The sequence below is a fragment of the Ensifer sp. GW101-20A05 genome (assembly GCF_059424735.1).
This window is the reverse complement of record NZ_JBWKZT010000002.1, coordinates 800,019-856,803: the sequence shown is the minus strand read 5'-3', so window position 1 is coordinate 856,803 and position 56,785 is coordinate 800,019. Positions and strand designations below refer to the sequence as shown.

The 56,785-nt window shown below is 63.5% G+C and carries 54 protein-coding genes (2 of these 54 only partly in view); 39 read left to right on the top strand and 15 right to left on the bottom strand.

Features of this window, described 5'->3' with window-relative positions; all coding sequences use genetic code 11:
• The 3 genes in view from AC070A_RS09010 to AC070A_RS09000 are tightly spaced (at most 33 nt apart) and all read left to right on the top strand, a layout consistent with a single transcriptional unit that may run on beyond the window.
• Positions 1–35: the 3' portion of an ABC transporter permease gene (locus AC070A_RS09010; RefSeq protein WP_492383844.1), read on the top strand. 2,203 nt of this gene lie to the left of the window's left edge; the window shows 35 of its 2,238 coding nt (coding positions 2,204–2,238); the start codon falls outside the window, past its left edge; it ends in the stop codon at positions 33–35.
• A gap of 8 nt (positions 36–43) precedes the next feature.
• Complete coding sequence (locus tag AC070A_RS09005) at positions 44–1,105, top strand: ABC transporter ATP-binding protein (RefSeq protein WP_492384394.1); 1,062 nt, start codon at positions 44–46, stop codon at positions 1,103–1,105.
• A gap of 33 nt (positions 1,106–1,138) precedes the next feature.
• On the top strand, positions 1,139–1,951 hold the full coding sequence (locus AC070A_RS09000) for an inositol monophosphatase family protein (RefSeq protein WP_112947880.1): 813 nt from the start codon (positions 1,139–1,141) through the stop codon (positions 1,949–1,951).
• 15 nt (positions 1,952–1,966) lie between these two features.
• Here AC070A_RS09000 and AC070A_RS08995 read toward each other — a convergent pair whose 3' ends face one another.
• Together AC070A_RS08995 and AC070A_RS08990 are read right to left on the bottom strand one after the other, a co-directional pair.
• Positions 1,967–2,746: a slipin family protein gene (locus AC070A_RS08995; RefSeq protein WP_057255497.1), complete on the bottom strand. Its 780-nt coding sequence runs from the start codon at positions 2,744–2,746 to the stop codon at positions 1,967–1,969.
• Between the two features lie 54 nt (positions 2,747–2,800).
• On the bottom strand, positions 2,801–4,153 hold the full coding sequence (locus AC070A_RS08990; protein ID WP_057255496.1) for an NfeD family protein: 1,353 nt from the start codon (positions 4,151–4,153) through the stop codon (positions 2,801–2,803).
• 251 nt (positions 4,154–4,404) lie between these two features.
• Between AC070A_RS08990 and AC070A_RS08985 the strand changes: the two genes are divergently transcribed.
• From AC070A_RS08985 to AC070A_RS08945, 9 genes are all read left to right on the top strand, one after another.
• Positions 4,405–5,094: a DUF2161 domain-containing phosphodiesterase gene (locus AC070A_RS08985; protein WP_112994105.1), complete on the top strand. Its 690-nt coding sequence runs from the start codon at positions 4,405–4,407 to the stop codon at positions 5,092–5,094.
• Positions 5,095–5,113: 19 nt separating this feature from the next.
• Complete coding sequence (locus AC070A_RS08980) at positions 5,114–5,482, top strand: YbaN family protein (RefSeq protein ID WP_057255494.1); 369 nt, start codon at positions 5,114–5,116, stop codon at positions 5,480–5,482.
• Positions 5,483–5,947: 465 nt separating this feature from the next.
• The gene (locus AC070A_RS08975; RefSeq protein WP_057255493.1) at positions 5,948–6,427 is read left to right on the top strand and encodes a GNAT family N-acetyltransferase; all 480 of its coding nucleotides are present in this window, start codon (positions 5,948–5,950) and stop codon (positions 6,425–6,427) included.
• A gap of 22 nt (positions 6,428–6,449) precedes the next feature.
• On the top strand, positions 6,450–7,472 hold the full coding sequence (locus AC070A_RS08970; RefSeq protein WP_112994104.1) for a glycoside hydrolase family 3 N-terminal domain-containing protein: 1,023 nt from the start codon (positions 6,450–6,452) through the stop codon (positions 7,470–7,472).
• A gap of 29 nt (positions 7,473–7,501) precedes the next feature.
• Entirely contained in the window at positions 7,502–9,151 is a 1,650-nt protein-coding gene (locus AC070A_RS08965; protein ID WP_112994103.1) for an ABC transporter substrate-binding protein, read from the top strand.
• Positions 9,152–9,342: 191 nt separating this feature from the next.
• On the top strand, positions 9,343–10,320 hold the full coding sequence (locus AC070A_RS08960) for an ABC transporter permease (RefSeq protein WP_057255563.1): 978 nt from the start codon (positions 9,343–9,345) through the stop codon (positions 10,318–10,320).
• A 1-nt stretch (position 10,321) separates the two neighbouring features.
• Complete coding sequence (locus tag AC070A_RS08955; protein WP_492383843.1) at positions 10,322–11,212, top strand: ABC transporter permease; 891 nt, start codon at positions 10,322–10,324, stop codon at positions 11,210–11,212.
• A complete protein-coding gene (locus tag AC070A_RS08950; RefSeq protein ID WP_057255490.1) occupies positions 11,209–12,012 on the top strand; it encodes an ABC transporter ATP-binding protein in 804 nt (267 codons plus the stop codon). The genes AC070A_RS08955 and AC070A_RS08950 overlap by 4 nt, the downstream gene beginning before the upstream one ends.
• A complete protein-coding gene (locus AC070A_RS08945) occupies positions 12,009–12,917 on the top strand; it encodes an ABC transporter ATP-binding protein (protein WP_113132975.1) in 909 nt (302 codons plus the stop codon). The genes AC070A_RS08950 and AC070A_RS08945 overlap by 4 nt, the downstream gene beginning before the upstream one ends.
• A gap of 135 nt (positions 12,918–13,052) precedes the next feature.
• Here the strand turns inward: AC070A_RS08945 and AC070A_RS08940 are convergent, their stop codons facing one another.
• A complete protein-coding gene (locus AC070A_RS08940; protein WP_112994101.1) occupies positions 13,053–14,093 on the bottom strand; it encodes a glutamine synthetase beta-grasp domain-containing protein in 1,041 nt (346 codons plus the stop codon).
• Positions 14,094–14,428: 335 nt separating this feature from the next.
• Positions 14,429–15,871, bottom strand: coding sequence for an aminotransferase-like domain-containing protein (locus AC070A_RS08935; protein ID WP_492383841.1), 1,443 nt, complete (start codon positions 15,869–15,871; stop codon positions 14,429–14,431).
• Positions 15,872–15,951: 80 nt separating this feature from the next.
• Between AC070A_RS08935 and AC070A_RS08930 the strand changes: the two genes are divergently transcribed.
• Entirely contained in the window at positions 15,952–16,815 is an 864-nt protein-coding gene (locus AC070A_RS08930; RefSeq protein ID WP_057255486.1) for a DMT family transporter, read from the top strand.
• 51 nt (positions 16,816–16,866) lie between these two features.
• Here AC070A_RS08930 and AC070A_RS08925 read toward each other — a convergent pair whose 3' ends face one another.
• A complete protein-coding gene (locus tag AC070A_RS08925) occupies positions 16,867–17,760 on the bottom strand; it encodes a LysR family transcriptional regulator (protein ID WP_057255485.1) in 894 nt (297 codons plus the stop codon).
• A gap of 113 nt (positions 17,761–17,873) precedes the next feature.
• Between AC070A_RS08925 and AC070A_RS08920 the strand changes: the two genes are divergently transcribed.
• From AC070A_RS08920 to AC070A_RS08910, 3 genes are all read left to right on the top strand, one after another.
• Positions 17,874–18,782: an NmrA family NAD(P)-binding protein gene (locus tag AC070A_RS08920; protein ID WP_113132976.1), complete on the top strand. Its 909-nt coding sequence runs from the start codon at positions 17,874–17,876 to the stop codon at positions 18,780–18,782.
• A 36-nt stretch (positions 18,783–18,818) separates the two neighbouring features.
• Complete coding sequence (locus tag AC070A_RS08915; protein ID WP_112994098.1) at positions 18,819–19,064, top strand: DUF2798 domain-containing protein; 246 nt, start codon at positions 18,819–18,821, stop codon at positions 19,062–19,064.
• Between the two features lie 143 nt (positions 19,065–19,207).
• On the top strand, positions 19,208–19,885 hold the full coding sequence (locus tag AC070A_RS08910) for a helix-turn-helix domain-containing protein (RefSeq protein ID WP_210334667.1): 678 nt from the start codon (positions 19,208–19,210) through the stop codon (positions 19,883–19,885).
• A gap of 43 nt (positions 19,886–19,928) precedes the next feature.
• Here AC070A_RS08910 and AC070A_RS08905 read toward each other — a convergent pair whose 3' ends face one another.
• Complete coding sequence (locus AC070A_RS08905; RefSeq protein WP_112994097.1) at positions 19,929–20,900, bottom strand: quinone oxidoreductase family protein; 972 nt, start codon at positions 20,898–20,900, stop codon at positions 19,929–19,931.
• Between the two features lie 183 nt (positions 20,901–21,083).
• On the opposite strand from AC070A_RS08905, the gene AC070A_RS08900 reads away from it, so the two are divergent.
• Positions 21,084–21,953, top strand: coding sequence for a LysR family transcriptional regulator (locus AC070A_RS08900; protein ID WP_112994096.1), 870 nt, complete (start codon positions 21,084–21,086; stop codon positions 21,951–21,953).
• Positions 21,954–22,020: 67 nt separating this feature from the next.
• Here AC070A_RS08900 and AC070A_RS08895 read toward each other — a convergent pair whose 3' ends face one another.
• A complete protein-coding gene (locus AC070A_RS08895) occupies positions 22,021–23,061 on the bottom strand; it encodes a dipeptidase (RefSeq protein WP_113480190.1) in 1,041 nt (346 codons plus the stop codon).
• Positions 23,062–23,305: 244 nt separating this feature from the next.
• Between AC070A_RS08895 and AC070A_RS08890 the strand changes: the two genes are divergently transcribed.
• Both AC070A_RS08890 and AC070A_RS08885 read left to right on the top strand, forming a co-directional pair.
• On the top strand, positions 23,306–24,826 hold the full coding sequence (locus AC070A_RS08890; protein WP_492383840.1) for a serine hydrolase domain-containing protein: 1,521 nt from the start codon (positions 23,306–23,308) through the stop codon (positions 24,824–24,826).
• An 87-nt stretch (positions 24,827–24,913) separates the two neighbouring features.
• Positions 24,914–25,813, top strand: coding sequence for a LysR family transcriptional regulator (locus tag AC070A_RS08885; RefSeq protein ID WP_112994093.1), 900 nt, complete (start codon positions 24,914–24,916; stop codon positions 25,811–25,813).
• 24 nt (positions 25,814–25,837) lie between these two features.
• Here the strand turns inward: AC070A_RS08885 and AC070A_RS08880 are convergent, their stop codons facing one another.
• From AC070A_RS08880 to AC070A_RS08870, 3 genes are all read right to left on the bottom strand, one after another.
• Positions 25,838–26,704 (bottom strand): D-amino-acid transaminase, encoded by an 867-nt coding sequence (locus tag AC070A_RS08880; protein ID WP_112994092.1) that lies wholly within the window; start codon positions 26,702–26,704, stop codon positions 25,838–25,840.
• Between the two features lie 72 nt (positions 26,705–26,776).
• A complete protein-coding gene (locus AC070A_RS08875) occupies positions 26,777–27,835 on the bottom strand; it encodes a P1 family peptidase (RefSeq protein ID WP_492383839.1) in 1,059 nt (352 codons plus the stop codon).
• Positions 27,836–28,039: 204 nt separating this feature from the next.
• The gene (locus tag AC070A_RS08870; protein WP_057255476.1) at positions 28,040–28,978 is read right to left on the bottom strand and encodes an AraC family transcriptional regulator; all 939 of its coding nucleotides are present in this window, start codon (positions 28,976–28,978) and stop codon (positions 28,040–28,042) included.
• 108 nt (positions 28,979–29,086) lie between these two features.
• Here AC070A_RS08870 and AC070A_RS08865 point away from each other — a divergent pair, with 108 nt between their 5' ends.
• Entirely contained in the window at positions 29,087–30,289 is a 1,203-nt protein-coding gene (locus AC070A_RS08865) for an MFS transporter (protein ID WP_057255475.1), read from the top strand.
• Between the two features lie 103 nt (positions 30,290–30,392).
• Here the strand turns inward: AC070A_RS08865 and AC070A_RS08860 are convergent, their stop codons facing one another.
• Positions 30,393–31,496: a DUF930 domain-containing protein gene (locus tag AC070A_RS08860; RefSeq protein ID WP_063891504.1), complete on the bottom strand. Its 1,104-nt coding sequence runs from the start codon at positions 31,494–31,496 to the stop codon at positions 30,393–30,395.
• A gap of 322 nt (positions 31,497–31,818) precedes the next feature.
• On the opposite strand from AC070A_RS08860, the gene AC070A_RS08855 reads away from it, so the two are divergent.
• From AC070A_RS08855 to AC070A_RS08840, 4 genes are all read left to right on the top strand, one after another.
• Complete coding sequence (locus AC070A_RS08855; protein WP_057255473.1) at positions 31,819–32,862, top strand: amino acid ABC transporter substrate-binding protein; 1,044 nt, start codon at positions 31,819–31,821, stop codon at positions 32,860–32,862.
• A 20-nt stretch (positions 32,863–32,882) separates the two neighbouring features.
• Positions 32,883–34,073, top strand: a complete 1,191-nt coding sequence (locus tag AC070A_RS08850; RefSeq protein ID WP_058327354.1) for an amino acid ABC transporter permease — start codon at positions 32,883–32,885, stop codon at positions 34,071–34,073.
• Positions 34,070–35,143 carry an amino acid ABC transporter permease gene (locus tag AC070A_RS08845; RefSeq protein WP_057255472.1) on the top strand — a complete coding sequence of 358 codons (1,074 nt, stop codon included), beginning with the start codon at positions 34,070–34,072 and terminating at the stop codon, positions 35,141–35,143. Before AC070A_RS08850 ends, AC070A_RS08845 begins: the two co-directional genes overlap by 4 nt.
• A gap of 80 nt (positions 35,144–35,223) precedes the next feature.
• Entirely contained in the window at positions 35,224–36,432 is a 1,209-nt protein-coding gene (locus tag AC070A_RS08840; protein WP_057255471.1) for a TIGR03862 family flavoprotein, read from the top strand.
• 73 nt (positions 36,433–36,505) lie between these two features.
• Here the strand turns inward: AC070A_RS08840 and AC070A_RS08835 are convergent, their stop codons facing one another.
• Positions 36,506–38,320, bottom strand: a complete 1,815-nt coding sequence (locus AC070A_RS08835; protein WP_112994089.1) for an ABC transporter ATP-binding protein — start codon at positions 38,318–38,320, stop codon at positions 36,506–36,508.
• Between the two features lie 558 nt (positions 38,321–38,878).
• Here AC070A_RS08835 and AC070A_RS08830 point away from each other — a divergent pair.
• The gene (locus AC070A_RS08830; RefSeq protein ID WP_082616260.1) at positions 38,879–39,130 is read left to right on the top strand and encodes a DeoR/GlpR family DNA-binding transcription regulator; all 252 of its coding nucleotides are present in this window, start codon (positions 38,879–38,881) and stop codon (positions 39,128–39,130) included.
• A 246-nt stretch (positions 39,131–39,376) separates the two neighbouring features.
• Here the strand turns inward: AC070A_RS08830 and AC070A_RS08825 are convergent, their stop codons facing one another.
• Together AC070A_RS08825 and AC070A_RS08820 are read right to left on the bottom strand one after the other, a co-directional pair.
• The gene (locus tag AC070A_RS08825) at positions 39,377–40,015 is read right to left on the bottom strand and encodes an NrsF family protein (protein ID WP_112994088.1); all 639 of its coding nucleotides are present in this window, start codon (positions 40,013–40,015) and stop codon (positions 39,377–39,379) included.
• Between the two features lies 1 nt (position 40,016).
• On the bottom strand, positions 40,017–40,553 hold the full coding sequence (locus AC070A_RS08820; RefSeq protein WP_112994087.1) for a sigma-70 family RNA polymerase sigma factor: 537 nt from the start codon (positions 40,551–40,553) through the stop codon (positions 40,017–40,019).
• 225 nt (positions 40,554–40,778) lie between these two features.
• Between AC070A_RS08820 and AC070A_RS08815 the strand changes: the two genes are divergently transcribed.
• The 7 genes from AC070A_RS08815 to AC070A_RS08785 all read left to right on the top strand — a co-directional run bounded on the left by AC070A_RS08815 (position 40,779) and on the right by AC070A_RS08785 (position 46,194).
• Entirely contained in the window at positions 40,779–41,102 is a 324-nt protein-coding gene (locus tag AC070A_RS08815) for a BufA1 family periplasmic bufferin-type metallophore (protein ID WP_058323170.1), read from the top strand.
• A 129-nt stretch (positions 41,103–41,231) separates the two neighbouring features.
• A complete protein-coding gene (gene bufB / locus AC070A_RS08810) occupies positions 41,232–42,158 on the top strand; it encodes an MNIO family bufferin maturase (protein ID WP_112994086.1) in 927 nt (308 codons plus the stop codon).
• Positions 42,145–42,948, top strand: a complete 804-nt coding sequence (locus AC070A_RS08805; RefSeq protein WP_375293106.1) for an HvfC/BufC family peptide modification chaperone — start codon at positions 42,145–42,147, stop codon at positions 42,946–42,948. Before bufB ends, AC070A_RS08805 begins: the two co-directional genes overlap by 14 nt.
• Positions 42,949–42,955: 7 nt before the next feature.
• Positions 42,956–43,468, top strand: a complete 513-nt coding sequence (locus AC070A_RS08800; protein WP_112994115.1) for a DoxX family protein — start codon at positions 42,956–42,958, stop codon at positions 43,466–43,468.
• Between the two features lie 184 nt (positions 43,469–43,652).
• A complete protein-coding gene (locus tag AC070A_RS08795; protein WP_112994085.1) occupies positions 43,653–44,261 on the top strand; it encodes a helix-turn-helix transcriptional regulator in 609 nt (202 codons plus the stop codon).
• Positions 44,258–45,235 (top strand): ornithine cyclodeaminase family protein, encoded by a 978-nt coding sequence (locus AC070A_RS08790; RefSeq protein WP_492383838.1) that lies wholly within the window; start codon positions 44,258–44,260, stop codon positions 45,233–45,235. The genes AC070A_RS08795 and AC070A_RS08790 overlap by 4 nt, the downstream gene beginning before the upstream one ends.
• Positions 45,232–46,194 (top strand): pyridoxal-phosphate dependent enzyme, encoded by a 963-nt coding sequence (locus AC070A_RS08785; RefSeq protein ID WP_112994083.1) that lies wholly within the window; start codon positions 45,232–45,234, stop codon positions 46,192–46,194. Before AC070A_RS08790 ends, AC070A_RS08785 begins: the two co-directional genes overlap by 4 nt.
• 13 nt (positions 46,195–46,207) lie before the next feature.
• On the opposite strand, the gene AC070A_RS08780 is transcribed toward AC070A_RS08785, so the two are convergent.
• The gene (locus tag AC070A_RS08780) at positions 46,208–47,149 is read right to left on the bottom strand and encodes a LysR family transcriptional regulator (RefSeq protein WP_057255461.1); all 942 of its coding nucleotides are present in this window, start codon (positions 47,147–47,149) and stop codon (positions 46,208–46,210) included.
• 111 nt (positions 47,150–47,260) lie between these two features.
• On the opposite strand from AC070A_RS08780, the gene AC070A_RS08775 reads away from it, so the two are divergent.
• The 7 genes from AC070A_RS08775 to AC070A_RS08745 all read left to right on the top strand — a co-directional run.
• A complete protein-coding gene (locus AC070A_RS08775) occupies positions 47,261–49,060 on the top strand; it encodes an adenine deaminase (protein ID WP_492383837.1) in 1,800 nt (599 codons plus the stop codon).
• Between the two features lie 60 nt (positions 49,061–49,120).
• The gene (locus tag AC070A_RS08770) at positions 49,121–50,521 is read left to right on the top strand and encodes an NCS2 family permease (protein WP_112994081.1); all 1,401 of its coding nucleotides are present in this window, start codon (positions 49,121–49,123) and stop codon (positions 50,519–50,521) included.
• 68 nt (positions 50,522–50,589) lie between these two features.
• Positions 50,590–52,386 (top strand): adenine deaminase, encoded by a 1,797-nt coding sequence (gene ade, locus AC070A_RS08765; protein WP_112994080.1) that lies wholly within the window; start codon positions 50,590–50,592, stop codon positions 52,384–52,386.
• Positions 52,387–52,945: 559 nt separating this feature from the next.
• Positions 52,946–54,622: a putative bifunctional diguanylate cyclase/phosphodiesterase gene (locus AC070A_RS08760; RefSeq protein ID WP_065376615.1), complete on the top strand. Its 1,677-nt coding sequence runs from the start codon at positions 52,946–52,948 to the stop codon at positions 54,620–54,622.
• Positions 54,623–54,763: 141 nt separating this feature from the next.
• A complete protein-coding gene (locus AC070A_RS08755) occupies positions 54,764–55,282 on the top strand; it encodes a hypothetical protein (protein WP_058323161.1) in 519 nt (172 codons plus the stop codon).
• Positions 55,279–56,457: a class I SAM-dependent methyltransferase gene (locus AC070A_RS08750; RefSeq protein WP_065376614.1), complete on the top strand. Its 1,179-nt coding sequence runs from the start codon at positions 55,279–55,281 to the stop codon at positions 56,455–56,457. Before AC070A_RS08755 ends, AC070A_RS08750 begins: the two co-directional genes overlap by 4 nt.
• A protein-coding gene (locus AC070A_RS08745) for a SpoIIE family protein phosphatase (RefSeq protein WP_112994079.1) crosses the window boundary here: on the top strand, positions 56,454–56,785 show its 5' portion. It continues 2,029 nt past the right edge of the window; the window shows 332 of its 2,361 coding nt (coding positions 1–332); the start codon lies at positions 56,454–56,456; the stop codon falls past the right edge of the window. Before AC070A_RS08750 ends, AC070A_RS08745 begins: the two co-directional genes overlap by 4 nt.

Here is a 56,785-nt window from a genome sequence, read left to right as displayed (position 1 = left end):
CCGCCACCACCATCTCCCAGGAGAAAACCGCATGAGCACACCCATGAGCAACCCGCGCACCGGCTCGGTCGTCTTTCAGAACGTGCGCAAGCAGTTCGGTGCCTTCACCGCCATCCACGACCTGTCGCTCACCATCGAGCCCGGTACGCTCGTGACCCTGCTTGGGCCTTCCGGCTGCGGCAAGACGACAACGCTGCGCATGCTTGCCGGCCTCGAACACCCGTCCGCCGGCAAGATCCTGATCGGCGGCAAGGACGTGACCATGCTGCCGGCCAATGAGCGCGACGTCTCGATGGTGTTCCAGTCCTATGCGCTCTTCCCGCACATGTCGGCGCTCGACAATGTCGCCTATGGCCTCGAATCCTCCGGCATCAAGAAGAAGGAGGCGCGCGAGCGCGCCGAGGAAGGCCTGCAACTCGTCGGCCTTGGCGGCCTCGGCCAGCGGCTTCCCGCCGAGCTATCCGGCGGACAGCAGCAACGTGTCGCCGTCGCCCGCGCCCTCGTGCTCGAACCGCAAGTGCTGCTGCTGGACGAGCCGCTGTCGAACCTCGATGCGCGCCTGCGCCGCAAGGTGCGCACGGAAATCCGCGAGTTGCAGCAGCGGCTTGGCTTCACCGCGGTCTACGTCACCCACGACCAGGACGAGGCGCTTGCCGTTTCCGACCACATCATCGTCATGAAGGATGGTGCGATCGCGCAGGAAGGAGCACCGCGCGATCTCTACGAGACGCCCGCCTCGACCTTCATCGCCGACTTCATGGGCGAGGCCAATGTGCTGCCTTGCGAGGTCACCGCCGCCGAAGCTGGCCAGGCGACGATCCGCGTCGGCGGCCTCGAACACCGCCTGCCGTCGAGGAACACGCGGCCCGGCCCGGCCAAGCTCGCGGTGCGTCCCAATGCGGTGACCCTGACGCCGGCCAAGGGCGCAGCCCTTTCCGGCACGATCAGCAGCGCCGCCTATCTCGGCGGCCATGTCGAATACGAGGTCGAAACGGCAACCGGTCTCCTGTTTGTTGTCGATCAGGCGGTCGAGGACATGTTATCTCCGGCAACGGAGGTCGCGATCGGTTTCCGCAACCGGGGCCTCGCTTTGATTGACGCATGATTTTTTACAACTGGATACGAGAAGGACACTTGCATGACTGCTGAAATTGCCGGCCTCGACGCCCGGTTCGCGCTTGCCAAATCCATGGCGGAGGAGGCCGGTCGGCTCGCCTACGACTATTTCCTGAAGCGGGAAACGCTTGTCATCGAAACCAAGCGCGACGCTCACGACGTCGTCTCGATCGCCGATCGCAACGTCGAGACCCTGATCCGCGACAAGATCGCCGCCGCGTTTCCGGATGATGGCGTGCTTGGCGAGGAGCATGGTCTTCTCGACGGCACATCCGGCTTTACCTGGGTGCTCGATCCGATCGACGGTACCACGCCCTTCGTCAACGGCATGCCGAACTGGTGCGTCTCGATCGCCGTCGTGCATGCGGAGAAGCCCGTCATCGGCGTGATCCACGCGCCCTGCCATCAGGAAGTCTACGCGGCGGCAACGGGCCGCGGCGCGACGCTGAACGGCAAGCCGCTTCGCCTCGACGGCACGCGCACGATCCGCAACGCCGTCACCGGGCTTGGCGCCAACGATCAGGTGAAACCCGGCGAGATGGGTGCCATCGTCGAGCGTCTGCTTTCGAATGGCGGCAACTTCATGCGCAACGGCTCCGGTGCGCTGATGATCGCCTATGTCGCCGCCGGTCGCCTCGTCGGTTACTACGAGCCCTATATGCATGCCTGGGATTGCCTCGGTGGCTACTGCCTGGTGAACGAAGCCGGCGGCTGGACATTGCCCTTCCCGACGCGCGGCGAGGCTTTGACGCATTGGTCTCCGGTCTTGGCGGCTGCGCCCGGCGCAGTCGACGACCTCATGAAGGTCGCCAATCTTGAAACGGCGGCGGCCTGAGCGCCTTCGCGGCGCTCACGTTTGACCGGGCGGCTTGTCGGCCTTTAGCCCGAACAGGCGGCCGAGCTCCATGGGGAACGGGAAGATGACAGTTGAATTCTTCTCGCCCGCAAGGACGTTGAGCGTGCTCAGATAGCGCAGTTGCATCGCCTGAGGCTGCTTGGACAGGATCTCGGCAGCCTCGAGCAGCTTGGCGGCAGCCTGCTGCTCGCCCTCGGCATTGATCACCTTGGCGCGCCGTTCGCGCTCGGCCTCGGCCTGGCGGGCGATCGCGCGGATCATGCTCTCGTTGATGTCGACATGTTTGATTTCCACGGTCGCGACCTTAATGCCCCAGGCATCCGTCTGGCTGTCGAGGATTTTCTGGATGTCTTCGTTCAGCCGGTCCCGCTCCGCCAGCATCTCGTCGAGATCGTGTTTGCCGAGCACCGAGCGCAGGGTGGTCTGCGCCAGTTGGCTCGTCGCCATCATGAAGTCTTCGACCTGGATCGTCGATTTTTCCGCATCGATGACCCGGAAATAGATCACAGCGCTGACGCGGACCGAAACGTTGTCATGGGAGATCACGTCCTGGCTCGGCACGTCCAGCACCCGGGTCCTGAGATCGACCCGCACCATCTGCTGCACATAGGGCACCAGCAGGATCAGCCCCGGTCCCTTGACGCCGGTGAACCGCCCGAGCGTGAAGATCACCCCGCGCTCGTATTCACGCAGGATCCGGATCGAATAGGCGATAACGAGAATGACAAGCACCAACAACGCGGCAAGAGGAGCGAGGCTCCCAAACATGTCCATGACCATTCCTCCATTCCGGACGCTTTCGCCTGCGCCCATAGGACCCGCGGAGCGCTATGCCTTTTGACCTTCGCGCACCACTTCGAGCGTCAGTCCGTTCCGCCCGACAACCTTCACATCTTCACCTCTCGACAGCGTTTCCGTGCTCACCGCCTGCCAGCGTTCGCCATGGGCGATGACGTAGCCGGCGGCGCCTGTCCAACTATCGACCTTGCCCGCAATCCCGATCATCTGTTCGCCGCCGGTCACCACCGCGTGGTGGCGTGAGCTGAAGGCCAGCCGTGCGACCAGCAGGCTGAAGCCGAAGCTTGCGACGGCAAGCGCCGCCAGCACGGACCAGGAGACCTGCAGGCCCGGCGTATCCGTGTCGAAGAGGATTGCCGCGCCCAGAACCAGTGAAACGCTGCCACCGGCGCCGAGCACGCCGAAAGACGGCGAATGCGCCTCGGCAACCATCAGGCCGATGCCAAGCAGGATCAGTCCGATGCCGGCGTAGCTGACGGGTAGCACCGAAAGCGCATAGAGCCCAAGCAACAGGCTGATGCCGCCGATGGTGCCCGGCGCCACCGACCCCGGAGACAGGAACTCGAAGATCAAACCGTAAATGCCGATCATCATCAGGATGACCGCGATATTGGGATCGGTAACGACCGAAAGCAGCCTGGTGCGCCAGTCGGGCACGAAGTCCTCGACGGCAAGCGCCGCCGTATCGAGCACGATCTCCTGTTGCCCCGCTTGCACGGAGCGCCCGTTTGCCTGCTGCAAGAGATCGGCGACGGTGGCGGCGGTGAAATCGACGACCTTCTCCCTGACGGCCGCTTCGGCCGAGAGGCTTGCAGCCTCGCGCACCGCCTTCTCGGCCCAGTCGGCATTGCGCCCGCGCAGTTCGGCCAGTCCTCGGATATAGGCCACGGCATCATTGACGAGCTTCGCCTCGGCGGCGTTCTGAGCCGCCGGCTGCTTGCCGCCGTCCTTGCTGGTATCGCCATCCTTCCCCTGACCGAACATGTCACCACCGATCGCAATCGGCGTCGCCGCCCCGAGGTTCGTTCCCGGCGCCATGGCCGCGATGTGGCTGGCATAGAGGATATAGGTGCCGGCGCTCGCCGCACGCGCGCCGCTCGGCGCAACGTAGCTTGCAACGGGCACGGGGGAAGCGAGGATCGCGCGGATAATCTCGCGCATCGACGTGTCGAGACCTCCGGGTGTATCCATCTGCAAGACCACCAGCGGAAGGCGGCGCTGTTCCGCCTTCGTCAAGCCGCGCCTGACATATTCGGCCGTGGCCGGGCCGATGGCGCCGTTGACATGCAGCACCAAGGCGACCCGATCGTTTTCGGCCTGCGGCGAAGCTGGAAACGCGAATGACGAGATCAAAACAAACAACAGCGTGAGGATTCGCAACATCCGTCGTCAAAACCTCGCATGCCCGACGCCTCCGAAGAGGAGTCCATTCGAGAATAATAGCACAACACAAGGTTAGGACGAAGCGAGGTTGCTACTGCATCGGTTGGATCCTCGGAGCAACGAGGTCAGCCCTCCTTCCTGCTGCGACGTGATGACAAGTCCGGCGATCGGGGTTATCTGCTAGTCTCCTTTCGCAATGATGCGTCACTGCTTGAGCCTCCCCGATTTCGACCAGAACAGGATTCCCGGGTTTGGAGACGACCCTCTATCAGCCGATCAAGAGCTTTCTCGAAACCCGCGGCTACAGCGTCAAGGGCGAGATCGGCGGCTGCGACATGGTGGCGCTCAGCGATGACGAGCCGCCGCTTGTCGTCATCTGCGAGCTCAAGCTGAGCTTCAATCTCGAGCTGATCCTGCAGGCCGTCGACCGCGCCACCGCCGGCGACGAGGTGTGGATCGCCGCCCGTGTCTCGGCCAAAGGCAAGGGGCGGGAGAGCGATCGCCGGTTCCGCGATCTCTGCCGCAGGCTCGGATTCGGCATGCTGGCGGTCGCCGACAATGGCATGGTCGACGTCATTCTCGCAGCCTCCGCGGTAATGCCTCGCAAGAACAACAGGAAGCGGTCGCGCCTGATCAGCGAGCACCGCCGCCGCAAGGGCGACCCGACCGCCGGCGGTGCCACCCGTTCGCCGATCATGACCGCCTATCGGCAGCAGGCGCTTGCCTGTGCGGCCGCCCTGCAGAGCGGCCAGCAGCGCCCGCGCGACCTTCGCCCGGTCGCACCGGATGCCGCCAAGATCCTGCTCAGCAACGTCTATGGTTGGTTCGAGCGGATCGACCGCGGCATCTATGCCCTGACGGAGCTGGGAGCCGAGGCGCTTCGCCGCTGGCCGCCGAGCGAGGCGGCCACGACGCCGATCGTCGAGACATCCGAAGCATGACGCTCACCGGAGCCATCGTATGAACCCCGCCCTTCGTATCCTCTGTCTTGGTATTGCATGGCTGATGGTCGGGTTGGGTGTCATCGGCGCCTTCCTCCCCGTCCTGCCGACGACTCCGTTCTTGCTTTTGGCGGCGGGCCTCTTCGCTCGCGCTTCGCCGCGATTGGAGCAATGGCTGCTCAATCACCGCGTCTTCGGGGCCTCGCTGCGGCTATGGCGTGAAAAGGGCGCCATCTCCAAGCGCGCCAAAACCGGTGCGGTCAGCCTGATGGCCGCTAGCTTCGGACTCTTCGTTTTCTTCGGCAATCCAAGCCTGACGCTGGCCGCGATCGTCGCGGCGTCGATGGCGCTTCCTGCGCTGTTCATCCTGACGCGTCCGGCGGAGTAGCCATAAAGGCAGCGGGACAAGAACCTGCGCCGCCCACGCAGAAAAACAATACTTTTCTTCTCAGGAAATACTTGGTCGCGATCGAAAATGGCGAGCTCTTCTTAAGCATGCACTTCATGAGAGCGCGAATATTCATACTTAGTGTTTTTGTAAATCAAGATATATTTCGAACAACCCAAGAACAAAGTTGTACAAACGTGCAATCTTCAGAGCGAAGCGCTTTGCTCGGCTCTTTTGGCCGCCATTTTTCCGGCACCGCTACCGCAGCCATGCACCCGAGGCCGGCCGGGATACGCGGTCCTAGGCTGCACCGCTGGAACGTTTCATCGGTCGACGTCTGATGGCGCGAAAAGAGGATAGCACCGCGAATCTGGCGATTGGCGATTGACAAGCCGGTCGGGTTGGCTCCATCTATTGCATTACAAAGGCAGCAATTCCTTAATAACGGAATACGTGGAGGAGCACATGCCTGACATGCTGGTGAGCTTGTATTCGCCGATCCTTGGCGAACTCGAGCGAAGAACCGAAACCGACAAGGCGACCATTCGGCCCGCCTTGCCGCCGGAAATGCGCCTGGTCATTGATTGGGTGCGGGAGAATTTCAGCGAGACCTGGGCAAGCGAGGTGGCTGTCGCCTTCACGCGCCGCCCCGTGGCATGCCTCATTGCCGTGGACGACGGCAAGCTGGTCGGCTTTGCCTGCTATGACACGACGGCGCCGGGCTTTTTCGGCCCGACGGGCGTCGATCCCGCAAGCCGTGGCAAGGGTATCGGCGTGGCGCTGCTCTCCAGTTGTCTCGACACCATGAAGACCCTTGGCCACGCCTATGCCTTCATCGGCGATGCCGGCCCCGTCGATTTCTACGCAAAGACCGTCGGCGCCGTGCCGATCCCGGCCCCCGACAAGGGGATCTACCAGGGCATGCTGCGCCGCCCTTCCAAGTAATTTCCACTATCGGAGCCTCCCAATGTCCTCGACCCCGCTTGCCCTCTTTGTCGGCATTCCCAATCCCACACTTTCCGACGACGAGTTCGCTCTGTTCCGCGAAACCAATCCGCTCGGCCTGTTCGTCGGCCGCCGCAACCAGCGCGAACCCGCGCAGACAAGGGCGCTGATCGAACGCTTTCGCGAAGCGGTTGGCCGCGAAGATGCCCCCGTCTTCACCGACCAGGAAGGCGGCCGCGTCCAGCATCTCGACGCCGGCCCCTGGCCGCTGTTTCGCTCCTTCGGCGAGTTCGCCGAGCTCGCCCGCCGCGATGTCGCCCTCGGCAAGAAGGCGCTTCGCCTTTCGAGCCAGGCCATGGGCACGATGATGAGCGAACTTGGTCTCACGAGCGGCTGCTCGCCGGTGCTCGACCTCGTTTTTGCAACCACCAGCTCGGTGATCGGCGCCCGCTCCTTCGGCGCCGATCCGGACTTCATCGCAGCGCTCGGCCGTGAGGTAGTCGATGGCCTGCTTGAGACCGGCAACATGCCGGTCATGAAGCACATCCCGGGCCACGGCCGGGCGACGCTCGATTCGCACAAGGAGCGGCCCATCGTCGATGCTTCGCGCGAGACGCTGACCGCTACCGACTTCAAGCCCTTCGTAGCACTTCGCGACACGCCCTGGGCCATGGTCGCCCATGTCGTCTATTCCGCTTTCGACAAGGAGCTGCCGGCATCCATCTCGCCGGTCATGCACGACGTCATCCGCAACAACATGGGCTACGACGGCGTTCTCGTTTCCGATTGCATCTTCATGGAATCGCTTCGCGGTACGCTGCCAGAGCGTGTCCGCCAGGTGCTCGACGCCGGTTTCGACATTGCGCTCCACAGCCACGGCACGCTCGCTGAAAGCGAAGCGGCAGCCAAGGCGGCAAGTCCGCTGACCGCCGCCGCCCAGAAGCGGATCGACGCCGGCAAGGCCCGTCTCGGCACGCTGAAGGTCGACGTGCGCGCGGCCCATGCGGAAGTCGAGGACATGTTCAACAGCGCCCTCGTCGCCTGACCAATCCGAAAATCAAAAGGGGAACTACCGTGAAAAAATCCATTCTCGGCGCAGCCACCGCGCTTGCCCTCCTCGCCGGCCCGGCGGCCGCCCAGACCGTGCTCACCGCCAACATCGAGCCGGCGACCACCTGGGTACGCAACTTCAACCCGTTCAATCAGACCTCGGCGCGCCAGAGCACGCTCGATTTCATCTACGAGCCGCTCGTCGTCTTCAATCGCTTCGACGGCAACAAGCCGGTCTTTCGCCTGGCTGAAAGCTTCAAGCTTGCCGACGACCTGAAGTCGATCGAGTTCAAGCTTCGGCCGAACCTGAAGTGGTCGGACGGCAAGCCGCTGACGGCGACCGACGTCAAGTTCACCTACGACTATCTGAAGAAGTTCCCGGCGCTTGATTTCGTCAGCATCTGGACCTTCATCACCGGCGTCGAGGCCGTGGATGCTGAGACGGTGCGCTTCATGCTCGCCAATCCGAGCTCGCTCGCAGCCGAGCAGCTGGCGCAGCTGCCGATCGTTCCGGAGCATGTCTGGAAGGACATCGCCGAGCCGGTGACCTTCGCCAACGAGACGCCCGTCGGCAGCGGCCCGCTGACCGAGATCCCGCGCTTTACCGGCCAGACCTACGACCAGTGCCGCAACCCGCATTATTGGGATGCCGCAACATTGAAGATCGACTGCGTGCGCTTCCCGCAGCTCGCCGACAACAACCAGATCCTGACGGCGACGGCCTCCGGCACGCTCGACTGGGGCGTTTCCTTCATCCCGGATATCGAGAACGTCTATGTCGCCAAGGACCCGGAGCACTATCACTTCTGGTACTCGCCAAGCAGCATGGTCGCCTTCCTGTTCAACCAGGAAACCGCGAACGAGAACAATCGTAAGGCCTTCAACGACGTGAAGTTCCGCCGCGCCGCCTCGATGGCGCTCGACCGCGGCACCATGGTTGACGTCGCCGGCTACGGCTATCCGACGCTCAACGAAGACCCGGCCGGCATGGGCGAACTTTACAAGAGCTGGGCCGATCCGTCGGTTGCGGCCGACTTCGGTAAATACGGCAAGTACGATGCCGACGCCGCCAAGGCGCTGCTCGACGAAGCCGGCTATGCCGACAAGGACGGCGACGGCTTCCGCGACAACCCGGATGGCAGCAAGATCGCCTTCTCGATCATTGTGCCGAGCTCCTGGACCGACTGGATCGACACGGTGACGATCGCGGCCGAAGGCCTGCAGGCGGTCGGCCTCGACGCCAAGATCGAGACGCCGGAAGAGGCTGTCTGGACCGGTAACCTCATCAACGGCACCTTCGACGCGGCGATCAACAGCCTGCCGGCATCGGCCTCGCCCTACTACCCTTACAAGCGCGCCTTCAGCGCTTCGGACAAGGGCAAGACCCGCTTCACCGCGCAGCGCTGGTTCAATCCGGACGTCGAGGCTCTGCTGACGGAGTTCACCCAGACCGCTGACCCGATCAAGCAGAAGGAAGCGATGAACAAGGCACAACGCGTCGTCGCCGAGAACATGCCCATGATGCCGGTATTCAACAACCCGAACTGGTACCAGTACAACACTAAGCGCTTCAAGGGCTGGGCGACGGCGGAAAACCCCTTCGTCAACCCGTCGATCACCCGCAACAACCCGGCGCGTCTCCTGCACCTGCTGGCGCTTGAACCGGTGAAGTAACCCGATCGCAGGCGCGGCGCTCTCACGGACGATGCTCCGGGAGGGCGCCTTGTCTTGATCCGGAAACAGTGGCGGACGCCCTTCGTCCGCCACGCGACCGTCCTGGCTTTTGCTCGTTCGGACGGTCCGACAAAAAGACAGCCCTGCCGCCTGACGCCCACATGCGGCGGCCGCAGTCGATGGAGTTCCCGATGGCCTTTCTGCTACGCCGCCTGTGCTTCTACCTGGCGGCCTTCGTCGCCGCGGCGACGATCAACTTCTTCCTGCCGCGGCTGATGCCCGGCGATCCGGTGCAGATCATGTTTTCGAGCGCCGGCGCCGAGTTGCCGCCCGAAAGCCTGCAGGCCCTGAAACTGACCTTCGGCTTCGTCGACGGCCCGCTCTGGCAGCAGTACCTCACCTATCTCGGCAGCATCTTCAGCGGCGATCTCGGTCGCTCGATCAAGTATTTCCCGCTGCCGGTGACGACGGTTCTCGGCAATGCGCTCGTCTGGACCGTGGGGCTGATGGGCACGGCGACGCTGGTAAGCTTCGCGCTCGGCACCTTCCTCGGCATTCTTGCCGCCTGGCGACGCGGCAGCCTCTTCGACGTCATCGTTTCCGTCGGCGCGATCTTCGCGACCTCGGTGCCGGCCGTCGTCACCTCGCTGATCGTCGTCTTCACCTTCGGCTTCACCCTCGGCTGGTTTCCGACCGGTTATGCCGCCGATCCGGCGCTCGATCCGGCTTTCTCGCTCACCTATTTCGGTAGCGTCATCTATCACGGCTTGCTGCCGATGCTGACGCTCTGCGCCGTTCTGACAGGCGGCTTCGCCGTGACCATGCGCAACAACATGATCAACCTGCTCGGCGAGGACTATATCGTCATGGCCCGCGCGAAGGGGCTTTCCGACACCCGCGTGATGCTCTGGTATGCCGCGCGCAACGCGCTGCTGCCGACCGTTTCGAGCCTTGCTATTGCCATCGGCACGGTGCTTGGCGGCTCGCTGGTGACCGAGGTCGTGTTCAACTACCCCGGTCTCGGCAACATTCTCTACCAGGCTATCCTCGCCCGCGATTACCCCGTCATCCAGGGACAGCTTCTGATCATGACCGCCACGATGCTCGTCGCCAACTTCGTCGTCGACATCAGCTATGTGCTGCTCGACCCGCGACTGAAGAGGGCTTGACATGAAGACCTCCTCCTTCCCGCTGATCCACAATCGCAAGGCCATGGTCGGCGCGCTGATCGTCGCCTTCATTGTGCTCGTGGCGATCGCCGCCCCGCTGCTGACTACCTACGACCCGAGCGCCCGCGTCGGCCGGCCGCACCAGGCGCCGTCGCTCGACCATTGGCTCGGAACCACCCGCATCGGCCAGGACGTCTTCGCACGCCTGATCTATGGCGCTCGTACCTCGCTTGCGGTCGGTTTCGGCGCCGGCCTTTTGATCACCGCCGTCGGCACCGCGCTCGGCATCATCGCCGGCTACCGCGGCGGCAAGGTCGACGAAGTCATCAGCTTCTTCACCAACATGGTGCTCGTCGTCCCAAACCTGCCGCTGCTGCTCGTGCTCGCCGCCTTCATCGGCCAGGCGAGCCCGTGGGTCATCGCGCTTATTCTCGGCGGCACCTCTTGGGCCTGGGGCGCACGCGTCACCCGCGCCGAAACGCTCTCGGTCAAGCAGAAGGACTATGTGAAATCCGCCGAGATGATGGGTGAGCCGCGCTGGCGCATCATGACCTTCGAGATCTTCCCCAACTTGATTTCGATTGTCGGCATCAACTTCATCGGCAGCGTGATCTTTGCGATCATCACCCAGGCAACGCTCGAGTTCCTCGGCCTTGGCGATCCCAAGGTCGTTTCCTGGGGCACTATGCTCTATGGCGCCCAGAAGGCCTCTGCCCTTTCGGTCGGCGCCTGGTGGGACATCCTGACGCCCTGCTTCGCGCTCGCCTTCCTCGGCATTGGCCTGTCGCTGCTCAACTTCGCCGTCGATGAGATCGCCAATCCGCGGCTGCGCACCGGCAACCGCCTCGGCCGCTGGTCGGCCCTTATCCGTTCCGGGGAGGGCCGCCTGTGACAGCGCCATTGCTTTCGGTCAAAAACCTGACCATCGACTATATCGGCGAGACCAACGACTTCCGCGCCGTCGACGACGTCAGCTTCGACGTTGCGCCCGGGGAAGTCTTCGGCCTTGCCGGAGAATCCGGCTGCGGCAAGAGCACGATCGCCTTTGCCATTAGCCGGCTGCACAGGCCGCCGGCGCTGATCCGCAAGGAGAGCGCCATCCTGCTCGACGGCCGCAACGTGCTCGATCTCGACCATAAGGGCCTTGCCGATTTCCGCTGGCGCGAGGTGGCGATGGTGTTCCAGAGCGCGATGAACTCGCTGAACCCGGTGTTGCGCATCGAGCAGCAGTTCTACGACGTCTTGAAGACACATAAGGGCATAAGCCGGGCCGCTGCGCGTGACCGCACTGCAGAAATGCTGCGGCTCGTCGATATTTCGCCGGACCGGATGCGCGACTATCCGCACCAGTTTTCCGGCGGCATGCGCCAGCGCATCGTGATTGCCATCTGCCTGGCGCTCGATCCGCGCCTCATCGTCATGGACGAACCGACGACGGCGCTTGACGTCGTCGTTCAGCGCGAAATCCTGCAGCGCATCAACGAGCTCCGGCGCAAGCTCGGCTTCGCCGTGCTCTTCATCACCCACGACCTCGGGCTGATGGTGCAGTTCTGCGACCGCATCGGCATCATGCTTGCCGGCAAGCTGGTCGAACAGGGCACCGCCGACACCATCTACCGGACGCCCGAACACGACTACACGAAGAAGCTCTGGGCCTCCTTTCCCTCGCTGCATGGAGGCGTTCTTCGATGACCGGCACATCCGCACCCATTTTGACCTTGGACAAGGTCAGCAAGACCTTTGGCAACGGACCGGGCGCCGTGCGTGCCGCGCGGTCGATTTCTTTTTCGCTCCATACGGGACGGGCGCTCGCCGTCGTCGGCGAATCCGGCAGCGGTAAGACCACCTGCGCCCGCATCGCCATGCGCGAATACGAACCGAGCGAAGGGCGGCTGCTCTTCAAGGGCAAGCCCATCGTTTCAGCGGAAAGCAAGGAGAACGCCGACTATCGCCGATCGGTGCAGATGATCTTCCAGGATCCGTTCGCCTCGCTCAACCCGGCCCACACGATCGCCTATCATCTGAAGCGGCCGCTGATGCTGCATCGCCCCGACATCAAGGGCGCCGCAATCGCGGAGGAGATCAAGGCGCTCCTGCGGCAAGTGAAGCTCGATCCCGATATCGTCGCGCCGAAGTACCCGCACGAACTCTCGGGCGGTCAGCGCCAGCGCGTCAACATCGCCCGCGCACTCGCGGCAAAGCCCGAGGTCATCGTCGCCGACGAGCCGACCTCGATGCTCGACGTTTCCGTGCGCCTCGGCGTGCTCAATCTGCTCAGCGAAATGAAGCGCGAGATGAACCTCGGCCTGCTCTACATCACCCACGACATCGCGACCGCCCGCTATGTGGCCGAGGATATCGCGGTGATGTATGCCGGCCAGATCGTCGAATGGGGAAATACCGGCAAGGTCATCGACAATCCGGCCCATCCCTATACCAAGCTGTTGCTCTCGGCCGTTCCCGACCCCGACATCCGCTTCGACGATCCGAACGCGCAAGTCAGCGCCTCCGAGGCAGACGAGACACGCCGCCGCTCGGCAGCGACGCAAGAGTCGATTCGCGAAGTGGAACCCGATCATTTCGTGCGCGCGGTCTAAAGCTCGGAACCACGCGCGCATCGCTCCAAAACAAAAAACGCCCCGCAATCCGCAGGGCGTTTTTGTTTGTCGTCGCGAGAGGCGCGACATAGTCGAGTTTGCCCGGCGCCCTCGTATGCGCCGGGCAAGGGAAAATCAGGCGGCTTCGCGCTTTGCGACGTCGGTCGGCACTGTCGAGATCGTCTTCAGGATCTGCGAAGCGATCTGGTAGGGGTCGCCCTTGGAGTTCGGGCGGCGATCTTCGAGGTAACCGCGGTAACCGTTGTTGACGAAGCTATGCGGAACGCGGATCGAAGCGCCACGGTCAGCAACGCCGTAGCTGAACTGGTGGATCGAAGCGGTTTCGTGCTTGCCGGTCAGGCGCATGTGGTTATCAGGACCGTAGACGGCGATGTGGTCGGCGCGGGCTTCGGCAAAGGCAGCCATCAGGTTTTCGAAATAGTCCTTGCCGCCGACTGTGCGCATGTATTCGGTCGAGAAGTTGGCGTGCATGCCCGAGCCGTTCCAGTCGGTGTCGCCGAGCGGCTTGCAGTGGTATTCGACGTCGATGCCGTATTTTTCCGTCAGGCGCTGCAGCAGGTAGCGGGCGAGCCAGATTTCGTCGGCGGCCTTGCGCGAGCCCTTGCCGAACACCTGGAATTCCCACTGGCCCTTGGCGACTTCTGCGTTGATGCCTTCATGGTTGATGCCGGCAGCCAGGCAGATGTCGAGGTGCTCTTCGACGACCTTGCGGGCAACATCGCCGACATTGCTGAAACCGACGCCGCAGTAATAGGGGCCTTGCGGCGCGGGGAAGCCGGCTTCCGGGAAACCGAGCGGGCGGCCGTTCTGATAGAAGAAATACTCCTGCTCGAAGCCGAACCAGGCGCCTTCGTCGTCGAGGATGGAGGCGCGGGTGTTGGACGGATGCGGGGTCGTGCCATCGGGCATCATGACTTCGCAGAGAACCAGAACGCCGTTCTTGCGCTCCGGATCCGGATAAACGGCAACCGGCTTCAGAACGCAGTCAGAGCTGCTGCCTTCGGCCTGCATCGTCGAGGACCCGTCGAAGCCCCAGAACGGCAGCTGCTCAAGCGTCGGAAAAGCATCGAATTCCTTGATCAAGGTCTTGCCGCGCAGGTTCGGGGTGGGCTTGTAACCGTCGAGCCAGATGTATTCGAGCTTAAACTTTGTCATTTCGTTCTCTCACATGACGCCAGGAATGGCTGGGTTCCGAAGCGGCTGGGCAATCCAGATCGGCTGCCCGACGACCGATGCCCGTTAAGAAGCATTAATCGTGCCAACTCGGGTTCAACGCCGAAAATCCAGAGAAATTTGCCTTTGGTCGCAGGCAGGAGGCCCGGCGAGCAGAAGCAACAGCGCAAGGAAAAAGCGAGTTGCGCAAAAAATAGGCAAAACCTGCCCAACTCCGCGGCAAAGCAAAGTGGCAAGGCTGAGATCAACGGCCCTTCCCCAGCAATCGCCGGCGATTGCCTCTAAAACGAGCAATCGCCTTCAGCACTCCGGTCTGCTCAGCCTGCGCGCCCGACACCGCATTGGCGCATGATCAGGGGCAGAATTTCGAAAAGCCGCTCATCCTCGCATTGGGAGACGTTGAAGCGCATGAAGCCGTTGGCCGTGCCGGCATGGGAAAAGACGTTGCCGGGCGCCAGCACGATCTCCCGCTGTAGCGCCTTCTGTGCCACGTCGGCCGCATCGACACCATCGGGCAAACGGCACCAGAGGAACATCCCGGCCTGCGGCTCGATCCATGGCTTGATGCCGATGGCACCGAGCCGCGCCGCCGTCTCGCTCATGCCGCGCGCCAGACGCTGGCGCAGCGCCTCCATGTGCTTGCGATAACTGCCATCCTTGAGCATCGAAAAAACCAGCTCCGCCGCAAGGCTCGGCCCGCCGAAGGTGGTGGCGATCTTCAGGTCGATGAGCCCTTCGATCCAGTCGCGCGGCGCGGCGATGAAGCCGCAGCGCATCGAGGCGGAGAGGGTCTTGGAAAAGCTGCCGATCTGTACGACACGATCGAGCCCGTCGAAGGCGGCGAGCCGTGGCGCCGGCGTATGCTCGAAATCCGCGAAGATATCATCCTCGATGATCGTCAGCCCCGCCTGCTCGGCAAGCTTGAGCAGCCGATGGGCGACGACAGGAGAGAGTGTGGCGCCTGTCGGGTTATGGAGAGCGGAATTGGTGATGTAGAGCCGCGGCCGATGCGCCGTCAGCACCTCGGCGAATTTTTCCAGATCGGGCCCCGAGGGCGTATAGGGCACGCTCACCACCTCAGCCCGGTGGGCGCGCAGCAAGGCATGGAAATTGAAATAGCAGGGATCGTCGACCACGACCGTATCGCCGGGTTCGAGCAGGAAGCGACAGAGAAGGTCGATCGCCTGCGTTCCCGATTCCGTCAGGATGATCTGATCGGGTGACGCCTCGACCCCATGTTCGCCGAGACGTCGCGCCAGAAGCTGGCACAGCGGCCGATGACCGAGCGGCGTTCCATAGTCCGTCAGCCCGCTCGCCTCCAGCCTGGCTGCGGACTTGAGCGCGCGGCGAATAGCCGTCTCCGGCATCCAGGTCGGCGGCAACCAGCCACAGCCCGGTTTCAGCACGTTGTCGCCCGTTTCCAGCGCCTGGCGCGACACCCAGAGCGGATCGACGGCCCGGTCGAGCCGCGGCCCAATCTCGGCCAGCGACAAGGGCGCCAGCGGCGCCGAGACAAAGAAACCCGCGCCCGGTTTCGAGCGAATGACGCCTTCCGCCACCAGCCGCTCATAGGCCTCGACGACCGTCGACTTGGAAACACGCATGGTCTTGGCGAAGGCGCGGATGGACGGAAGCTTCGCGCCGGGTGTGAGAACGCGCCCCGAGATCCGCTGTCGGATCGTCGCCATCACGCCTTCGAGCAGCGTTTCGCTGCCGATCCCAAGCTCCAGCATTGTCATCCGTACTGCCCAATCGTCCATTACAGTTTGGCAAAACTGTACCGCATTGTCTCTGGCAAGACCACCCTCCTCGGCCGATACAGGCGAAAAAGGAGCATGCGATGGACAAGACGGCAGACGGTTGGATGAGCGGTTTTCTCGGGGTGCTGATCTTCAGCGGGTCACTGCCTGCGACACGCGTCGCAGTGATGGATTTCGATCCGGTGTTTCTGACGGTGGCGCGCGCGGCGATCGCCGGCCTGCTCGCGCTCGCGCTGCTTCTGATCTTCCGTCAGCCGCGTCCAGCTCGGGCCGATCTCGTTTCTCTGGCGATTGTCGCCTTTGGCGTCGTGCTCGGTTTCCCGCTTTTGACCGCCCTGGCCTTGCAGCACGTGACCTCGGCGCATCTGATCGTCTTCGTCGGCCTGCTGCCGTTGGCGACTGCGATCTTCGGCGTGTTGCGCGCCGGCGAGCGGCCACGCCCGGCTTTCTGGCTTTTTTCCTCCCTCGGCAGCGCCGCAGTGGTGGGCTTCGCGCTGGTCCAGGGCTTCGCCGCGTCGCCCATCGGCGACCTCCTGATGCTCGGCGCCATCATCCTCTGCGGCCTCGGCTACGCCGAGGGCGCCAGCCTCTCGCGCAAGCTTGGCGGCTGGCAGGTCATCTGCTGGGCGCTGGTCCTGTCGCTGCCGATCATGCTCGCGCTCACGCTCTTCACGCTGCCTTCCTCCTTCGCGACGGTCACGCATGGCGCCTGGACGGGCCTCGCTTATGTCTCGGTGTTCAGCATGCTCGTCGGCTTCGTCTTCTGGTATCGCGGCCTCGCGCTCGGCGGCGTTGCCGGCGTCGGCCAACTGCAGCTTCTGCAGCCCTTCTTCGGCCTGGCACTTGCAGCGACGCTTCTGGGAGAGCCGGTGAGCTGGGCCATGCTTGCAACCACCGGCGCCATCGTGCTCTGCGTCGCCGGCGCCAAGAAGTTCGCGAAATAGGCAGCTTCACACGTTAAGGGCGGTGCCGGCAGAGAAACGGCCTCGCCCGCTCTAAAGGCGGTCGAGCTTCAGCCGCTCGCCGAGCAGATCGAGAAAGTAACGGATTTTTGCCGAAGGGCTCCGCCCCTCGAGCCAAAGCGCGTGGATCGGCACCGGAGCGGGCTCAAAGTCTTCAAGGACGATTTCGACCTTGCCCGCGTCGATCAGGTGCTTGATCTGCCAGAGCGGAGAGTAGCCAAGGCCGAGACCTACCTCCACCGCCGAGTAGATCGTGTTCATCGAATTCGTGCGAAACGCGCCGGTGACTTTGACCGCACGAGCCCGACCGTCGATGGTGAACATCCAGGCGCCAGGTCGCTCGTCGCCCGTGCGCGTGACACAACGATGCTCGGCCAGTTCCAGCGGATGTGAAGGCCGACCGAAGCGCGCGAAATAGGAGGGCGAACCGAAGACGACCCGGCGAAGCGCACCCAGGCGTTTGCTTGTCAGTCCCGAATCCGCGAGATCCCCGATCCGCACCACGAGGTCGAGCCCGCTCCCGGCGAGGTCGACGAACGCATCGGAAAGGTCGAGGTCCACCTCGACCGCAGGATACTTCGCCATGTATTCGGCGATGATTGGCATCAGGAACCGCGGCGCAAACAGATTGGGCGCCCCGAGGCGCAGCACGCCTGACGGCTCGGACCGGCGCTGCGCCGCCTCCTCGCGCGCCTCGTGGATCTCCTCCACCGCCGGCTTGATGCGCTGATAGAAGCTCTCGCCCGCCTCGCTCGGCATCGAGCGGCGGGTCGTGCGATGCACCAGTTCAACACCGACGTCGTCCTCAAGCATGGCGAGCGACCGGCTGACGGTCTGGAGCGGGCGCCCCAGCCGTTTCGCAGCCGCCGTCAGGCTACCCTGTTCGACGATCGCCATAAAGGCTTCCAGATCTTCGATGCGGCTCATGCGATAATCCCGTTTTCCGGGAGAATAAATCACATTTCACGTCGATTGTCCGCCGCCTTGTGCCTCATTAGCTTGAAGTCATCACTTCTCGGCGGCACGAAAGGCAGACCCAGATGAACCAGCGCTCCAATACGATCCTCGTTGTCGGCGCCACCGGTCGCTTTGCCGGTCTCGTCGTTCCGGAACTGGCGCGGCGCGGCGCCAAGGTTCGCGCCCTGATCCGCGATGAGACGCATGGCGCGCTGGCGAAATCGCTGGGCGCATCCGAAATCGCGATCGGCGATCTGCGTGAGCGCGGCAGCCTCGACCGGGCACTCGAAGGCGCTGCCGGCGTCTTCCATATCGGGCCTGCCTTTGCCCCGGATGAAGCGGCGATGGGCGTGTCGATGGTCGATGCCGCCGTGCGTACCGGCGTCAGCAAGTTCGTCTTTTCCTCGGTCATCCAGCCGACCCATGTCCGGCTGAAGAACCATGCGGCCAAGATGCCGGTGGAGGACGCGCTCTATTCGTCACCGCTCGATTACACCATTCTGCATCCCGCGAACTTCATGCAGAACCTCCGCCCGGCCTGGCCAAGTGTGCTTGCAACCGGCACCTTCGCCGAGCCGTTCCCGACGACGGCGCGTATCGCCCGTGTCGATTACCGTGATGTTGCCGAAGTTGCGGCAATTGCATTGACCGAAGACCGCCTCGCCTATGCGACGCTCGAGCTCTGCGCCGACGGACGGCATAACCGCGAGGAAATCGCCCAGATGATGACCGGGGCGCTCGGGCGGCCGATCATTGCCGGAGACATCGGGTTTCACGAATGGGCAAAGCCGATCGCGGCCACATACACCGACCACCAGTTGGAACTGCTGGCCAAGGTGCATGCCCATTACTCGGATGTCGGTCTCGGTGGAAACAGCCTGACGCTCCGCGCGGCGCTTCAGCGCGAACCCCGCAGCCTTCTAAGCTTCATCCGCGAGTTGGCACGGGCCTCGCGGCAAGGTCCGTCCGGCGCCGTTCCTGCCGGCCGATAGCCACTCTCCTTCTCTTCAAAATCCCGGAGTATTCCTATGCCAAAGAAGCTTCCTCACCGGTACCAGCCGATCGTTATGCCGCTGGTTCTCTCAGCCCTGATGTCGGGCATCGTCTCCTTCGTCTCAACGGCCGCCGGCAATGGCTTTCAGCCCGACCTTCTCGCGCTGTGGGTAAGGGCTTGGGCCTTCTCCTGGCTCGTCGCGTTCCCGAGCCTGCTCGTTGCCCTCCCGGTGGTGCGCCGAATCGTGGCGGCGACCGTCGAGCCGCCGCGCAGCAACTGACACGCCTTTGCCGACTGCCTCATCGTCTCTCTGCCCGAGCCAGCTTTTCTGAAGCCACGGATGATTTTTAGGATACCTAAAAGCGATTGACAGGAAATTGGGCCGCGCCCTAGCTTGAGGAGAGACTATAAGGGGAACAGACAGTGACGACGGAACATGCCAGCGGCGCATCTACCGGCGAGGCAGAGGCGCCGTCGCTCGGCGATCGCCTGCGCCAACGGCGCAAGACGCTGAAGATGACCCTTCAGGAGGTCGCCGACGAGGCAGGCTTTTCCGTTGGTTTCATTTCGCAGATCGAGCGTGGCATCACCGTCCCGTCACTGACCTCGCTGATCGCCGTCTGCCGGACGCTGAAGGTCGAGGCGGGAAGCTTCCTCAACCCACCGAAGGTGGCGACACCGTTCACCCGCCGCGAACACCGGCCGATCTATGGGCTCGGCGGAGAACGCGGCAACGCGGTCTCCTACGAACGCCTCTCCGCGTCCTTCCCCGGCAATGTACTCAGAAGCACCATCATCCACGAACCGCCGGGCCACCGCAGCGAGCCGATGTCGCACGAGGGTGAAGAGATCTTCTTCATTCTCCAGGGGGCTTTGACGCTGGAGGTGGACGGCGAACGCATGGTGCTGGAAGCCGGCGATTCCGCCCACTTCCCTTCGCTGCGCACCCACACGATGTGGAACCACACGAAAGAGCCCACCACCATTCTGCACACCTGCACCATGGATGTGTTCGGCGACGGAGATCCGTCGGGAAGCCCTGCCGACAGCCTTGCGGTGACGCGGGCCGACAACCGGCTGACTGCCACCAGCAAGACGTGACCTTTAGGAGCGTCTGGGGCCCGACAGGTCGAGCCACCCAACGCTAAGGCAACAGCACCATGGCACCCGTCGTCCGGCGTCCCTCGAGCCGGCGATGCGCCTCGGCCGCCTCCGAAAGCGGCAGACGCGCGTGGACGGGGATCTTGACCGCGCCGCTCGCGACGACGTCGAAGAGATCCTTGCTCATGGCAAGCACGTCCTCGCGGCGTGCCAGGTGCGCCGGCAGCAGCGGCCACGTGGCGTAAAGCGATCCTTTTATCGCCAGCGTCGTGATGTCGAACGGCGGGATCGGGCCGGAGGCGGCACCGAAACTGACGAAGTGACCGAAGGGGCGCAGGCTGTCGAGAGAACCTTCGAATGTCGCCTTGCCGATGCCGTCGTAGACGACATCGACGCCCTCGCCTTTGGTGATCTCGCGGACATGGTCGGCGAAACCCGAACTGCTGTAGTCGATCACGTGGTCTGCGCCATTGGCCCGCGCCAGCCTGGCCTTTTCAGGTGAGCCTACGGTGCCGATGACCGTTGCGCCGAGGTGCTTCGCCCATTGCGTCAGGATAAGGCCGACGCCGCCGGCAGCCGCATGGACGAGGACGGTGTGGCCAGCTTCGACACGGAAGGTGCGGCGCAGGAGATATTGCGCCGTCAGGCCCTTCAGCATCATCGCCGCACCCGTCTCGAAGTCGATATCGTCAGGTAGATGCACGAGGAAATGGGCCGGCACATTGTGCTCTTGCGCGTAGGCGCCGAGCGCCTCGGCATAGGCGACCCGATCGCCGGGCTTGAAGCCTTCGACATCAGGCCCGACCGAGATCACCTCACCCGCCCCTTCCTTTCCGGGGATGAACGGCAGTTGCGGTGGCGGGTAGGAGCCGCGGCGCAGGTAGACGTCGACGAAGTTGACGCCGATCGCCCGGTTGCGCACCCGGACCTCGCCGGGGCCAGGTTCGCCGAGTTCGACGTTTTCATAGGCGAGCACGTCAGGCCCGCCGTGCTGATGCACGCGGATTGCTTTCATGGATTTGCTCCTCTGGTTGGGAATCGTGGCCGCAGGGCCGTGGCAGTGCCTAGTCGATGGTGGGTGCCGGCTTGCTCGTCTTGGGCATGCGGATCGAGCGCTCCTTTGTTCTCACACCTGATAGATAGCCACACGGCAGTTCCCCGTGTAGACTGATATCGATGACAACAGAGTTCAAAGATTATGATATCTGATCAGATCGGCATCGACCTGCTGCGCGCCTTTGTGGCGGTCTGTCGACAAGGCAGCTTGAACCGCGTCGCTACCCAGACCGGCCGCACCCAATCGGCGCTCAGCATGCAGATGCGCCGGCTCGAAGATCTGCTCGGCCGCCAACTCTTCAACCGCACTGGTCGCGGCGTCGTGCCGACGCCCGAGGGCGAACTGTTCCTGGGATATGCGACCCGCATGCTGGCGCTCGGCGACGAAGCGGCCGCGCGGCTGCGACAGGCCGATCTCAGCGGTGGCGTGCGGGTCGGGCTTGCCGAGGAAGTGGCGACGACGGCGCTGCCCGAGGCTCTCGGGCGGCTGCGGCGCGGCTATTCGGAGATCCGGCTCGACGTGGTGGTGGAGCAGTGCGTAGCGCTCGGAAGGACCTGGCCCGAAGGTGAACTCGACATCATGGTCGTGCCGACCTCTGTGGTCACGGCCGACGCCCTCACCGCCTGGAACGTCGAACTGCAATGGGTCTGCGCCACGGACTATGCGTTCGACGAGACACGGCCGGTCGACCTCGTCGCCTTCGCAGCGCCCTGTCTTTGGCGCCGGCGCATGATCGAGACGCTGGCGGACCAGGGCCGGGAACACCGGATCACCTTTACGAGCCAGAGCATCACGGCGCTTCAAGCCGCAATCGAGAATGGGCTCGGCATCGGGTTGCTTCCACCAGAAGCCATGAGAGCGGGCACGATGCGGGCGCTCCCCGCTTCGTCAGGCGTTCCGAAGCCGCTTGCCGTCCAATACGGGCTTTTCGCCAGGGATCGCCGCACAGCCGTCGTCGATGCGGCGATCGGCGTGCTGCTCGAAGCCCTGCCGATCACATCAAGAACCTAGCGTTCCGTTGCCGCGTTGAAACGGCGAAAGGCGCGAACCGGTTGAAACACGCGGCTCCGGCTGGAGATCACGCGCCCCAGGTCGTCTCCAGCACGCGGATCCAGTTGCCGTGGCAGATCTTCGCAAGTGCGGCGTCGTCATAGCCGCGTGTGCGCAGGAGATCGACGAGCAGCGGCAGATCGGCCGCGCTGCGCATGGCGGCCGGGATCGTCGTGCCGTCGAAGTCCGAGCCGAGCGCGACGTGTTCGATGCCGATACGCTCGACGATGTAGTCGATGTGATCGGCGAGCAGCGTCAGCGGCGTATCCGGGTTCCTGACGCCGTCGGCGCGCAGGAACAGGACGCCGAAATTGATACCCGCGAGCCCGCCGGTATCCTTGATCGCGTCGAGCTGACGGTCCGTCAGGTTGCGGCTGTGCGGGCAGAGCGCATGAACGTTGGAATGCGACGCCACCAGGGGCGCCTGCGACAGCGCGGCGATATCCCAGAAGCCCTGCTCGTTCATGTGCGAGAGATCGAGCATGATCTTCAGCTCGTTGCTGGCGCGAACCAGATCCTTGCCGGCCTCGCTGAGGCCCGGACCGATATCGGGCGAAGAGGGAAAACGGAAAGGGACGCCATAGGCAAAGATGTTCGGCCGGCTCCAGACGGGACCAAGCGTGCGCAGGCCGGCGGCATGGAGCACATAGAGCGCGTCGAGATCGGCACCGACGGCCTCGATGCCCTCGATGTGCAGCACCGAGGCAAAGGCGCCCTTGGCCATGGCGTCGCGGATATCGGCAGCACTGCGGCAGATCTTCAGCCGCCCCTCGGACTGGCGCTCGATCCGCATCAACAGGCTCGCCATACCGAGAGTAGCTTCGAGAGCGGTTTCCCGATCGGGCGTCGCAAAGTCGCCGCTGCCGTCCTTGGCCAGGCCCGGCGAAGCCACGTAGACGGCACAGAGACCGCCGGCAAGGCCGCCCGTCTCCGCCTTGTCGAGATCGATGTGTCCGGTATCGGCGCCGTCGAGAAAGCGGCGTTCCGGCGCGCCGCCCGGCGAACGCCAAAGCCGCGACAGCACGTCGTTATGTCCGTCAAAGACCGGGATTTTCGCTTGGGTCGCCAATTCTGGATCGCCTTCTCAACCTGTTGTCCTGTGCGCGACTCATAGATAGTCGCGGACGGACCATAGACATTGGGTGCGGGAACCGCACCCTTTTTCCCTGCCGCCCTAGCCCAATGCAGCCATGCCGGGCAAATGCAAACCGTGCATAGGCCCTGCCGGAAATGGAATTGGCAGCGCATGCTGCTGTCGTGCTTAGTCAGAAAACGCGCGCGGCAACACCCCGCGAACAGGACGGAGAATGGACATGACGAAGCCGGCATCGCTGGATTGGCAAGCCGCCGAAGCAACCGCGAGACGCCTGACCAGACAATGGGCGGCGGACGAGCCGGGCGGCGGCGTCATCGGTTTCGACGCATCCGGAATCTGCTTTTCGCATGCGGGCGGCGTCGAGAGCCTCGCCACGTTTGCGCCGTTCACGGTCGACAGCGTCGTGCGTTATGCATCCCTCACCAAGCACGTCTTTTCGGCAATGGTGCTCGCGCACAGCGATCTGATAGGCCTCGACGATCCGCTCGGCCAACACCTTCAGGAATTGCGTTCGCCGCTTGCCGAAGTGACGGTTGGACAGGCGCTCGACATGAGCGGCGGCCTGCCGGATACACGCGAATGCCTGTCGCTACTGGGCCTTTCCGTCTACACGGAAACCAAGGCCGGAGCGCTGCTCGATTACATTTCGCGCCTTGAGCGGCTGAACTTCGCGGCAGGCACCGAGGTCTCCTATTCGAACACCGGCTATCGCCTCGTCGAAGCGGCGTTGGAGCGCAGGGGATTCGGCTTCGACGATTTCGTCCAGCGCGAGCTCTCAACGCCGCTCGGTATCGCGCTGAAGGCGCCGGACGTCTGGAACGACCCGGTGAAGGACCTCGTTCCCGGCTATTGGCACTCCGGCGAAAGCTGGCAGATTTCCGCCGCCGGCCTGCACATTTCCGCGTCGGGTAGCCTGACCGGCAGCGCTCGGGCGCTCGCCACTTGGCTGCAGGCCCTGCTCGGCGACGAAGGTCGCTTCGCCGGTCTTCTGCAGAAATTGCAGGCGACCCGGTTTCTTGCCGACGGGCGACCGACGGGTTACGGCCTGGGCCTGCGCAAGTCCTGGCTCGGCCCGCGTGAATTCGTCGGCCACGGCGGCTCACACCCCGGCTACAAGACCTATTTCCTGCTCGATCCCGAAACACACGCCGGCTTCGTCGTCGTTTCCAACCGCGAAGATACCAACGGTTACAAGATAGCGCTCGAAAGCATGGCGGGGCTCACCGGGCTCACACTACCGGCTCCCGTGACCGATCTCGGCGACGGTCTCTACGTGACGGAGACCGGCCCCTGGTGGATCGAGATCAAGGGCAGCACCTGCACCTATCTCGATGCCGACGAGACGCTCTATGACGACGGCGAAGGCTGGGTCTCGTCGCGCTCTGCCTCATCACCCCTGCGGCTTCGCCGGGATGGTTCCGCCCTTGTCGGCGAAGTCGGCCATGCCGCAAGGCGCTTCCTTCCGGCGGCGGCGCATGAGCCGGTTCCGGCGTCGCTTTCCGGTGTCTGGCACTCGGACGAGGGCGCGGAATTCACAATCGAGAACGGCACGGTCTTGATGGGCATCGGCCCTGTGCGTCAGGCCATGACGCTCAATGCACTCGGCAACGGCCGCTTCCTGTTCACCTTGAACGACGGCCCGTGGGTCAAGCGCATCTGCCTGCATATGCTTGCGCCCGACCGCCTCGAACTGGTTTCGAGCCGCGCCCGCATGATCGAATATCGCCGCCGCGCCTGATTTTTCTTGATGACACGTGGGCGCTGCCGCAAAGAAGCCTGTCCCGCGGCGACTGGCTGAGCGGACTGGACTTCCGGAGTGCATGTCGTGGAAATCAAATGGCTTGAAGACTTTCTGGCACTCGCCAGCACGCTGAACTTCTCCAAGGCGGCGGACGAGCGTCACGTCACCCAATCCGCTTTCAGCCGCCGCATCCGGCAATTGGAGGCCTGGCTGGGCGCAACGCTCGTCGACCGGGCGACCTATCCTTCGCGCCTCACCGAAGCCGGCGTGAAATTCGTACCGGTGGCGCAGGAAACGCTGAAACAGCTTTATCAGGCGAGGCGCAATCTCCAGCAGGAAGAGGGCTCCGACGCCCGCACCATCAAGCTGACGGCGCTGCACACGCTCTCCTTCACCTTCTTTCCGGAGTGGATGAGCCGCGTCAACGCCAAGATCGGCCCGCTCTTCTCCAGGCTTCGTCCGGACTCCGGCAGCATGGAGGAGAACCTCAACTCGCTCGTGGACGGCGAATGCGACTTCCTGCTCACCTACGCACACACCCAGGTTCCGCACCTGCTCGACCCACAGGCCTTCGAGCACCGCGTGCTGGGTCATGAACGCATCCTTCCGGTCTCGGCCGCCAGCAAGACAGGTGCGCCAAAGCACCTACTCGAAGGCGGGGCGAAGCCCTTTCCGCATCTGAGCTACGAGAAGTTGTCCTTCTTCGGCCAACTCCTCGACGAGCTGATAAGCCCCAATTTGCCGCCGGCGCAAAGGGTGCACGAAGGCAGCATGTCCGTGGGATTGAAAGCCATGGCCGAAGCCGGCTGGGGCATCGCCTGGGTTCCCGAGAGCCTGATGACGGACGAATTGGCGAGCGGCTCCCTGGTCCGGGCAGCCGAGCCTCGCTGGGACATCAGCGTCGAGATCCGCCTCTATCGCGCCAGGGAGAACCGCCGCCCGATCGTCGGGCGTGTCTGGCAGAGCCTTGAGGCTGTCGCCTAGGCGACAACCCAGAAACGGCGCAACCTAGATCGCCGTCCGCCGTGCGTGCTCCAGATAGAGCTCGCGCAGACGCTTGACGATCGGGCCTGGTGCACCTGAGCCAACAGGCTTGCCGTCGATCCGGGTGATCGGCGCGACGAAATTCGAGGCGCTGGTCAGGCAGGCTTCGCGGGCGTTCAACGCCTCGTCGAGCGTGAACGGCCGTTCCTCGAGCGTCAGCCCCTGTTCGCGCGCCAGCGCCAGTGCGGCAAGCCGCGTGCAGCCCGGCAGCGTCGCCTGGCTGTTGCCGCGGGTGACGATGCGGTTGTCCTCGGTGATGATATAGGCGGTGGAGGAAGCGCCTTCGGTGACAAAGCCGTCTTCGATCATCCAGGCCTCGTCGCAGCCTTCGGCCTTAGCGATGCGCTTGGCGATCACCTGCGGCAGCAGGCACACGCTCTTGATGTCGCGGCGTGCCCAGCGCTGGTCGGGCACGGTCTTGATCGAAAGGCCTTTCTCCGTCGCAGCGACGCCCACCAGTGTCTTCTCCTGGGTGAAGAGCAGTAGCGTCGGCTTGATATCCTCCGAGAACAGGAAGTTCCGGTCTTCGGCGCCGCGGGTGAGCTGGAGGTAGACGATGCCTTCGACAAGATCGTTGTCTCGCACCAGCCGCTTTTCAATCGCGACGATCTCCTCGGTCGACACCGGCAGCGGCACATCGATTTCACGCGCCGAGCGTTCCAACCGGGCCATATGCGGCGCGCTGTCGATCAGCTTGCCGTCAAGAACAGCGGTCACCTCATAGATGCCATCGCCGAAGAGGAAGCCGCGATCGAAGATTGAGAGGCGCGCCTCGTTCTCCGGCAGAAACTCGCCGTTGAGATAGACTGTACGAATGGGCAGCTGGGGCATGGGGGCTCCGTAAGAGTTAGGTTTGGTGTGCAGCCGTGGATCGCCACACCGCTCGCGATCCAGGCGCAATGATCACGGCTCGCTCAGGGCGCGAAGCCTTTCGAGCGAGATCGCTTCGACCGTGCTCGGCTTGCCGTTCGCGGCGTTGAAGCCGTGCGTCGTTCGGGCCATGGTCAGCGAATTGAGGATGGCCTCCTCGGTTGCCTCGATGGCCGCCTCGAAGAGCGGCGACATCAGGTCGTTCGGAAGGTCCGGGTAATCCGCAATCGCTGCCCGCCGTGCCTTCGTTCGACGAACGGATGGCGCCGTCGAGAAGGCAAGCGCATAGTCGCCGGAGCCGTTGCTGAGTGCTGCCCCAGTGCGGGCAAGGCCGCCAAAGCCGCGCTCGGCGAGACGCTTGAGATTGCGCGCGGAGAGCGGCGCGTCGGTGGCGATTACGATGACGATGGATCCATCCCGGTCGTGTGCCGCCGGCGCATCATAGGCACGACCGCAGACGGTGAGCCGCCCGCCATAGTTGGATTGAACGAGCACCCCGAGCGTGAAGATTTCCCCGGCCGCCTTGACGCGGCGCGAACTGGTCCCGATGCCACCCTTGAGGCCAAAGGCCACCGTGCCGGCACCGGCGCCGACAGCCCCCTCCTCCACGGCACCAGTCTTCGCGGCGGCGAGGGCTGCACCGATCTCGTCGATGGTCGGGCGGCCGGCGCGAATGTCGTTGAGACGGGAATCGTTGGTCTCGCCGACGACAGCGTTCAGCGACACGACCTTCTCGTTGCCGGGTTGCGCCAGGGTCCAGCGGTTGATTGCCTCGATGGCCCGGCCGGTCGCGAGCGTATTGGTGAGAACGACGGGCGTTTCCAGCTCACCTAGCTCCTCGACCTGGGTGGATCCTGCGAACTTGCCAAAGCCGTTGAGCACCGCAAGCGCTGCGGGCACCTTGTCCTGAAACAGGTTGCCGCCATGCGGCAGGATGGCGGTCGCGCCGGTGCGGATGCGATCCCCCTCGACGACGGTGGCATGACCGACCGCGACGCCCTCGACATCGGTAATGGCATTCAACGGGCCGGGTTCATAGACGCCCGGCCGGAAGCCGAGGTCCCGAAGTCGCAAGCATTTGATATCTACCATTTTTTCCGTCATTTCCTTGCCCGTCGACCCGATCGCGAAACAGACGTTTCGTCGCGGGGCACCCTACCTTTATCGTTGGCAAAACGGCATCTCAAAAATGGAATAGTTTCATGAGTAGCCTGCAACGCCGGCGGATACATCGACGGGATCATGGCGCAAGGGCCGATCGCGCCGTCAAGTTCTGAGACAATGCAGCCCGGCAGGTCAGGACGCCAGATGATCCGGAGGCGACGTCAGGCTCCGGGAATGACTTGGCGGCGCACCCATGATCTTGCGGAAGGCGCGGCTGAACGAGGCCTCGGAATCATAGCCGAGCCGGTTGGCGACATGGGCCACGCGCTTTCCTTCGCGCAGCCACTGATGCGCCTGGTGCATGCGCATGCGCGCCACATAACGGGCGGGCGTCTCGCCGACCGTATCGGCAAAGCGCTGGGCAAAACCCGAGCGCGATGCGCCCATGAGCTTTGCCAGTTCCGGCACCGACCAGTCCTTGGTCGGATCGAGATGGATGGCGGCAAGAACCCGACCGACCTCCGGATGGCGGACCGCGGCCAGCCAGCCGGTCGCGGTGCCGCAGCCATGTTCTACCCAAGCACGGATGATCGTTGCGGTCAGCACGTCGGCAAGCCGCGCCAGGATGCCGCCGGAACCTACGCGCTGCATCGCCGCCTCGCGCGTCATGGTGTCGAGCAGCGATGGGATCGACGGTTCGCTCGACGCGAGATCGCTCGTGCGCATGACGGACGGCATCAGCTGGAGGAGAGGATGCAGTCGGTCGACGTTGAACTGCATGACCGCGAAGAACAGAAGGTTCTGGCTGTCCGAATTGGGACATTGCACATCGACGATGCCGTCGCAAAGCTGCCGTTTCGGCAGATCGCGGATCGAGATCGCCGGCAGCCCCGGCTTGCTGGCAAGCACATGCGCGTCGCCCCGCGGCAGCAACACGGCATCGCCCGGCGTCAGCTCCATCCAGGCGCCGTCGGGCGTTTGCAGATGGGCGGAACCGGATGCGAGAAAATGAAAACGCGCAGGTTCCTGCGCGGGATAGGAGGTTGCCCATGGCGCACAGGGCTGGCAACGCCCATATTCCACTCCGTCGAGCCGCAGGCCGCGCAGAATCTCGGTTAGCGCATCGCTCATCTCTCATCCCATCTTTGGATAATCGGCACAGTGTTTTGGATTTTCTAGCATAGAAACTCCAACACGCCATGCATATTTTCATCGCCACATGCAATGGAGATGAAAGTCATGGATGGTATTGTCGCCAAGCCCACGGGACATGCGGATGAGCGAGAAAAGCCCTTGTGGGCGGCCGTCGTGTCCCTGTCGCTTGGGGTTTTTGGCTTGGTCACGGCGGAATTTCTGCCGGCAAGTCTTCTGACGCCGATGTCCGCCGATCTCGGCGTCACCGTCGGCGCGGCCGGTCAGTCGGTCACCACCACGGCCGTCGTCGCGGCCATCGCCGGTCCGGCGATCGTCGTCTACACCGGGCGCTTCGACCGGCGGAACGTCCTTCTGACCCTGACCGCCCTTCTGGTGATTTCGAGCCTGATCGCTGGTTTTGCCTCAAGTCTTCCGATGCTGCTTGTCGCGCGCTTGCTGCTCGGCATCGGGCTCGGCGGCTTCTGGGCGCTGTCGCTGGCGCTCGCCATGCGGCTCGTTCCCGCCCGGCTGATGCCGCGGGCGATGGCGATCATCATGTCGGGTGTGTCGATCGCGACGGTCTGCGCGGCCCCGGTCGGCGCCTGGATCGGCGCGACGCTCGGCTGGCGTTATGCCTTCCTGCTCGCTGCCGGCGTCGGCATCGTCACCTTCATCGTGCAGGCGCTGACGGTTCCCCGCCTTCCGCCTGTCGGGACGACCGGCCTCAACACGATCCTCAACGTACTGAAGCGTCCGGCGATCCGGCTCGGCCTTGCGACGATCCTCTTGGTCGTCACGGGTCACTTTGCCGGCTTCACCTATGTTCGCCCGTTCCTTGAGCAGGTGCCGCAGTTCGGTGTCGAGGCGATCACGGCGATCCTGCTCGCCTTCGGTATCGGCGGATTCTTCGGCAATATTGCCGGCGGGTTCCTGGCCGAGCGCAGCACGCGGCTGTCGATGATGTCGGCCGCAGCCGGCGTCGCTGTCACCACTCTGACGCTGGCGCTTGCCGGCGTACTGCCCGCCGTCGCCATTGTTGCCACGGCCGCCTGGGGCTTCGCGTTCGGCGCGCTGCCGGTCAGTGTGCAATCGTTCCTGAGCCGCGCCGCCGGCGACGAGGCCGAAGGTGCGGGAGCAGCAACGCTCACGACGTTCCAGATCGCCATTTCCACAGGCGCGATCCTCGGCGGCCTTCTCGTCGAACTTCAGGGACCCGCAGGCGTCTTCCTTTTCGCCGCGGTCGCAGCAATGCTCGGCACGTCGCTGGTCTCCGTCTATCGCGAACGGACGCTGCAGGCTGCGGAGTAGCCGACCAAGATCAGGGCGGGAGTGGCAACTCGCACCTGCGCCTGCCGGGCCTTAAGGGGTTCGGCAGGCAAGAAAAGTCAACATCCGGATCCGCTCTGGAGTATCAGTTCCCGGGAAGACGACGCTCCCTCCAGCTTGTCTTCGGCACCGCGTCGCCAATGGCGATGCTGAAGGAGGTCACTTCTGTCGCCTCTTCATTGACGACGCATTTGAAATCGACGTCGTACCAATTCGCTTTGCTCTGATAGGCTCCGCCGCTCGCGTCCATCCGGTTCTTCGAGATGAAGCCGCCTTTCGGTCCGAAGGGCACCAGCCCTTCCGGCGGGGTATCCGGTCGTTGGCTGCGGATCTGCTCCAGCGCCTCGAGATTGCACAGTTGCAGGATGCGCCTCTTGACCGGCAGGTTGATCAGCGCCTGTTTCACCCGCGGGTCAGCAATCGACTTTGCCGAGTACAGTTCTTTTGCTTCGGTCATCTTGCTCGGAACCGGCTTGAGTTCGACCTTTGCCGCAGCATCGGCCGGCTTTGCCTTTGCGGTCTCCTGTTCCGACTTGACCTCCTGCGGCTTGGCCTGAGGCGTTTCTTTTGGCTCAGGCTTCGCCTCGGCCACCGTCGAGGCGGCTTTTTCATCCGCCTTCTGTGTGGCGTTCTCGGATGACTTTGCGGGCACAGCCAGAGCCGACAGGGGTTTCGGCTCTTTCACCGGTTCCTTCTTCTCCGCCGGGGGCACCTTTGGCGGCTCGTCCGCTGGCTTTGCCTTGTCGTCCACCGCCTTTGCCGGCTCGGACGTTTCGGTCTTTTTTACCGTGTCCCGTGCAGCCGGCGGCAGCTCGGCCTCCTTGTTGTCCTGCTTGGTCTTGGCCATGGCGGAGGCGAAGGACTGCGGTAACTGCTGCGCCGGCCTGGGTTCCGGCTTCGACTTCGGCTCTGGCTTCGGTTGGGGCTTGGGCTTGGCTTGCGGCTTCGGTTGCTCGGCCTTCTTCTCTTCGCCCTTTTTCGGCCCTGCCTTCTTCTGTTCGGCCTTTTTCTCCTCCTTCGCCTCAGGGGGAGGAACGAGCTCAACGTTGACGGTCTGCTCTTTCGGAGGTTTCGGCAGTTCGAGCGGCAGATCGAACAACAGCAGAAAAACGACGATGAGATGCAGGGCGACCGATGTCGGCGCGCCCCATCCTACCCGTTTCCACCATTTTTCCGCAAAGAGCCGCATCGCCAACGAGATAAACCAATCGATCGGCGGAACCTAGGAACTTCCGCCGATCTCAACAAGAGGTACAGCCCTGGAGTGCACCGGGAGGCCCGGTCGCGCAGCTTCAGGCGAGCGGACCGCGCCGCCACGCGCGCAAGCCAACCACCCGCTTGTCAAAAACGTTCCCGGCGAAAACGAGGCGGCGAAATCTGTTTCGGGCCGCGCGTCAATTTCGCACAAAAATACCTATTATATAATTTCTATAGATTTAATTATTTCAGCACGCATCGGGCGCTTCTGCCGTGGATGCGCAGTGACATTCCTTTATGGCTTGGGGGCCTTCATGCAGCGACATTTCACTCACCGAAAACTTTTCACAAAAGCCTTTGCCGCGACGGCAGCGCTGGCGGCCGGCCTCATCGCCACGTCAGCGCTTGCCGGCGAAACGCTCGACAAGATCAAGGCGCGCGGCGTGATCAAGGTCGGCGTCGGTACCACGCCGGGTTTCTTCTCGCCCGATAGCAGCGGCCGCTGGCAGGGCTTCTTCGTCGATTTCGGCCGCGCCATCGCGATCACCGTCTTCAACGACGCCGAAAAGGTCGAGTTCACCAACTCCTCGCCGCAGCAGCGCCTGCCGGCGCTGCAGTCCGGAGAGTTCGACATCCTGCTTTCGGGCGTGACCCAGACCGTCAGCCGCGCCTTCAAGCTTGGCTTCCATTTCGGTCCCGTCGTTTTCTACGATGGCCAGGGCCTGCTGGTTCGCAAGGATCTTGGCGTCAGCAAGGGCGAGGAACTCGACGGCGCGACCATCGGCGTCCAGAGCGGCACGACCGGCGAGCTCAACATCGCCGACTTCTTCCGCAAGACGGGCAAGGCCTTCACGCCGGTCACGATCGAAGAAACCGGCGAGTTCCTGAAGGCGCTCGACAGCGGCCGTGTCGATGCGCTCACCCAGGACGCGACCGACCTTGCCGCTAAGCGCACGCAGCTTTCGAAGCCCGACGATTACGTGCTTCTGCCGGAGCGTCTGTCGAAGGAACCGCTGGCGCCGGCAATTCGCGCCGGTGACGACCAGTGGCTCGAAATCGTCAACTGGACCGTCTATGCGACGATCCAGGCCGAGGAATTCGGCATCACCAAGGACAATGTCGATACGTTCCTGAAGAGCGAGGACCCTGCGATCAAACGCTTCCTCGGCGTCGATCCCTCGCTTGGGGAAGCGATCGGCCTTGATCCGAAGTTCGCCTACAACATCGTCAAGACCGTCGGCAATTACGGCGAAATCTTCGAGCGCAACGTCGGCAAGGGCACGGCCCTTAACTTCGAACGCGGCTACAACCAGCCTTGGACCGCGGGCGGCCTCCTCTACTCGCCGCCGTTCCGCTGAGCCGCTTCATGGTTTTTCCCATGACACGCCATAGCCGACCGGGCCCTTCGGGGCCCGGACCTGTCTCGCGGCTGCGCACCTGGATCGGGCCGCTGCCACTGCTGCAAGGCCTGCTTTTCGTCGTCGTGCTCCTGCTCTTCGCATTCCTGGGTCAGAACACCGCCGACAGCATGCACCGCATGGGGCTGACGCCGGGCTTCGCCTTTCTCTCTCACCAGGCGAACTTCGAGATCGGCGAGAGTCTGCTCTCCTATTCCGCCGGCGACAGCTATGCCCGCGCGCTTGGCGCCGGCATTGCCAACACGATCAAGGTCGCGGTCGTCGGCTGCCTGCTTGCAACCGTGCTCGGCGTTGCGCTCGGCATCGCGCGACTCTCGGGCAACCTGCTGCTGGCCAGCTTCGTTCACTCCTATGTCGAGCTTTTGCGCAACACGCCGTTGTTGCTGCAACTCTTTCTCTGGAGCGCCATCATCCACGCGCTGCCGCCGCCGCGCGGCGCCTATTCTTTCCTCGGCAGCATCTATCTCAGCAATCGTGGCGTCTATCTTCCCTCGCTTTCGGTCGAAGGCTTGCCAGCGGTGGTCTGGCTTTCGGTGGTGGTGCTGGCTGTCCTCGCCGCGCTCGTCCTGTGCCGTCGCCTGTTTGCAGGCTCAGCCTTCTATCTGCCGAAGTCGGCCGGTGCTGCGCTCGGGGCGCTTGCCCTCTGCTACCTCACCCTCACCTCCCTAGGTTTCGCGGCCTCTGTCGAAATCCCCGCCAAGGGCGGCTTCAACATTCGCGGCGGCCTGTCGCTGACACCCGAGTTCGCAGCCCTGCTGATCGGCCTCGTCGTCAATGCCTCGGCCTCGATCTCCGAGATCGTGCGCAGCGGCATCCAGTCGGTAAAATCGGGTCAATGGGAGGCGGCCCGGGCGCTCGGGCTGAAACCCGCTCAGATCCTGCGCCTCGTCGTGCTGCCGCAGGCGCTTCGGGTGATTACGCCGCTAATGATTTCCAGCTTCCTGGATCTGACCAAGAATTCAAGCCTCGCGGTCGCGATCGGCTACCCGGACCTCGTCAGCGTCGCCAACACGACGGCGAATACGACAGGACAGGCGCTGGAGGCGATCATTATCATCGCCGCCGTCTACCTGACCATCAGCCTTGCGGTTTCGGCCGTCATGAACCTCTACAACCGCCGCGTGGTTCTGCGCGAGGAAGGAAAGCGATGAGCCAGATCGAACTTGCGCCGCCCGTCGCGCCCGACTGGCACCGTTGGCGCGACGGCCTCTTCAGCGGCTGGGCCAATGGCCTCGTCACGCTTGCCACGCTCGCGGCGATGCTCTGGCTCGCACTTCCCTTTTTCCGCTGGGCCGTCGTCGATGCCGTGTGGTCCGGCACGTCGGCCGATTGCGCAACAGAGACGGCCGGCGCCTGCTGGGCCTTCGTCGGTGCCAAGTTTCGATTCATGCTCTTCGCCTTCTTTCCGCCCCCGCTGCAATGGCGACCGGCGTTGGTGCTCACTCTCATCACGGCGCTGCTCACGGTCTCTGCCCTTCCCCGCTTCTGGAGCTTCCGCCTGGTACCGGTCTGGCTGCTGGCCCTTGTCGTGATCTGGCTGCTGATGGCGGGCACAGCCGGCATGGAACCGGTGTCGACCAATCATTGGGGCGGATTGCCGATCACGCTCACCGTCTCGATCGCCGGCCTCGCCTTCGCCTTCCCGATCGCGCTGCTGCTGGCGCTTGCCCGCCAATCGGACATGGGCATCGTGCGGTGCCTGGCAATTGCCTTCATCGAGGTGCTACGCGGCGTGCCGATGATCGCCGTTCTCTATGTCGCCATGCTGATCGTGCCGATGGCGCTGCCAAGCGGTGCTGCCATCGACAAGCTGCTGCGCGCCCAGATCGGCGTTACCCTGTTCTTCTCGGCTTATCTCGCCGAAGTCATCCGCGCCGGCCTGCAGGTGATCCCCTCCGGGCAGAAGGAGGCGGCCTTATCCCTTGGCCTCAGCCGGATCCAGATGCTGCGGCTGGTCGTGCTGCCGCAGGCGCTCATTGCCGTCATCCCGGCAATCGTCAACCTCTCGATCGGCATCGTGCTCAACACCTCGCTGCTCGCCGTCATCGGCATCTACGATCTCCTGAATGCCGCCAAGACTTCGGCGACCGACCCGATCTGGCTCGGCTTCTACAGCGAGGCCTATATCTTTGCGGCGCTGGTCTATTTCGCAATCTGCTTCACCGGTTCGCGCTACAGCCTCTGGCTCGAGCGGAAGCTCAACGCTTCCAATCGCCGCTGAGCGCACGTCGCGCGGGGTTGCGCGCCGCGCGCCGCCGGGCCAAGAGTGCGGCGACATGGAATCTGTGACCGGGCAAGCGCATGGGACAAAAGAACATCGCCATTGTGGGCGGCGGGCCAAGCGGGCTGATGGCGGCGCAGGGGTTGGCGGAGCGCGGCCACGCGATCACCGTCTACGACAACATGCCAACGGTCGCGCGCAAGTTCCTGCTCGCCGGAAAATCCGGCCTGAACATTACCCATGCCGAACCCTACGCCGTCTTTGCCGAACGCTTCGGTGACGCCTCGCCGCGGCTGCGCGCGGCGCTCGATGCCTTCACGCCCGACGAGATAAGGCAATGGGCGGCAGATCTCGGAACCGAAACCTTCGTCGGCTCGTCGGGGCGTGTGTTTCCGGAGGTCATGAAGGCGTCGCCGTTGCTGCGCGCTTGGCTCAAATCGCTGGAAGGTCGTGGGGTCCGGACCCTGACCCGACATCGTTGGACAGGCTTTGAGGGCAACGAGCTCGCCTTCGACACACCTGATGGCAAAAAGCTTGTGAGTGCCGATGCGACATTGCTCGCACTCGGCGGCGCGAGCTATCCCCGCCTCGGATCGGACGCCGGCTGGCTCCCTTGGCTGCAGGAGAAAGGTGTGGCCGTCGCCAGTTTCCAACCCGCCAATAGCGGCTTCGACGTCAACTGGAGCGAAACCTTCCGCGACCGCTTCTCGGGTGCCGCCCTCAAGGGTGTCACCGCCACATCCGCGGCCGGGACGGTTCCTGGTGAATTCGTCGTTTCGAGGAACGGCATCGAAGGCAGCCTTGTCTACGCCCATGCGGCCGCCCTCAGAGATCGGCTGGCGCGCGGCGAAGAGGCCGACCTGGTGGTCGATCTCACGCCGGGAAGAAGCGTTGCGAGACTGGAAAAGGACCTTGGCCGCCTCGACAGCAAGACCAGCTTCTCAAACCGCCTGCGCAAGGGAGCCGGGCTCGAAGGCGTGAAGGCCTCCCTGTTGCGCGAACTGGCGCCCGGAGCCGCCCGGATGGGTCCACCTGATCTCGCTGCCTTGATCAGGGCGCTGCCGATACCGCTGTTGCGCCCGCGGCCGATCGCCGAAGCTATCTCTTCGGCAGGCGGAGTTCAGTGGGATTCGATCGACGAAAGCTACATGCTGAAGGCACTGCCCGGCACCTTCGTTGCGGGAGAGATGATCGACTGGGAAGCGCCGACCGGGGGCTATTTGCTGACCGCCTGCTTCGCCACCGGCCGTGCCGCCGCCCGCGGCATCGACCGCTGGCTCAGCCGATAGATCGATAGACTTTCGCCGCACCCGGTAAAGGCGCGCGGCGAAAGGACTTGAAGGCGCCTTCAACAGGGGCGGCTTACTGGTCGTTCAGCACCAGACCCTTGGTCAGTTCCAGCGCCTGGCGCTCGAAGAGACCGCGGTAGATGCCGCCGTCGAGGCGGATCAGCGCGTCATGCGTGCCCTCTTCGGCGATCCGCCCATGATCGAACACCAGCAGCCGGTCGAGCGCCCGCACCGTCGACAGCCGGTGGGCGATCACCAGCGTCGTGCGTCCGAGCATCAGCCGCTCCATCGCCTGCTGGATCAGCACCTCCGATTCCGAGTCGAGGCTCGAGGTCGCCTCGTCGAGGATCAGGATCGGTGCGTCCGCCAGGAACGCACGGGCGATGGCGATGCGCTGCCGCTCGCCGCCCGAGAGCTTTACCCCGCGTTCGCCCACCAGTGTGCCGTAGCCCTTCGGCAGGGACGTGATGAAGTCGTGGGCGCTCGCGAGCTTCGCCGCCTTCTCGATCTCGCTCTGCGTGGCGTCCGGTCGCGCATAGGCGATATTCTCCGCCAGAGAGCGATGGAACAGGATTGGCTCCTGCTGGACGATCGCGATCTGCTGACGCAGCGACGTCTGCGCCACCGAAGCGATGTCCTGACCGTCGATCCGGATCTGCCCGGATTTCAGGTCGTGCAGACGCTGGATCAGCTTGACGAAGGTCGTCTTGCCCGAGCCCGAATGCCCGACAAGACCGACGCGCTCGCCCTCCCGGATCGTCACCGAGAACCGATCATAGAGCGGCTTGCGGTGTGCACCGTAGTGGAACGTGACATCCCTAAACTCGATGCGACCATCGGTGATCCGGATCGGCTTGGCGTCCGCCTTGTCCTCAATGCCGAGCGGCTGGCCATGGATGTCGACGAGCTCCTCCATGTCGTTGATCGAGCGCTGCAGGTTGCGGATATGCTGCCCGACTTCACGCAGGTAACCCTGCAGGATGAAGAACGAGGTGAGCACGAAGGTGATGTCACCGGCCGTTGCCTGCCCGCGCGACCATAATAGCAGCGCAAAGCCGATCACCGCCGCGCGCAGGATGAGCAGCATGGCCCCTTGCGTCGTGCCGTTGGTCGTGCCGCGTATCCAGGTGCGGCGCGTGCGGTCCCGCCACTTCGCAAGGACCTTGGCAAGACGTGCGTCCTCACGGCCTTCGGCGCCGAAACCCTTGACGACGATGTTGCAGCTCACCGCGTCGGCCAACGCACCGCCGAGTTTTGTATCCCATCGGTTGGCAAGGCTCGCCATCGGCGCGACATAGCCAAGCGACAGGAGGATCGTCACGACGATGAAGACGATCGAGCCGATGCCGATGATGACGCCCATCATCGGCCAGTAGAACGACATCAGTACCGTCGAACCGACGAGCATCACGACGGACGGGAAGAGCGCGACCAGCAACGTGTCGTTCAACAGGTCGAGTGCCCACATGCCGCGCGTCACTTTGCGCACCGTCGAACCGGCAAAGCTGTTGGCGTGCCAGTCGGTCGAAAAGCGCTGGATGCGGTAGAACGCTGCCGACGCGATGTCGGCCATCATTTTGAGCGTCAGATCGGTGACGCCCAGGAAGGTGAAGTGCCTGAGTATGATCGCGCCCAGCGAGAGCGCCATCAGCATCCAGAATGCCGCGATCGCCGCATTCCAGGCAAGCTGATCGGCTGCCCCACCGGAGACGATGGCGTCGACAAGCCGGCCGGAATAGAGCGGCGTCAGGACGTCGGCGAGCGTCGACAGCAGAACCATGCCAAGGATGACGCTGATCCGCAGCGGCTGCCGCTTCCAATGGACCCAAGTAAAACCAAGAACGCTGCGGAACGCACCGCCGCGCAGATCGAAACGAGTAAAAGCCATAACGATTGCCCGATGCCCGTGCATCGGCCTCAAAACTGATTTAAAACGGAGTATGCCGAAAAAAGGAACCCAGCTTCCGATGCGGCATCATTGGTTTGGCAGCGTCCTCCGGGGAGGAAGGGCCATGGTCAGCGAAACGAACTCCGACCTGGAAAAGACGGAAAGGCGAAGGTGCCCTTCTGCGTCCAGCTCAGAACTGTACGCCGCCCCGTAGGGAGAAAGAAAAAGCTGGCATCTTTTGAAACCTCCCTGATTGGTTGCCGGATGACGACCTATAGGCGAATCGGGCGCAACCGCCAAGTGCAGAAATCTTGCCATGGCGCCAATCGTCGCGGCTGCGGCCGGTTTGCAACAGTCGCTGGACGCAGATCGCGAACGTCGAGAACGCCGCGCCCTGCCGCGCGGCGTTCCAATCCTCGAGCAAGGTCAGCCCTTGCAATGCTCGGCGTGAGCCTTAGAAGCTCACCTTGAGCTTGGCGTTGACGCCGTGGTCGGAGACGCCCGACGCAATCTGCCCGGTGTAGTTGACGCCGAAGGTCGCGGCAGTTCGACGTCGCGATCATCTCCGTCAGCGGCATAGACCAGGACGGCGACGTCGGCGACGACGACCATGCCGAAGTCGCCGCCGTCTCGGCCGCCATGCAGCAAGCCGCGCGCGTGATCCTGGCGGTCGACAGCAGCAAGTTCGGCCGGCGCGCGCCGGTGCGCCTTGCCTCGCTTGCCGATATCGATGCGCTTGTGACCGATGAATTGCCGGACGGGCGTCTCGTCGCCTTGCTGCGCGAACATGGTGTCAGCATTCACTGCTAGCCGTGCCCCGTAGCTTGTCAGGTTTCCAGACGGGGGCTTGAAACCCTTACGGCGGCACCACACATAGACGTCAACGGATTGCCCGTGGAGCCCGAGGGATAACCGAAGGCTCCCGGCACGGCTCGCGCGAAAACGCTGACCACGGATGTACTGGCAGTGTGACGCAGCGAACGGGAAAAGGTCGGCCTTGCCGGCCTTTTTTGTTTGCGCCACCGCTTCGGCCCGATCGGAGGCTGGCCGGCGCTGCTACCAGCGGACGGCCAAACGCGCGCCAATGGCTCCAAGCAGCGTCAGGCCAAGGACCGCGATCGTGTACCAGGTCGCAACGAAGAGCGGCGAGTCATCGGGGCAGTGGGCCGCATAGAATGTCGCAGCGATGCCTCCGGCGGCAAGCCCCGCCAGCGCACCGGAAAACGCCGGCCGCGATGGTGCGCCGTGGCGCAGCGCCAGCAGGAAGAGCGCAAGGGGCGCCAAGCCGATCAGAGGAATGAAGGTCAGGCAAAGCAGGCTGTTGGTGCCGATCAGTTTTGCAGCCCAAGTATCAGACGGCAGGGCGATCAGCTCCAGCGCGACACCAACGAGCACCAGAACCGGCGCAATGCAGAGATAGGGCAGCAGCTTGCGCAACTCGGCTTCGGGCCAGGCGGCGACCCGCATCGCGGCAAAGGCCGCCGCCGCCAACGCAATGGTGACCACGAACTTGAACAGGAAGCGCAGCGTCTCGACAGCGGCGGCGATATCCGGCCGCGGCCCGAGCATCATGAAGAAGACGAGCCCGGCGAGCACGAGCGCCCCGCTTGCGGCGCCCAGCCACACGGTGTTCATGGACAATCCGGGCCGCCGGGTATCCGCTGCAAGAGCCTTGATGAGATCGTTCGTGTCCATGTCAGCTTCGTCCAAATCGGCGGGCGATTGCCGCAAGGCCGCGGTGAAGCGCCACGCGAACCGCCGTTTCGTTCATATCCAGTCTCTGCGCCGTTTCGGCGACCGTGCAGCCTTCGATCGAGATCGCGTTGACGACCGACCGTTGCCCGGGTGCGAGGCCCTCCAGCGCCCGGCCGATCTCCCAATCGCGAGCCTTTTCGGTTTCGACGCTCGCAAGAGTTTCTTCATATTCCTCGATGCCCACCGTCGGGCGGCGGGCCTGCCGCCGGACGGCATCGACGAATTTGTGCCTGGCGATCGCATGGAGCCAAGGGATAACAGGCGCATCGTCTCGCCAGGTATGACGCTTGACGTGCACCGCCAGCAGCGCCTCCTGGACGATATCCTCCGCATCGACGCCGCCGCCCACGGTCCACCGCCGCGCCCAACCGCGGATCACAGGCGCTGCATCGCGCAGGAAGTCGCCATAGGCCTTCTCGTCACCGGCCACGGCCTGGCGAAGCAGTCTTGCGAGATGTTCGTCGTCCGCGCCGCTCACCCGCGCCTTTCCTCCCCATTCGCTGATTCCAGGCGTTTGTTACACACTCATCCCAAATTCGCATGGGCAGCGCTGTCAAGCCGGCTGACATCATCGTGACCGCTCGCGAACGCATCACGAAAGCGTGTTGCCAACGTTATGTAACGTCCCCTGTCTCCGCGACGAAAGACCTGATGTGCGCCTGAGACAGGACGCACGGGATGAGTTCAACACGGAGATAGAATGATGTCCATGAAGTCCACGATCAGCAGCGCAATGCTCGCAAGCGCGGTTGCCGCCGCCCTGTCGACGCTCGCGACCGCGGCACCGCTCACCGAAGCACAGGTCAAGAGCGCGATGGATGCGGGCAAGGAAAAGTGCTTCGGCGTCGCCCTCAAGGGTCACAACGATTGCGCCGCCGGACCGGGCACGACCTGCCAGGCCACGTCCACGGTCGACTATCAGGGCAACGCCTGGAAGTTCGTCGATGGCGGTACCTGCACAACCATGGAATTGCCTGACGGCCGCAAGGGTTCGCCGCAGCCGCTCGCCCGCGACATGCCGTCCTGATCCATCACAGAGCTGAACGGGAGCGGGCAACCGCTTCCCGTTCCGCACGGACGTTCACCAAACGGTGGTGAGCCAAGGCATGCAATCGCCCGCCACCGAACCCCACACGGGCATGGAACAGGATTGGCGATGAGCACTTCAACAGGATACGGCGGCCGGTTTGCCTTGGTGAGCCAGCGTCTGCCGAAACATGGAATCGTCGGGCTGGCGGGAACCAGCTTCAAGCACCAGCACCTGCCGGCGATCCTTGCCGACGATGCGCCGGGCGGTTTCTTCGAGGTTCACGCGGAAAACTACATGGGTGCCGGGGGCGCGCCGCATGCAGCACTTGCCCGGATCCGCGAGGACTTTCCAGTCTCGCTGCACGGCGTCTGCATGTCGATCGGCGGGCCGCAACCGCTGGACCAGACGCATCTCGCCCGGTTCAAGGACCTGATCGAACGCTACGAACCGGCCCTCGTCTCCGAGCATCTCGCTTGGTCGACCCACGAAACCACCTTCTACAACGACCTCTTGCCGCTGCCCTACACCGAGGCGACCGCCGCTCGCGTCGCCGATCATATCGACGAGGTCCAGGAGACGATCGGCCGCCGGCTGCTGCTCGAAAATCCCTCAACCTATGTCACCTTCCGGGAATCGACGATGAACGAGACGGCGTTCATTCGCGAACTGGTAAGACGCACCGGTTGCGGGCTGCTGCTCGACGTCAACAACGTCTTCGTCTCGGCCACCAACCAGGGTTACTCCGCGCTCGACTATCTCGGGGACTTTCCGCTGAAGCATGTCGGTGAGATCCATCTCGCCGGGCATGCGGAACAGCAGGACGACGAGGGCGAGTTGTTGCTGATCGACAGCCATAACGGGCCGGTCGCCGATGCCGTCTGGAAACTCTATGAGCTGGTCATCGCCCGGACCGGCCCCATCCCGACGCTGATCGAATGGGACAGCGCCATTCCCGACTGGCCGGTGCTGAAGCGCGAGGCCACGGCCGCACAACGGATCCTCGACCGCCATGCGCAGGTGACGTCACGGGAGAAGTTCCGTGCAAGCGCCTAGCAGAATACCCACCGCGCCCGTTGGCGCCGCCGGCAGTTATGTCGCCCGCTTCGTGCCGCCGCTTCTTGATCCGGAACAGCAGACGCCGGCGCTGGTCTCCGGCCCGAACGGCAAGGCGGCGGTCAAGCGCTTCAACGTCTACCGCAACAACGTCACCGTCAGCCTGATCGAGGCGCTGGCGGCGACCTTTCCGGCGACTGAGCGTATCACCGGCGAAACCTTCTTTCGCGCCATGGCGCGTTTTCATGTGCGAGAAACGCCACCGACCTCGCCGCTGCTCTTCGAGTACGGCCGGGACTTTCCCGATTTCATTGCCCGCTATGAGTACGGGCAATCGATGCCCTGGCTTGCCGATGTGGCGCGGATCGAACGCGCCTGGCTCGATGCCTATCACGCCGCCGATAGGCCGGCGCTGACGCCCGATGCTCTCGCCGCCGTTCCGCCGAACCGGCTCGGCGACGCCGTCTTCGAGGCGCACCCGGCGACCCGGATCGTCCGTTCCGACTATCCGGCCGTGACCATCTTTGCCGTCAACCGGGCGAGCGGACCGGTCGACCGCATCGAGACCTTGGCGCCGGAAAGCGCGCTGATCACCCGCCCGGAACTGGAGGTGGCTGTCCGCAACCTCACACCCGGAGCCGACATTCTGCTCGTCCGGTTGCTGTCTGGCGTTCCCCTGGCCACGGCGGCAACGGAAGCAGCAAGCCAGTATCCCTCGCTCGACCTTGCCGCCGTCATCGCAACGGCGCTCGAGGCCGGCGCCTTTTCGGCCATTCATTACGGAGGATGAAACCATGATGTCCGCATCCAGCTCCCGAAACAGCGTCAATGCCACCGACCTGTCGCACTGGGCCCGCCGTGCGAACCGGGCGGTCGGCGCGCTCGCTCCTCTCTGGCTCGCGCAACTCGTCCTGCGCTTTGGCCTGGCGGTGCCGTTCTTCCGGTCCGGCATGAGCAAGTGGGACGGCTTCCTACAGTTGAACGACGTCGCCGTGCTGCTCTTCAGGTCGGAGTTCCAGCTGCATCTTCCCGGCGGGCCCTACCCCTATCCGGCGCCAGCCGCCATGGCCTTTACCGCGGGTTCGGCCGAGATCCTTCTGCCGATCCTGCTGGTGTTCGGTCTGGCAACCCGCTTTGCCGCACTCGGCCTGCTGGTGATGACCGCAGTGGTACAGCTGACCGTGCCGGATGGCTGGCCCATCCACATCACCTGGGCGGCGATGGCACTCGGCCTCATGGCCTCCGGTCCCGGCAAGCTGTCACTTGACCACCTGCTCTGCGCCTGGCGCGGAGACCCCTACAAAAGCTGAGCCCATTCCGGCGCCCGCATCACCTGCGTGCGCCAAACCTGATCCCCACGGCAGCATCGACGGCGGCGTGCGAATATCATCGCACGCCACCGTCGCGGTTTTCAAGATTCGCAGACATTAAGTCCAATATAGACATTTTAGTCTACACGTGATTTAAGGGCGGTTCCTGAAGAAAGGGAAGGCCGTGAACCCCGAACTCCGCCCGCATATCCTAGTCTGCGACGCGATTGCCTTGCTGTTCCAGCCCTATGCCGAAGTCGTGCTGCACGATCTCGCAACCGAAACCGTCATCCATATCGCAGGGAATTTCTCCAAGCGGGAAATCGGCGAACCCTCGCTGCTCAGCGAGATCGGTTTCAAGGAAGCGGACGGGATCATCGGCCCCTACGAGAAGGTCAATTGGGACGGCCGCTCGATCAAGTCGATCAGCGCCGTGCTGCGCGATATGACCAACAAGGCGATCGGTGTGCTCTGCATCAACGCCGATGTCTCAGACTTCCACGCGGCGCTCCGCACGCTCAACGCGCTTGTCCGCGTGCCGGTCACCGACAAGCCGGAGAGCCTGTTCAAGGAGGACTGGCACGAGCGCGTCAACGAGTATGTCCAGCAATGGACGGCGTCCCGCAGGCTTACGATCTCGGCCATGAGCCGGACCGACAAGCAGGCGCTGGTGATCGCCCTTTCCTCCGATGGTGCCTTCGGCGGCAAGAACGCCGCCTCCTACATCTCCCGCATCCTCGGCATGGGCCGGGCGACCGTCTACAAATATCTGAGCGGGGGCAGCGCACCATGATCGTCATCGACCGCGAAAAACTCGCGAGCCTGCCCTTGCTGACACTCGCGGCCCCGGCGATCAGCGACGCCTATATTGCCGTGACCGATGGCCGCGCCAACCTGCCGCCGGTCGGCTACCTGCCGCTCAACGGCCGCAATGCCGATTGCCATATCAAGTACGGCTACATCGAAGGCGATCCGATCTTCGTCGTGAAGATCGCGTCCGGTTTCTATGACAACCCGACCAGGGGGCTGCCATCCAGCAACGGCATGATGGTTGCAATCTCCGCCGAGACCGGAGACGTGGTCGCGGTGCTCGACGACAAGGGCTTGCTGACCGATCTGCGCACCGGCATCGGCGGTGCCATCGCGACCATGGCCTTGTGGCGCAGCGACACCCGCTCGGTCGGGATCGTCGGCACCGGCACGCAGGCGCGTATCCAGATCCGCGCGCTCGCCGCGCTCTCGGATCGAAAACTTCATTTCACCGTCTGGGGACGGTCACCGGAAAAGATAGCCGCAGTACGAGCCGATCTTGCGGACCTTGATCTTTCCATCGAGGCGACAACCGACTTGGAAGCGCTGTGCCGCCAATCCGATGCGATCGTGACGACGACACCCTCGAAAGAGCCGCTGATCCGGTCGGACTGGATAGCTCCCGGCACGCACATCACCGCCATGGGTGCGGATGCGCCGGGCAAGCAGGAGCTCGACATCGCGCTCGTTGCCCGCGCCGATCGGCTTTTCGTCGATCTCTCCGAGCAATGCCTAGATCACGGCGAATTCTCCGCCGCTGCGCGGGCAGGATCGATCGGCGAAGGCCACTGCGTGGCGCTCGGTGCAGTGCTTTCCGGTGCAACACAAGGCCGAGGCTCGGACCAGGACATCACCATCGCCGACCTGACGGGGATCGCGACGCAGGACATCGCCATCGCCCGAACCGTCCTCGATGAACTCGGCCTGCTCGGGCGTATGGAAGGAACAACACCGTGAACACCAATATCTTCGAAACAGCAGCTCGCTCCGTCCAGGCGCGCCAGCGCATTCGTCCGTTCATCTATGAGACGCCGCTGATCCCCTCGCGCGCAGTCGGACGGCAAACATCCTCGACTGTGCTGTTCAAGGCGGAGAACCTGCAGCTGACCGGCTCCTTCAAGATCCGAGGTGCCATCAGCAAGATGACGTCGCTGCCGCGGGATCAGCGGGTGATTACCGCCTCCTCCGGCAACCACGGCATCGGTGCTGCCCATGCGGCAAGCGCGATCGGTCAGAAGCTGACCGTCGTCTTGCCCGAGATCGTCAAGGCGGCGAAGCTCGAACGCATCCGCTCCTATGGCATCGATGTCATTCTCCACGGCGGCGAAACAGGGCTCGCCGAACAGGAAGCCCAGCGGCTGGCCGCATCGGACAAGCGTGTCTACGTCTCGCCTTACAACGATCGTGAGATCATCGCCGGACAGGGAACCATTGCGCTCGAACTGCTGGAACAGGCCGAACGCATCGACAATGTCTTCGTCGCCATGGGCGGCGGCGGGCTGATCAGCGGCATCGGCTCGGTGCTGAAGAGTTTCAGCCCGCACACCCGCGTCATCGGCGTTTCCGCCGCGAACTCGGCGGCGCTCGCCGTGTCGATGAGAGCCGGCCGCGTCGTCGAAACCGATCATCTCGACACGCTCGCCGAAGCGGTCGCCGGTGGTCTCGATGAAGACAGCGTGACGCTTGGGCTATCGATGGCCGTCATCGATGAGGTCGTGACCTGCAAGGAAGCGGAGATCGAAGCGTCGATGCGCGACCTGCTTCTGGACGAGCATATGCTGGTCGAAGGGGCTGCAGCCCTCGCGCTCGCCGGCTTCCGCCAGGTCGCCGAAAAATACGCCGGCCAGACCAATGTCGTGCTGCTCTGCGGCGGCAATGTCGATGGCGCGAGCATGCTGCCTACATTGCTTCGCTAGGCGACGACCAGCGTCAAAGGCTGACCCGCTCGACGTAATAGCGCGGGATCTTCACCCGATCCCGATCGCGATAGAAGTCGATGCAGAAATCGACGAAGGCCTTGAAGCGTTTCGACACGTGCCGGCGGCGCGAATAGATGAGGTTGATCGCCGTCTGCGGCGAGCGCCAGTCGCGAAGCACCGGTTCCAGCAGGCCGGCCTGCCGCTCGGTCTCGACGAAGAAGTCAGGCAGGTAGGCGATGCCCTCGCCTGCCACCGCGAAATACTTGATCGTCCAGTAGTCGTTGGTGGTGCAGGTGGCTGCTGGTAGCAGGTCCACCTCGTCCTCGCCAGGCCTCGTCAGGTACCAGGATTGCAGCCGCGTCGGCTGGCGGAAGACGAGGCCGCGATGACCGGCAAGTTCGTCCGGGTTTTCCGGCTGTCCGTGGCGGGCGATGTATTGCGGACTGGCGAAGAGACCATAGGACGAGACCGAAAGCCGCCGGCTGATGTAATCCACATCCGACGGCTCGCCCCAGTGGAAGATACCGTCGAGCGCCTGTTCGGTGACATCGGAAAACGGCCGACGCGAGGAGAGAAAGACGACGTCGAGATTGACCTGGGGATACTGCTGGCGAAAGGCGTAGAGCAGTTCCGACGTGATCGTCGTGCCGAATTCGCCTGTCGAGCCGACCCTCAGCGTGCCTGCCACCTCCTGGCGCATCTCCGCCATCGCGGTTGCCGCATCGTCACAATTCGACTGGATGAGCCGTGCATAGCGCAGGAATTCGGCGCCCGCATCGGTCACATGCAGCTGGTGCCCCTCGCGCACGAAGAGCTCGATGCCGAACTCGTCCTCCAACTGACGGATCTTGTGGCTGAGCGTCGACTTAGGCAGCCGATGCCGCCTGGAAGCCGCTGAAATCGAACGGGAATCCGCAACCTTTACGAAGCAGTCGATAAGCGAGAGATCCATATTTCGTCCAAAATCTTGGATGATATGTCCAGAAATTAGCCTATTTCGGCCCATTGTGCAAACGGATGGGAATTGGGAATATTCACTGGAGCTAAGGGAGAAGAGGTTCCAGTGAGCGATATCAGAGAATTCATTCGCGCCGCATCAGGCACCGGCGGCAAGGCAACGCTGGCGATCCGGGGCGGTCGCCTCGTCAATGTCGTCTCGGAGGAAATCTATCAGGCCGACGTCGCCATTTATGGCGAACGCATCATCGCCGTCGGCGACATCTCCGACTATATCGGCCCTGAGACCAAGATCGTCGACGCCACGGGCAAATATCTCGCGCCGGGCATGATCGACGGGCATCTGCATGTCGAATGCTCGAAGATGTCGCTGACGAGCTTTGCCAAGGCCGTCGTTCCGCTCGGCACGACCTCGATCGTCACCGGCCTCGACCAGATCATCGTCGTCGGCGGGCCGGCTGCGGCACGCGAGTTCCTCGATGAAGCCAAGCAGACGCCGCTGAAAGTCTTCTGGGGCGCGCCCTGCAAGACGCCCTACACCATGCCGCGCTCGACCGTCGGCCACTACTTCAGCCCAGCCGACCACCAGGCGACACACCACTGGCCGGAATGCGTCGGCATCTGGGAGACGGTGCGCGAGTTCATCCAGGAAGAAGACGCCGACGTGCTGGCGGCGCTTGAACTCGCCGAGAAGAGCCGACTGCCGGTGCTTGGCTGCTGCCCGATGACGCGCGGCGCACGGCTTAACGGCTACCAGCAATCCGGCGTTCGCGCCGATCACGAAAGCTACACGCCGGAAGAGATGCTCGAAAAGCTGCGGGCCGGCATGCATGTCGTTGTGCGTGAATCCTCGATCTCCCATTTCCTCGCCGACAACCTGCGCATCGTCACGGAAATGGGCGTGAAGGCGCTGCGGCGCATCAGCTTCTGCACCGACGACGTGGTGGCAAGCGACATCCTCAAGCGCGGCCATCTCGACAACATGGTGCGCATGGCGATCGCCATAGGCATTTCGCCGATGGCAGCAATCCAGATGGCAACGATCAATGGGGCCGATGCGCTCAGGATCGACGACAAGGTGGGTTCGATCTCGCCCGGCCGCGCCGCCGACATCCTGCTCGTCAACGACCTGCGCGATTTCAACATCGAGACGGTCATCGCCAAGGGCGAAGTGGTCGCCCGTGACGGCAAGATGGCGATCGAGCTGACGCCGCCGGTGCGCAGCGTTGCCCTGCTCAACTCCGTCAAGGTCGCACAGCTTCAGCCCGGCGACCTCAAGGTCGCCTATGACGGCGCCGGCGACACGGCCGAGGCGTTGGCGATCGCCGTCACGCCGGAAAAGATCTTCGTGCGCACCCGTCGCGACGTGACCCTTGCCGTCAAGGACGGCCAGGTCTTCGCCGACCCCCAGAAGGACGTCCAGTATGTCACCGTGGTCGAACGTTACGGCAAGACCCGCAACCGCCCGGTCGCCTTCACCTCCGGCTTCGGCTTGCGCGAAGGCGCGATTGCCAGCTCGACCGCGCCCGATGACAACAACATCATCTGCATCGGCGCCGACCTCGAAGACATGCGCGTCGCCATCAACCACCTGATCGCCAACAATGGCGGCCAGGTCGTGGTCAGGAACGGCAAGGTCGAGGCCTTCCTGCACCTACCGATCGGCGGCATCGTCTCCGACATCGAACCGGCCGAGATGGCGGCGCTGGAAGACCAACTCGACGATGCGGCCCGAGCCCTCGGGTGCCCGCTGCCCTGGCCTTTCATGTACATGTTCGTGCTGCAGATCACGGCAATTCCGGAATACGCGATCACCGACCTTGGCGTCGTCGATTGCGTGGGCTTGAAGGTGATCTCGCCGTTTTCGCCCGCAAGCGGAGACGAGCGCGCGGAAGCTGCGGAATAATGCTCAAGGAGGGGGCCGGTCATGCCGGCCCCCTCCGTCGTTTCAAAAAAGGGGAACAAAATGAACATTCAGAACAAGTCCGTGGAGGCGGCACCTAGCCCGGGGGGATCCTGGCTTCACGCGCTTCTCCACCGCTACTTCCAGATCTCACGCTTCGGCTCCACCGTCCGTACCGAAATCCTTGCAGGGCTTACGACGTTTCTCGCAGCCTCCTACGTGATCGTCGTCAATCCATCGATCCTTGCGCATGCCGGCATTCCGTTTTCGGCAGGGGTGACGGCGACGGTGCTCGTCAGCTTCATCGGCAGCTGCGCCATGGGGCTTTATGCGCGCAGCCCCATTCTGGTGGCGCCCGGCATGGGCATCAATGCGCTCTTTGCCTACACCATGGTGGTCGGCGCCAAGGTGCCGCTCGAAGTCGCACTCGGCTGCGTCTTCTGGGCCGGCGTGCTCTTTACCGTCATGGCGTTCTTCAATCTGCGCCAGACGATCATCGAGGCGATCCCGGTCGATCTGCGCTATGGCATCGCCTGCGGCATCGGCCTCTTCATCGCGCTGATCGGCCTGGAAAACGCCAAGTTCATCGTCGCCAATCCCGATACGATCGTCGGCCTGACGCAGTTCAACCCGGTGACGCTCACCTTCATCGCCGGCTTTGTGTTGACGGTCGCGCTGGTGGTGCGGCGGGTTCCTGGCGCGATGATGGCCGGCATGATCCTGACCACGATCCTCGCGATCCCGATCGGCCGCTGGTGGGGCGACGGCAGCGCGTTTTGGCCGGAGGCGCCTGATGTGCACACGCTGGTCAATTGGAGCGGTTTCTCCGCCGCACCGGATTTCAGCTTCGTTGGCCAGATCGATCTCCTGGGCGCGCTGAACCTGATCTACCTGCCCTTCATCTTCGTCTTCCTGTTCACCAATTTCATCGAGGCGCTGTCCACCTTCCTCGGCCTTGCCGAAGCCGCCGACCTCAAGGACGAGACCGGCATGCCGCGAAACATCCGCGAATCGATGCATGTCGATGCGATCGCAGCACTGATCTCGGCGCCGCTCGGCACCAGCCCGGCCACGGTCTATCTCGAATCCGGCGCCGGCATCCAGCAAGGCGGCCGGACCGGCCTCGTCGCGCTGGTTGCGGGCTTGCTCTTCCTGCCCTTCCTCTTCCTGTCGCCGCTCTTGTCGCTGGTGCCTGCGGTTGCGACAGCACCTGTCCTGATCCTGACCGGGCTCTTCATGTCCGAGCCGATCAGCAACATCCGCTGGAACGCGCTCGATGAGGCGATCCCGGCGTTCCTCGCGATCGTGTTGATCCCGCTCACCTTCTCGATCACGCTCGGCCTGTCGCTTGCGATCATCGCCTATGTGCTGATCAAGCTGGTCTGCGGCCGGGCCGGCGATGTAAGACCGGTCATGTGGTTCGTCGCGCTGCTTGCCGCAGCGCTCGTCGCCCAGACCCAGTAACTCAGCAAATCCTTCGGCGCCCCCATTGATGGAAGGGCGCCGACATCGCCCATTCGAAGGAAACTGTCATGCTTCAATCCTGGTCGAGAACCGCACCCGAACTGGTCGACGTTGCCATGGGCCGCAAGCCGGCCGATCTCGTGATCCGCAATGGAAAATGGGTCAACGTCTATTCCGGCGAGATCATTCCCGGCACCGATATCGCCGTCAAAGCTGGCCGCTTCGCCTATGTCGGCCCGGACGCCGGCCACACGATCGGCGCCGACACCAAGGTCGTCGATGCGAACGGCCGCTACCTGGTGCCCGGCCTTTGCGACGCCCACATGCATGTCGAAAGCGGTCTCGTCACCGTCACCGAATTTGCCCGCGCGGTGATCCCGCACGGAACGACCACCATGTTCATCGACCCGCACGAGATTGCCAACGTGCTCGGCCTCGATGGCGTCCGGCTGATGAACGAGGAAGCGCAGAGCCTGCCGGTCAACGTGCTCGTCCAGGTGCCGAGCTGCGTGCCGAGCGCGCCGGGCCTTGAGACCGCCGGCGCCGAGCTTTCCGCTCAAGATGTCGCCGAGGCGCTCGCCTGGCCGAACGTCATCGGCCTTGGCGAAATGATGAACTTCCCCGGTGTCGCCGGCAACGATCCGAAGATGATGGCCGAGATCGCCGCGACCCAGGATGCGCGGCTGACCGTCGGTGGGCACTATGCCTCGCCGCATCTCGGCCGCGAATTCCACGCTTATGCCGCCGGCGGCCCGGCCGACGACCACGAAGGCACGACGGTGGACGACGCGATCGCCCGCGTTCGCCAGGGCATGCGCGCCATGCTGCGCCTCGGCTCGGCCTGGTACGACGTTGCCGCACAGATCAAGGCCGTCACCGAATCCGGCCTCGATCCGCGCAATTTCCTGCTCTGCACCGACGACAGCCATTCCGGCACGCTAGTTCATGACGGACACATGAACCGCGTGGTGCGCCACGCGATCGCACAGGGGCTGAAGCCGATCACCGCCATCCAGATGGCAACGCTCAACACCGCCCAGCATTTCGGCCTGGAGCGCGAGCTCGGATCGATCGCGCCGGGCCGGCGGGCGGACCTGATCGTCACCTCCGACCTTGCCGGCCTGCCGATCGAGATGGTGTTTGCCCGCGGCGAACTCATGGCCGAAGGCGGGACGCTGGTGCGCGACATCCCGGCCTATGTCTATCCGGAAAGCGCCCGCAACACCGTCCATCTCGGCCGGATGCTGGCCGCCGCGGATTTCGACATCCCGTCCAATGCACGCGCTACAAGGGCGCGGGTGAACGTGATCGGCGTCGTCGAAAACCAGGCGCCGACGCGCGCGCTCGAGGCCGAGGTCGCAATCGAAAACGGCTTCGTGCAGATGGATAGGGCCAACGATATCTGCCAGATCGCGCTCGTCGAACGCCACCGCGGCACCGGCGACGTCGTCAACGCCTTCGTCTCCGGCTTCGGCTACGGCAGCGATTGCGCGATCGCCAGCACGGTCGCGCATGACAGCCACCACATGATCGTCGTCGGCACGAACAAGGCGGACATGGCCAAGGCCGCCAACCGACTGCACGAGGTCGGCGGCGGCATCGTCGTCATCAAGGAAGGCCGCGAGCTGGCTCTGGTCGAACTTCCCGTTGCCGGCCTGATGTCGGATCAGCGGGCGGAGATCGTCGCCGAGAAGGCCGCGACCATCGTCGAGGCGATGCGCGCCTGCGGCTGCCACTTGAACAACGCCTACATGCAGCACTCGCTGCTGGCCCTCGTCGTCATTCCGGAACTCAGGATTTCGGACAAGGGCCTGATCGACGTCCGGACCTTCCAGAAGACCGACGTGATCTTGAGCACGCACTGACCCGCTCCAAGGAATCGGCCGGCTGATACAGGCGGCCGATCCCTGAGCGCGCGAGGCGCCGAACTGCCCTTCCGAACCGGGGATGGAGGAAGAACAGTCCCCCAATCCCCCGGTTTCTTCGTTTATGGTTAACCCGCGCCTGAGAGAGACGTTCCTTCCGTTTGCCCATCCAAATCAGCCGTTCGTCGACCCTAGGCAGGACACCCTTGTGCCGCAAAGCGTGCTCCAAGCGGCTGTCCTGCAATGGGATCGCGGCTGAAACAGCTTTCGGCTTCCCGTCGAAACGGCGCCAAATTGCATGCAATGATGGTAAATGATAAAAGAATGATCTTATATACAACCGTGCAGGGCAACGGCACCGCGCCGGAGCCCGCCATGTTCCGAAACGAGGTTTCCACAGGTAGTTTTCGGCGCGCGGCAAGGGCATTGACCCGGATACGTCACGCGGTAGCTTTGGAGAAGGACGAACCACGCCGAAGTGCCGCGCGTGCAGTGTCTGCGGGAGGCGGGACCGCTTGCTGTCCCCGGGCGAGTTCGCAACAGAAAGGAAAAGGCAAGTATGCAGGACACTGATGCAACCTTGTCTGCTTCAGCTTCAGTGCAAGATCCGGGCGCGGCCAACGCCGATGAAATCCTCTCGTTCTATGACGAGGCCTTCCATCTGACGAGCGCTTCGCCGGCGCTCCAGGAAACCTACGAAGTCGGCACGCTGGTCGATGCGACGTTGTGGCATCTCTATCCCGAACTGCTTGCTCCCGCCTCCAAGGCGGCAGTCGAGTCCGTGATCGCGCACGGTGTGCCCCGCAGCGTCGAAGTCATCGACGCAACCACCAAATCCCGGCGCACGCTTCTGGTCTTCCGCGCCTTGCGCGGCATTGGCGTGCTCGAAACGGGTGGCCGCTCGACGCGCCGCGAGGTCGGCAGCCATGGCGAAAGCGAAAGGGCGCTGCTTCTCCACCAGGCGACGCACGATGTGCTGACGGGCCTGCCCAATCGCCGGCAGTTCAGCGACGACCTGCAAAACATCCTGCCGACGCCGCGCGAAAAGCTGGCACTGATGCAGATCGACCTCGACGACTTCAAGCCGGTCAACGACACGCTCGGCCACGGCGCCGGCGACGCCGTGCTCAAGATGGCGGCGGAGCGCATCCGTGGCGCTCTTCGCGACGGCGAGGTCGCCTATCGCCTTGCGGGCGACGAGTTCGCCGTTATCCAACGCCACAGCGACCAGCCGACGGATGCCGAATATCTGGCGGAAGCCTTGATCCAGGCGTTCAATGAACCCTTTACGATCGACGGCATTGCGGTCTTCGTCGGCGCCAGCATCGGGATCGCCATCGCCCCCAACGATGGCAACGAGATCGAGCAGCTGATGAAGGCCGCGGACATCGCGCTCTATGCTGCAAAAAAGGACGGCCGCGGCCGGTCGAAGACCTTCAGCCGCTCGATGCTGATCGTGCTGGAACAGCGGGAGATGCTACGTCGCAGCCTGCGCACGGCGCTTCAGGACAGGCAGTTTTCCATCGAATACCAGCCACTCGTCGAACCGCCGTTCTCGATCGTCGGATTTGAGGCGCTGGTGCGCTGGCACCATCCGCTGGTGGGTGTCATCCCCCCCAATGTCTTCATTCCCATGGCGGAAGCCGACGGGCTGATGAACGAGATCGGCCAATGGGTGCTGGAAGAGGCGTGCCGGCAGGCCGCAACCTGGCCGTCGCACTTCACCGTCGCCGTCAATCTTTCGCCGGCCGAATTCCTGCGGGAGGGGCTGACGGACCGGATCGCCCAAGCGATCGACATGGCGGGCCTCAGGGCCGACCGGCTTGAATTGGAAGTCACCGAATCGGTCCTGCTCGAGCGCACGACCAACAACCTGGACACGCTGAATACCCTGAACGTGCTGGGTATCCAGATTTCGCTCGACGATTTCGGCACCTTCTACTCGTCGCTCAGCTACCTCAAGAACTTCCCTTTCGATACGATCAAGATCGACCGCTACTTCATCAAGGACCTCGAGAGCGACGAAAAAAGCCAGACGATCGTTCGGTCGATCATCGGGCTTGCGCATGGCCTCGGCATGCGCGTCACCGCCGAAGGCGTGGAAACGGTCGGGCAGGCGGTCTGGCTGCGGAAAGAGGGGTGCGACCGGCTGCAAGGTTACTTCCTGGGCATGCCGATGCCGGCGGGCGCCATTGGCGCCTATCTTCGCCGCTCGTCGGCTATGGCAACGCTCTAGGCGCATCCGTGCGTTGCGCGGCGGGACGCGCGGCGCAAAACCTGGGTTGTTCACGTGCAAAATCCGGGGGTTGCGTGGTTAGAAATCATTATAGAAAGTGCCGTATGGCCGTGGCAGAGTTCGGGCGGAGGACATTGCTGCATGGGTGCAAGTGTCAATAAGACCACGGGGACGGCTTTCGAACCCTTGCTGCAGTTCGATATGGAGATGGAGATATTTCTGTCGGACTGGCAGCACTGCGATCATGTTTCGAGCTACCTCGCCCGCATGATCAGCCACAACAGAACCGATCCGGTGCGGCATTCGAACTTCTTCTCCTCCGCTTTGAACGAGCTTCTCGAAGTTTCGTTTCGCGGCGGCACGACCGACGGAAAGATCGGCCTGTCGATCTATCGCCAAGGCGTCACGGAACGGGTTCAGCTCAGTTTTCCATGCCCGCCTGGTCAGGCGCGCTTCTATCGCGAAGCCGTATCGAGAACCCGCGAGAGCGACGCCGAGGCCCGTTATCTCGATGCCATTTCCAACGATCTCGCCCCGAGCCGGGAATCGGTGCTGCTGGACCTGGCCGTCAACTATGACGCCCGCCTTCGGCTCGACGAAGACGCGGCTTCGGCAATCACCCTGGTGGTGGATTTGCCTCTTGAAGGAATGGTGAGTTGATCGCGGCGGGCCTTACTCAGCGCTTCAAAGTCGCCTTCGATCCGAACAGCCAGGTCTTCTCGCTCGCCGGAACGATCAGGCCGCGATCGATCGATGAGATCGCCGAGAGCATTCATGCGCTCAGGGAAGCGATCGATGCGGTGAAGGGCGTTCTCTATATCGACGTGAAGCGCCTCATCCAGATGAACAACACGGCCTTCCAGGCCTTTATCCGGGTCGCCCTCGATGCCTGTCGGGAACGGTCGGACCTGCGCCTGATCGTCGTCACCTCCAGCGTCGTCGGCTGGACGACGCGCATGTTCCGGCATTTGAGCACGATCGAGCCACAGATCTCCGTCGAGGTCTACGATTCGATGTTCTATCCCGGCCAGAGCTTCGTCGAGGACACCAGCTTCATTCCGATCCTGCGGACGCAAACGAAGATGACCTGGCGCCATGAGCGAGACATCCTGCCGCGGCACGGCATGCGGCCCGGCATCGCCATGGCCGATATCTGCTGCGGCATCGGTGACTTCGCCGTTCTGGTGCAGAAGGAATTTGAACCGGGGCGGATCGTGGCACTCGATCATTCGCGGGCAAGCCTCGCCTATGCGCGCAAGGTGGCCGCCGACTTCGGCGTCACCGGCATCGAATACACTTTCGGCGATGCGTCGGAGATGCTGATCGAGGATAACCAGTTCGACTTCGTGACCTGCCGCCACTCGCTGCAGATCTTCAATCAGCCGGAACTCCTGCTGAAGGAGCTTTACCGGATCTGCAAGCCCGGTGGACGCGTCTATATCACCAACGAAAAGAACTCGCACTGCCTCGGCGAGCCGCGGGCAAACAGCATCCAGTGGACCTACACGGAGGTCGCCAAACTGTTCAGCCATTTCGAGATGGATGTGGAACTCGGACCGAAGAGCCGGCGCTATCTGGCCGAAGCGGGTTTTGACGACATCCTCGTCGAGTCCTTCATGGTGACCAATCTTGACGGCGACCCGCAGGACTTCGCCGACATGATCGCCGCCTGGGAAAATGTCTATGCAGGCGAAATGGCGGTCAAGCGCGGTGACCCGCCCGAGTTCATCGAGCGCTTCCGCCAGGGCTTCCGGGACCATATCTTTGCGGCGCTGCATCCCAAGGGCTATGCCGGCTGGCCGATCTGGGCCGCTTCCGGACGGAAGCCGCTATGAGCGCCGTCGACGAACAACGCCGCCGGTTCGGGCTCCGATCGTTTCGCGCCAAATTCGTCCTGGTGGTCGGCGGCGCCGTGCTCTTCGATCTCCTCGTCACCGGCGGCCTCGCGCTCTGGAACGTTCAGAGGCTTTCGCGCGATGCCGCGACAGAGGTAGGACAGGGCCTGGAAAAGGCCAACCAGGACTATATTCGGTCCTATGCGGAATCGACTGTCGCACGCGTCAACCTGCTTATCGGCCAAGTGCATACCGACGTCGGCACGCTGGCGGGTGTCCTGCAGGGGCAAATCGACCACCCGGCACGAGAAACCGAAGTTGGCGACGC

Excerpts from the sequence above, each read along its gene's own strand:
- AC070A_RS09005 (WP_492384394.1), top strand. The coding sequence starts at position 44 with ATGAGCAACCCGCGCACCGGCTCGGTCGTCTTTCAGAACGTGCGCAAG.
- AC070A_RS09000 (WP_112947880.1), top strand. The coding sequence starts at position 1,139 with ATGACTGCTGAAATTGCCGGCCTCGACGCCCGGTTCGCGCTTGCCAAA.
- AC070A_RS08995 (WP_057255497.1), bottom strand. The coding sequence starts at position 2,746 with ATGGACATGTTTGGGAGCCTCGCTCCTCTTGCCGCGTTGTTGGTGCTT.
- AC070A_RS08990 (WP_057255496.1), bottom strand. The coding sequence starts at position 4,153 with ATGTTGCGAATCCTCACGCTGTTGTTTGTTTTGATCTCGTCATTCGCG.
- AC070A_RS08980 (WP_057255494.1), top strand. The coding sequence starts at position 5,114 with ATGAACCCCGCCCTTCGTATCCTCTGTCTTGGTATTGCATGGCTGATG.
- AC070A_RS08975 (WP_057255493.1), top strand. The coding sequence starts at position 5,948 with ATGCCTGACATGCTGGTGAGCTTGTATTCGCCGATCCTTGGCGAACTC.
- AC070A_RS08970 (WP_112994104.1), top strand. The coding sequence starts at position 6,450 with ATGTCCTCGACCCCGCTTGCCCTCTTTGTCGGCATTCCCAATCCCACA.
- AC070A_RS08960 (WP_057255563.1), top strand. The coding sequence starts at position 9,343 with ATGGCCTTTCTGCTACGCCGCCTGTGCTTCTACCTGGCGGCCTTCGTC.
- AC070A_RS08955 (WP_492383843.1), top strand. The coding sequence starts at position 10,322 with ATGAAGACCTCCTCCTTCCCGCTGATCCACAATCGCAAGGCCATGGTC.
- AC070A_RS08945 (WP_113132975.1), top strand. The coding sequence starts at position 12,009 with ATGACCGGCACATCCGCACCCATTTTGACCTTGGACAAGGTCAGCAAG.
- AC070A_RS08940 (WP_112994101.1), bottom strand. The coding sequence starts at position 14,093 with ATGACAAAGTTTAAGCTCGAATACATCTGGCTCGACGGTTACAAGCCC.
- AC070A_RS08935 (WP_492383841.1), bottom strand. The coding sequence starts at position 15,871 with ATGGACGATTGGGCAGTACGGATGACAATGCTGGAGCTTGGGATCGGC.
- AC070A_RS08930 (WP_057255486.1), top strand. The coding sequence starts at position 15,952 with ATGGACAAGACGGCAGACGGTTGGATGAGCGGTTTTCTCGGGGTGCTG.
- AC070A_RS08925 (WP_057255485.1), bottom strand. The coding sequence starts at position 17,760 with ATGAGCCGCATCGAAGATCTGGAAGCCTTTATGGCGATCGTCGAACAG.
- AC070A_RS08920 (WP_113132976.1), top strand. The coding sequence starts at position 17,874 with ATGAACCAGCGCTCCAATACGATCCTCGTTGTCGGCGCCACCGGTCGC.
- AC070A_RS08915 (WP_112994098.1), top strand. The coding sequence starts at position 18,819 with ATGCCAAAGAAGCTTCCTCACCGGTACCAGCCGATCGTTATGCCGCTG.
- AC070A_RS08905 (WP_112994097.1), bottom strand. The coding sequence starts at position 20,900 with ATGAAAGCAATCCGCGTGCATCAGCACGGCGGGCCTGACGTGCTCGCC.
- AC070A_RS08900 (WP_112994096.1), top strand. The coding sequence starts at position 21,084 with ATGATATCTGATCAGATCGGCATCGACCTGCTGCGCGCCTTTGTGGCG.
- AC070A_RS08890 (WP_492383840.1), top strand. The coding sequence starts at position 23,306 with ATGACGAAGCCGGCATCGCTGGATTGGCAAGCCGCCGAAGCAACCGCG.
- AC070A_RS08880 (WP_112994092.1), bottom strand. The coding sequence starts at position 26,704 with ATGCCCCAGCTGCCCATTCGTACAGTCTATCTCAACGGCGAGTTTCTG.
- AC070A_RS08875 (WP_492383839.1), bottom strand. The coding sequence starts at position 27,835 with ATGGTAGATATCAAATGCTTGCGACTTCGGGACCTCGGCTTCCGGCCG.
- AC070A_RS08870 (WP_057255476.1), bottom strand. The coding sequence starts at position 28,978 with ATGAGCGATGCGCTAACCGAGATTCTGCGCGGCCTGCGGCTCGACGGA.
- AC070A_RS08865 (WP_057255475.1), top strand. The coding sequence starts at position 29,087 with ATGGATGGTATTGTCGCCAAGCCCACGGGACATGCGGATGAGCGAGAA.
- AC070A_RS08860 (WP_063891504.1), bottom strand. The coding sequence starts at position 31,496 with ATGCGGCTCTTTGCGGAAAAATGGTGGAAACGGGTAGGATGGGGCGCG.
- AC070A_RS08855 (WP_057255473.1), top strand. The coding sequence starts at position 31,819 with ATGCAGCGACATTTCACTCACCGAAAACTTTTCACAAAAGCCTTTGCC.
- AC070A_RS08850 (WP_058327354.1), top strand. The coding sequence starts at position 32,883 with ATGACACGCCATAGCCGACCGGGCCCTTCGGGGCCCGGACCTGTCTCG.
- AC070A_RS08845 (WP_057255472.1), top strand. The coding sequence starts at position 34,070 with ATGAGCCAGATCGAACTTGCGCCGCCCGTCGCGCCCGACTGGCACCGT.
- AC070A_RS08840 (WP_057255471.1), top strand. The coding sequence starts at position 35,224 with ATGGGACAAAAGAACATCGCCATTGTGGGCGGCGGGCCAAGCGGGCTG.
- AC070A_RS08835 (WP_112994089.1), bottom strand. The coding sequence starts at position 38,320 with ATGGCTTTTACTCGTTTCGATCTGCGCGGCGGTGCGTTCCGCAGCGTT.
- AC070A_RS08825 (WP_112994088.1), bottom strand. The coding sequence starts at position 40,015 with ATGGACACGAACGATCTCATCAAGGCTCTTGCAGCGGATACCCGGCGG.
- AC070A_RS08815 (WP_058323170.1), top strand. The coding sequence starts at position 40,779 with ATGTCCATGAAGTCCACGATCAGCAGCGCAATGCTCGCAAGCGCGGTT.
- bufB (WP_112994086.1), top strand. The coding sequence starts at position 41,232 with ATGAGCACTTCAACAGGATACGGCGGCCGGTTTGCCTTGGTGAGCCAG.
- AC070A_RS08800 (WP_112994115.1), top strand. The coding sequence starts at position 42,956 with ATGTCCGCATCCAGCTCCCGAAACAGCGTCAATGCCACCGACCTGTCG.
- AC070A_RS08790 (WP_492383838.1), top strand. The coding sequence starts at position 44,258 with ATGATCGTCATCGACCGCGAAAAACTCGCGAGCCTGCCCTTGCTGACA.
- AC070A_RS08780 (WP_057255461.1), bottom strand. The coding sequence starts at position 47,149 with ATGGATCTCTCGCTTATCGACTGCTTCGTAAAGGTTGCGGATTCCCGT.
- AC070A_RS08770 (WP_112994081.1), top strand. The coding sequence starts at position 49,121 with ATGAACATTCAGAACAAGTCCGTGGAGGCGGCACCTAGCCCGGGGGGA.
- ade (WP_112994080.1), top strand. The coding sequence starts at position 50,590 with ATGCTTCAATCCTGGTCGAGAACCGCACCCGAACTGGTCGACGTTGCC.
- AC070A_RS08760 (WP_065376615.1), top strand. The coding sequence starts at position 52,946 with ATGCAGGACACTGATGCAACCTTGTCTGCTTCAGCTTCAGTGCAAGAT.
- AC070A_RS08755 (WP_058323161.1), top strand. The coding sequence starts at position 54,764 with ATGGGTGCAAGTGTCAATAAGACCACGGGGACGGCTTTCGAACCCTTG.